This window comes from Alsobacter sp., from assembly GCF_059501845.1.
In genome coordinates, this window is record NZ_JCACDK010000014.1 from 281,916 (window position 1) to 336,634 (window position 54,719).

General features: G+C 66.2%; 56 protein-coding genes and 2 tRNA genes (2 of these 58 cut by a window edge). 27 read left to right on the forward strand and 31 right to left on the reverse strand.

Annotation, left to right across the window (positions count from 1 at the left end):
* From AC5JCN_RS12250 to AC5JCN_RS12260, 3 genes are all read right to left on the reverse strand, one after another.
* Positions 1 to 408, reverse strand: the start of a protein-coding gene (locus tag AC5JCN_RS12250; RefSeq protein WP_495755344.1) for a caspase family protein. Its footprint begins 2,166 nt before the window's first position; 408 of the gene's 2,574 nt are visible here — the first part of the coding sequence; the start codon lies at positions 406 to 408; its stop codon lies beyond the left edge, outside the window.
* Between the two features lie 12 nt (positions 409 to 420).
* Positions 421 to 1,839, reverse strand: coding sequence for an OmpA family protein (locus AC5JCN_RS12255; RefSeq protein WP_495755345.1), 1,419 nt, complete (start codon positions 1,837 to 1,839; stop codon positions 421 to 423).
* A 201-nt stretch (positions 1,840 to 2,040) separates the two neighbouring features.
* Positions 2,041 to 2,169 carry a hypothetical protein gene (locus AC5JCN_RS12260; protein WP_495755346.1) on the reverse strand — a complete coding sequence of 43 codons (129 nt, stop codon included), beginning with the start codon at positions 2,167 to 2,169 and terminating at the stop codon, positions 2,041 to 2,043.
* 70 nt (positions 2,170 to 2,239) lie between these two features.
* Here AC5JCN_RS12260 and AC5JCN_RS12265 point away from each other — a divergent pair, with 70 nt between their 5' ends.
* The 5 genes from AC5JCN_RS12265 to AC5JCN_RS12285 all read left to right on the forward strand — a co-directional run bounded on the left by AC5JCN_RS12265 (position 2,240) and on the right by AC5JCN_RS12285 (position 5,791).
* On the forward strand, positions 2,240 to 3,235 hold the full coding sequence (locus AC5JCN_RS12265; protein WP_495755347.1) for a helix-turn-helix transcriptional regulator: 996 nt from the start codon (positions 2,240 to 2,242) through the stop codon (positions 3,233 to 3,235).
* A gap of 81 nt (positions 3,236 to 3,316) precedes the next feature.
* A complete protein-coding gene (locus AC5JCN_RS12270; RefSeq protein WP_495755507.1) occupies positions 3,317 to 4,108 on the forward strand; it encodes a 2-keto-4-pentenoate hydratase in 792 nt (263 codons plus the stop codon).
* A 71-nt stretch (positions 4,109 to 4,179) separates the two neighbouring features.
* On the forward strand, positions 4,180 to 4,503 hold the full coding sequence (locus tag AC5JCN_RS12275) for a hypothetical protein (RefSeq protein WP_495755348.1): 324 nt from the start codon (positions 4,180 to 4,182) through the stop codon (positions 4,501 to 4,503).
* Positions 4,504 to 4,716: 213 nt separating this feature from the next.
* Positions 4,717 to 5,271 carry an SOUL family heme-binding protein gene (locus tag AC5JCN_RS12280; protein WP_495755349.1) on the forward strand — a complete coding sequence of 185 codons (555 nt, stop codon included), beginning with the start codon at positions 4,717 to 4,719 and terminating at the stop codon, positions 5,269 to 5,271.
* Positions 5,272 to 5,368: 97 nt separating this feature from the next.
* Positions 5,369 to 5,791 carry a VOC family protein gene (locus AC5JCN_RS12285; protein WP_495755350.1) on the forward strand — a complete coding sequence of 141 codons (423 nt, stop codon included), beginning with the start codon at positions 5,369 to 5,371 and terminating at the stop codon, positions 5,789 to 5,791.
* Positions 5,792 to 5,850: 59 nt separating this feature from the next.
* Here the strand turns inward: AC5JCN_RS12285 and AC5JCN_RS12290 are convergent, their stop codons facing one another.
* The 11 genes from AC5JCN_RS12290 to AC5JCN_RS12340 all read right to left on the reverse strand — a co-directional run bounded on the left by AC5JCN_RS12290 (position 5,851) and on the right by AC5JCN_RS12340 (position 16,933).
* Complete coding sequence (locus tag AC5JCN_RS12290) at positions 5,851 to 6,864, reverse strand: carbohydrate kinase family protein (protein ID WP_495755351.1); 1,014 nt, start codon at positions 6,862 to 6,864, stop codon at positions 5,851 to 5,853.
* A 12-nt stretch (positions 6,865 to 6,876) separates the two neighbouring features.
* Positions 6,877 to 7,926: an ABC transporter ATP-binding protein gene (locus AC5JCN_RS12295; protein ID WP_495755352.1), complete on the reverse strand. Its 1,050-nt coding sequence runs from the start codon at positions 7,924 to 7,926 to the stop codon at positions 6,877 to 6,879.
* Positions 7,927 to 8,151: 225 nt separating this feature from the next.
* Positions 8,152 to 9,189 carry a carbohydrate ABC transporter permease gene (locus AC5JCN_RS12300; protein ID WP_495755353.1) on the reverse strand — a complete coding sequence of 346 codons (1,038 nt, stop codon included), beginning with the start codon at positions 9,187 to 9,189 and terminating at the stop codon, positions 8,152 to 8,154.
* Positions 9,186 to 10,337: a carbohydrate ABC transporter permease gene (locus tag AC5JCN_RS12305; RefSeq protein ID WP_495755354.1), complete on the reverse strand. Its 1,152-nt coding sequence runs from the start codon at positions 10,335 to 10,337 to the stop codon at positions 9,186 to 9,188. The genes AC5JCN_RS12300 and AC5JCN_RS12305 overlap by 4 nt, the downstream gene beginning before the upstream one ends.
* A gap of 73 nt (positions 10,338 to 10,410) precedes the next feature.
* Complete coding sequence (locus AC5JCN_RS12310) at positions 10,411 to 11,877, reverse strand: ABC transporter substrate-binding protein (RefSeq protein ID WP_495755355.1); 1,467 nt, start codon at positions 11,875 to 11,877, stop codon at positions 10,411 to 10,413.
* Between the two features lie 95 nt (positions 11,878 to 11,972).
* Positions 11,973 to 12,539: a glucose-6-phosphate isomerase family protein gene (locus tag AC5JCN_RS12315; RefSeq protein WP_495755356.1), complete on the reverse strand. Its 567-nt coding sequence runs from the start codon at positions 12,537 to 12,539 to the stop codon at positions 11,973 to 11,975.
* A 78-nt stretch (positions 12,540 to 12,617) separates the two neighbouring features.
* A complete protein-coding gene (locus AC5JCN_RS12320; RefSeq protein ID WP_495755357.1) occupies positions 12,618 to 13,004 on the reverse strand; it encodes a hypothetical protein in 387 nt (128 codons plus the stop codon).
* Between the two features lie 27 nt (positions 13,005 to 13,031).
* On the reverse strand, positions 13,032 to 14,510 hold the full coding sequence (locus tag AC5JCN_RS12325; protein ID WP_495755358.1) for a mannitol dehydrogenase family protein: 1,479 nt from the start codon (positions 14,508 to 14,510) through the stop codon (positions 13,032 to 13,034).
* A gap of 169 nt (positions 14,511 to 14,679) precedes the next feature.
* Entirely contained in the window at positions 14,680 to 14,877 is a 198-nt protein-coding gene (locus tag AC5JCN_RS12330) for a hypothetical protein (protein ID WP_495755359.1), read from the reverse strand.
* Positions 14,878 to 15,030: 153 nt separating this feature from the next.
* Positions 15,031 to 16,047 carry a methyltransferase gene (locus AC5JCN_RS12335; RefSeq protein WP_495755360.1) on the reverse strand — a complete coding sequence of 339 codons (1,017 nt, stop codon included), beginning with the start codon at positions 16,045 to 16,047 and terminating at the stop codon, positions 15,031 to 15,033.
* A 211-nt stretch (positions 16,048 to 16,258) separates the two neighbouring features.
* On the reverse strand, positions 16,259 to 16,933 hold the full coding sequence (locus tag AC5JCN_RS12340) for a DUF2459 domain-containing protein (protein WP_495755361.1): 675 nt from the start codon (positions 16,931 to 16,933) through the stop codon (positions 16,259 to 16,261).
* A 253-nt stretch (positions 16,934 to 17,186) separates the two neighbouring features.
* Between AC5JCN_RS12340 and motA the strand changes: the two genes are divergently transcribed.
* On the forward strand, positions 17,187 to 18,050 hold the full coding sequence (gene motA, locus AC5JCN_RS12345; RefSeq protein WP_495755362.1) for a flagellar motor stator protein MotA: 864 nt from the start codon (positions 17,187 to 17,189) through the stop codon (positions 18,048 to 18,050).
* Positions 18,051 to 18,072: 22 nt separating this feature from the next.
* Complete coding sequence (locus tag AC5JCN_RS12350; RefSeq protein WP_495755363.1) at positions 18,073 to 18,978, forward strand: flagellar motor protein MotB; 906 nt, start codon at positions 18,073 to 18,075, stop codon at positions 18,976 to 18,978.
* 103 nt (positions 18,979 to 19,081) lie between these two features.
* Here the strand turns inward: AC5JCN_RS12350 and AC5JCN_RS12355 are convergent, their stop codons facing one another.
* Both AC5JCN_RS12355 and AC5JCN_RS12360 read right to left on the reverse strand, forming a co-directional pair.
* Positions 19,082 to 21,196 (reverse strand): mechanosensitive ion channel family protein, encoded by a 2,115-nt coding sequence (locus tag AC5JCN_RS12355; RefSeq protein WP_495755364.1) that lies wholly within the window; start codon positions 21,194 to 21,196, stop codon positions 19,082 to 19,084.
* A gap of 202 nt (positions 21,197 to 21,398) precedes the next feature.
* On the reverse strand, positions 21,399 to 22,835 hold the full coding sequence (locus AC5JCN_RS12360; RefSeq protein ID WP_495755508.1) for a DUF1254 domain-containing protein: 1,437 nt from the start codon (positions 22,833 to 22,835) through the stop codon (positions 21,399 to 21,401).
* 179 nt (positions 22,836 to 23,014) lie between these two features.
* Between AC5JCN_RS12360 and AC5JCN_RS12365 the strand changes: the two genes are divergently transcribed.
* Together AC5JCN_RS12365 and AC5JCN_RS12370 are read left to right on the forward strand one after the other, a co-directional pair.
* Complete coding sequence (locus tag AC5JCN_RS12365; protein WP_495755365.1) at positions 23,015 to 24,013, forward strand: AraC family transcriptional regulator; 999 nt, start codon at positions 23,015 to 23,017, stop codon at positions 24,011 to 24,013.
* A 92-nt stretch (positions 24,014 to 24,105) separates the two neighbouring features.
* Positions 24,106 to 24,621, forward strand: coding sequence for a hypothetical protein (locus tag AC5JCN_RS12370; protein WP_495755366.1), 516 nt, complete (start codon positions 24,106 to 24,108; stop codon positions 24,619 to 24,621).
* A 202-nt stretch (positions 24,622 to 24,823) separates the two neighbouring features.
* On the opposite strand, the gene AC5JCN_RS12375 is transcribed toward AC5JCN_RS12370, so the two are convergent.
* Together AC5JCN_RS12375 and AC5JCN_RS12380 are read right to left on the reverse strand one after the other, a co-directional pair.
* Complete coding sequence (locus AC5JCN_RS12375; RefSeq protein WP_495755367.1) at positions 24,824 to 26,374, reverse strand: methyl-accepting chemotaxis protein; 1,551 nt, start codon at positions 26,372 to 26,374, stop codon at positions 24,824 to 24,826.
* 393 nt (positions 26,375 to 26,767) lie between these two features.
* A complete protein-coding gene (locus AC5JCN_RS12380; protein ID WP_495755368.1) occupies positions 26,768 to 27,181 on the reverse strand; it encodes a VOC family protein in 414 nt (137 codons plus the stop codon).
* A 636-nt stretch (positions 27,182 to 27,817) separates the two neighbouring features.
* Here AC5JCN_RS12380 and AC5JCN_RS12385 point away from each other — a divergent pair.
* From AC5JCN_RS12385 to AC5JCN_RS12400, 4 genes are all read left to right on the forward strand, one after another.
* The gene (locus AC5JCN_RS12385) at positions 27,818 to 28,288 is read left to right on the forward strand and encodes a Ros/MucR family transcriptional regulator (protein WP_495755369.1); all 471 of its coding nucleotides are present in this window, start codon (positions 27,818 to 27,820) and stop codon (positions 28,286 to 28,288) included.
* Positions 28,289 to 28,336: 48 nt separating this feature from the next.
* Complete coding sequence (locus tag AC5JCN_RS12390) at positions 28,337 to 29,035, forward strand: aspartate/glutamate racemase family protein (RefSeq protein WP_495755370.1); 699 nt, start codon at positions 28,337 to 28,339, stop codon at positions 29,033 to 29,035.
* 222 nt (positions 29,036 to 29,257) lie between these two features.
* Positions 29,258 to 30,574, forward strand: a complete 1,317-nt coding sequence (locus AC5JCN_RS12395; RefSeq protein ID WP_495755371.1) for a CHASE3 domain-containing protein — start codon at positions 29,258 to 29,260, stop codon at positions 30,572 to 30,574.
* A gap of 1 nt (position 30,575) precedes the next feature.
* Positions 30,576 to 31,703 carry a sugar ABC transporter substrate-binding protein gene (locus tag AC5JCN_RS12400; RefSeq protein WP_495755372.1) on the forward strand — a complete coding sequence of 376 codons (1,128 nt, stop codon included), beginning with the start codon at positions 30,576 to 30,578 and terminating at the stop codon, positions 31,701 to 31,703.
* 66 nt (positions 31,704 to 31,769) lie between these two features.
* Here AC5JCN_RS12400 and AC5JCN_RS12405 read toward each other — a convergent pair whose 3' ends face one another.
* The 7 genes from AC5JCN_RS12405 to AC5JCN_RS12435 all read right to left on the reverse strand — a co-directional run bounded on the left by AC5JCN_RS12405 (position 31,770) and on the right by AC5JCN_RS12435 (position 38,989).
* Positions 31,770 to 33,653: an HWE histidine kinase domain-containing protein gene (locus AC5JCN_RS12405; RefSeq protein WP_495755373.1), complete on the reverse strand. Its 1,884-nt coding sequence runs from the start codon at positions 33,651 to 33,653 to the stop codon at positions 31,770 to 31,772.
* Positions 33,654 to 33,995: 342 nt separating this feature from the next.
* Positions 33,996 to 34,526, reverse strand: a complete 531-nt coding sequence (locus tag AC5JCN_RS12410) for a GrpB family protein (protein WP_495755374.1) — start codon at positions 34,524 to 34,526, stop codon at positions 33,996 to 33,998.
* A 170-nt stretch (positions 34,527 to 34,696) separates the two neighbouring features.
* Positions 34,697 to 35,119, reverse strand: a complete 423-nt coding sequence (gene arsC, locus AC5JCN_RS12415; RefSeq protein WP_495755375.1) for an arsenate reductase (glutaredoxin) — start codon at positions 35,117 to 35,119, stop codon at positions 34,697 to 34,699.
* Between the two features lie 11 nt (positions 35,120 to 35,130).
* The gene (locus AC5JCN_RS12420; RefSeq protein ID WP_495755376.1) at positions 35,131 to 35,808 is read right to left on the reverse strand and encodes an MIP/aquaporin family protein; all 678 of its coding nucleotides are present in this window, start codon (positions 35,806 to 35,808) and stop codon (positions 35,131 to 35,133) included.
* Complete coding sequence (locus AC5JCN_RS12425) at positions 35,805 to 36,707, reverse strand: arsenate reductase/protein-tyrosine-phosphatase family protein (protein WP_495755377.1); 903 nt, start codon at positions 36,705 to 36,707, stop codon at positions 35,805 to 35,807. Before AC5JCN_RS12425 ends, AC5JCN_RS12420 begins: the two co-directional genes overlap by 4 nt.
* A 513-nt stretch (positions 36,708 to 37,220) precedes the next feature.
* Complete coding sequence (locus tag AC5JCN_RS12430) at positions 37,221 to 38,369, reverse strand: DUF3644 domain-containing protein (RefSeq protein ID WP_495755378.1); 1,149 nt, start codon at positions 38,367 to 38,369, stop codon at positions 37,221 to 37,223.
* Between the two features lie 545 nt (positions 38,370 to 38,914).
* Positions 38,915 to 38,989: transfer RNA gene (locus AC5JCN_RS12435), tRNA-Gln, on the reverse strand.
* 111 nt (positions 38,990 to 39,100) lie between these two features.
* Between AC5JCN_RS12435 and AC5JCN_RS12440 the strand changes: the two genes are divergently transcribed.
* From AC5JCN_RS12440 to AC5JCN_RS12460, 5 genes are all read left to right on the forward strand, one after another.
* Positions 39,101 to 39,508: a VOC family protein gene (locus AC5JCN_RS12440; RefSeq protein ID WP_495755379.1), complete on the forward strand. Its 408-nt coding sequence runs from the start codon at positions 39,101 to 39,103 to the stop codon at positions 39,506 to 39,508.
* Between the two features lie 83 nt (positions 39,509 to 39,591).
* A tRNA-Pro gene (locus tag AC5JCN_RS12445) sits at positions 39,592 to 39,668 on the forward strand.
* Positions 39,669 to 39,858: 190 nt separating this feature from the next.
* A complete protein-coding gene (locus tag AC5JCN_RS12450) occupies positions 39,859 to 40,026 on the forward strand; it encodes a hypothetical protein (protein WP_495755380.1) in 168 nt (55 codons plus the stop codon).
* A gap of 134 nt (positions 40,027 to 40,160) precedes the next feature.
* On the forward strand, positions 40,161 to 41,099 hold the full coding sequence (htpX, locus tag AC5JCN_RS12455) for a zinc metalloprotease HtpX (RefSeq protein WP_495755381.1): 939 nt from the start codon (positions 40,161 to 40,163) through the stop codon (positions 41,097 to 41,099).
* Between the two features lie 89 nt (positions 41,100 to 41,188).
* Entirely contained in the window at positions 41,189 to 41,629 is a 441-nt protein-coding gene (locus tag AC5JCN_RS12460) for an RbsD/FucU family protein (protein WP_495755382.1), read from the forward strand.
* A gap of 9 nt (positions 41,630 to 41,638) precedes the next feature.
* Here the strand turns inward: AC5JCN_RS12460 and AC5JCN_RS12465 are convergent, their stop codons facing one another.
* Entirely contained in the window at positions 41,639 to 42,292 is a 654-nt protein-coding gene (locus tag AC5JCN_RS12465) for an AIM24 family protein (RefSeq protein WP_495755383.1), read from the reverse strand.
* A gap of 140 nt (positions 42,293 to 42,432) precedes the next feature.
* On the opposite strand from AC5JCN_RS12465, the gene AC5JCN_RS12470 reads away from it, so the two are divergent.
* The 4 genes from AC5JCN_RS12470 (at position 42,433) to AC5JCN_RS12485 (ending at position 45,588) form a co-directional block, all read left to right on the forward strand.
* A complete protein-coding gene (locus AC5JCN_RS12470) occupies positions 42,433 to 43,239 on the forward strand; it encodes a bestrophin-like domain (RefSeq protein WP_495755384.1) in 807 nt (268 codons plus the stop codon).
* Entirely contained in the window at positions 43,239 to 44,195 is a 957-nt protein-coding gene (locus AC5JCN_RS12475) for a TAXI family TRAP transporter solute-binding subunit (RefSeq protein WP_495755385.1), read from the forward strand. The genes AC5JCN_RS12470 and AC5JCN_RS12475 overlap by 1 nt, the downstream gene beginning before the upstream one ends.
* A 92-nt stretch (positions 44,196 to 44,287) precedes the next feature.
* Positions 44,288 to 44,848: a TIGR00645 family protein gene (locus tag AC5JCN_RS12480; RefSeq protein WP_495755386.1), complete on the forward strand. Its 561-nt coding sequence runs from the start codon at positions 44,288 to 44,290 to the stop codon at positions 44,846 to 44,848.
* Between the two features lie 14 nt (positions 44,849 to 44,862).
* Positions 44,863 to 45,588: a gamma-glutamylcyclotransferase gene (locus AC5JCN_RS12485; protein WP_495755387.1), complete on the forward strand. Its 726-nt coding sequence runs from the start codon at positions 44,863 to 44,865 to the stop codon at positions 45,586 to 45,588.
* On the opposite strand, the gene AC5JCN_RS12490 is transcribed toward AC5JCN_RS12485, so the two are convergent.
* A complete protein-coding gene (locus AC5JCN_RS12490) occupies positions 45,585 to 45,839 on the reverse strand; it encodes a hypothetical protein (RefSeq protein WP_495755388.1) in 255 nt (84 codons plus the stop codon). The genes AC5JCN_RS12485 and AC5JCN_RS12490 overlap by 4 nt on opposite strands.
* 156 nt (positions 45,840 to 45,995) lie before the next feature.
* The gene (locus AC5JCN_RS12495; RefSeq protein ID WP_495755389.1) at positions 45,996 to 46,514 is read right to left on the reverse strand and encodes a DUF1772 domain-containing protein; all 519 of its coding nucleotides are present in this window, start codon (positions 46,512 to 46,514) and stop codon (positions 45,996 to 45,998) included.
* 114 nt (positions 46,515 to 46,628) lie between these two features.
* On the opposite strand from AC5JCN_RS12495, the gene AC5JCN_RS12500 reads away from it, so the two are divergent.
* Positions 46,629 to 47,657, forward strand: coding sequence for a Gfo/Idh/MocA family protein (locus tag AC5JCN_RS12500; RefSeq protein ID WP_495755390.1), 1,029 nt, complete (start codon positions 46,629 to 46,631; stop codon positions 47,655 to 47,657).
* A 6-nt stretch (positions 47,658 to 47,663) separates the two neighbouring features.
* On the opposite strand, the gene AC5JCN_RS12505 is transcribed toward AC5JCN_RS12500, so the two are convergent.
* Positions 47,664 to 48,902, reverse strand: a complete 1,239-nt coding sequence (locus AC5JCN_RS12505; protein ID WP_495755391.1) for a winged helix-turn-helix domain-containing protein — start codon at positions 48,900 to 48,902, stop codon at positions 47,664 to 47,666.
* A 259-nt stretch (positions 48,903 to 49,161) separates the two neighbouring features.
* A complete protein-coding gene (locus AC5JCN_RS12510) occupies positions 49,162 to 49,539 on the reverse strand; it encodes a hypothetical protein (RefSeq protein ID WP_495755392.1) in 378 nt (125 codons plus the stop codon).
* Positions 49,540 to 49,881: 342 nt separating this feature from the next.
* Here AC5JCN_RS12510 and AC5JCN_RS12515 point away from each other — a divergent pair, with 342 nt between their 5' ends.
* Complete coding sequence (locus AC5JCN_RS12515; protein WP_495755393.1) at positions 49,882 to 51,162, forward strand: OmpA family protein; 1,281 nt, start codon at positions 49,882 to 49,884, stop codon at positions 51,160 to 51,162.
* A gap of 159 nt (positions 51,163 to 51,321) precedes the next feature.
* Here AC5JCN_RS12515 and AC5JCN_RS12520 read toward each other — a convergent pair whose 3' ends face one another.
* Positions 51,322 to 52,260, reverse strand: coding sequence for a LysR family transcriptional regulator (locus tag AC5JCN_RS12520; protein WP_495755394.1), 939 nt, complete (start codon positions 52,258 to 52,260; stop codon positions 51,322 to 51,324).
* Between the two features lie 137 nt (positions 52,261 to 52,397).
* Between AC5JCN_RS12520 and AC5JCN_RS12525 the strand changes: the two genes are divergently transcribed.
* The 3 genes from AC5JCN_RS12525 to AC5JCN_RS12535 all read left to right on the forward strand — a co-directional run.
* The gene (locus AC5JCN_RS12525; protein ID WP_495755395.1) at positions 52,398 to 53,456 is read left to right on the forward strand and encodes a class 1 fructose-bisphosphatase; all 1,059 of its coding nucleotides are present in this window, start codon (positions 52,398 to 52,400) and stop codon (positions 53,454 to 53,456) included.
* Positions 53,457 to 53,463: 7 nt separating this feature from the next.
* Positions 53,464 to 54,336, forward strand: a complete 873-nt coding sequence (locus AC5JCN_RS12530) for a phosphoribulokinase (RefSeq protein WP_495755396.1) — start codon at positions 53,464 to 53,466, stop codon at positions 54,334 to 54,336.
* A 100-nt stretch (positions 54,337 to 54,436) separates the two neighbouring features.
* Positions 54,437 to 54,719 carry the 5' portion of a form I ribulose bisphosphate carboxylase large subunit gene (locus AC5JCN_RS12535; RefSeq protein ID WP_495755397.1) on the forward strand. It continues 1,175 nt past the right edge of the window, so the window shows 283 of its 1,458 coding nt (coding positions 1-283); it begins with the start codon at positions 54,437 to 54,439; its stop codon lies beyond the right edge, outside the window.

Sequence of the window (54,719 nt, forward strand, 5' to 3'; positions counted from 1 at the left end):
CGCGTCGAGCGTGAGGGTGAGGTCGTCGGGGCTGGCCGAGACGGGCAGCAGGAAGTTGCGGTTGTCCGCCTGGATGGCGTGGCCGGAATAGTAGAAGAGCGCCACGTCGGCGCCCGGCAGCATCCCCTTGAAGCGGCGCAGGGTCTGCTCCATCCCCTGCTTGTCGAGATCGGTGGCCAGCAGGACGTCGAAATCGAGTTTACGCAGCACCTCTGAGACGCGCGTCGCATCCTGGACCGGATTGCGGAGCGTGCTCTTCTGGTAGGCGGCATTGCCGATGACGAGGGCGACGCGGCGCTCGGCGGCTGCGGGGGCCGACCAGGCGGCGATAAGGACCGCAGCCAGGGCGAAGAGGAAGGCGACGCCGCCTCCCCTGCCCGCAACGAGTACAGACCGCGCCGCCCGCATCACATCCCCCGATCAGGCTGCGTATCGGACGCGGCCGCGCAGCCAGTCCTCGAGCAGCATCGGCGTGACGTCGATGCGGTCGTAGTCGACCATCAGGAAGCCCTCGGCGTCATAGAGGATCGCCTCGGGGACGACAGGCGCAATGTCCTGCGCCATGCAGCCGACGTAGAACGGTCCACCCCAGACGTACTGGAAGCTGTAGATTGTGTGACCGTCGGGGGAGCGGCCGAGCTTCGCGATGTGCCGCTTGAGCCGGCGGTCGGAACTCCAGCCACCGCCGCCGCCGCCACCCGCGCCGCCGCCACCCGCGCCGCCGCCACCTGCGCCGCCGCCACCTGCGCCGCCGCCAGCACCACCGCCCGCGCCACCACCGGCACCGCCGCCTGCACCGGCGCCACCTGAGCCACCGCCTGCACCGGTGCCCGAGGCACCTCCGGCGGAGCCACCGCCACTGCTGCGTCCGCCATAGCCTCCGCTACCCCCGCCGACTCCCGCCGTCGGGAAAAACACCACGGGAGCCTCGGGAGCGCCCTGGGCATTGTCGAACGGATCTTGGTTGGGAACGGGGCGGCGGATCGCAACCGGCCGCTGCTGGACGGGGCGTGGCGCGATGCGCCGAGGGGGCGCTGCAGCGTCGAGATCACGGGTGACCACCACCCGGCGCACCGAACGCGGCTTGCTCGCGACCTTCTTCTTGACCGGAGCCGGGGTCACGGCTGCAGCCGCAGCCGCCGCGGCGGCCGGAACCGTCCTCGCGGCCGACGGCGCAGCACCGCCGCCGATCCACTCCACCGGCGTCGCACCGAGATTGACGACCCGCACGCGGTCGCCGGGGACGAAGCCCTGGCTGTCGGGATCGACCATGCGGCCGAAGCCGATCGCCCAGAGCCGCTCGCGGGACACTCCCCGGCGGGTCGCCAGGGTCTCGACCACGGCGCGGGCCCGGAGGTTCGCGAGGCTGCGGTTGAAGTCGTCAGATCCCGAGGCGTTGGTGTGGACGCCGATCACCACGGCCGAGCGGGCCAGGGCGGGATCGCCCAGTGCCTGGCCGATCATGTCGAGCCGAGCAATGGCCTCTGGGGTGAGGAGGTCGGAGTTGGGCTCGAAGTCGAGCTGCGTCTGCATGCTCGCGAAGGCGCGGAGGTCGCGCATCGCATCCGCCTCGCGACCCGGCCCGAGGGTCAGCTTGCCGGGCGCGGAGGCCGGCCCGAGGCTGCGGGTGAGCGTCGAGGAGGTGAGCTGGCGGATGATGTCGTCAGCCGCCAGGGGTGCCGTGAGCGGCGCCACCGCCGGCGCCGCGGGTGCGGCTGCGTCCGGCGCAGTGCCCGGGAGAAGCTGCCGCAGCACGTCCTGCGTGCTCTCCTGTGCCCTGGCGGGACCGCAAAGGGCTGCCAACAGAACGATGATGCTGGTCGAGGCACGGAGGTTCATGGCGCTCTCCACATGCAGGTCGTTGACCGAGTTCAGTTATCGACCCGGGGCCAGTGTAAGGACCGATTGCGGCTGCCTCAATGGCGAGGCCTTCAATCGGCTGGGTGGCCCTGCGTCTGTCCTGATGCATGCTTAAGGAGGCGCGCTCCGTGCTGCTGTGAGGTGCTTCACAGGTTGAGGAAAGCTTACCGAACCCCCCCTTCAGACAGCCGCGTGCCAGCACAGGGCGAGGCCGAGAAGGACGATGGCGGCGACCAGCATGTCGCCGATCATGCGGTCGAGGCGTTGGCCAATGTCGTGCTCGACCGGGGTGGTGCCGTGGGTGCGCATCGCCGTCTCCTGTCTTCGATGCAGATGGGATACGGTGGTGGGGCGTCAGAACCTGTCAGGGGTGCTCGGAATGCCGTTCGAAAAGGCCGGCCAGCTCGTCGATCTCGCCACGCTGCTGAGGGCGCGGCGCGCCGGCGTGACACTGTCCGATATCGAGGAACGCTATGGCTGCTCGCGCCGGACCGCGCAGCGCATGATGCGGTCGGTCGAGGCACGCTTTCCCGAGGTGGAGGTCGATACCGACGACGAGGGGCGGCGCCGCTGGCGCATCCGCGGCCCGGGCCTTCGTGATCTCCTGAACTTGGAACCGGACGAGGTCGCCTCCCTGGACTTCGCCGTCGCGAGGCTCTCAGGGGACGGCCAGACCCGCGAGGCCGCGCTGTTGAGCCGGCTTCGGGAGAAGGTGCTGGCGCTGGTCCCCGATGCGAGGGCGCGGAGCCTGGCGCCGGACCACGATGCGCTGCTGGAGGCCCAGGGCTTCGTCGCCCGTCCGGGGCCGCGCCCACTGACCGACGAGGCGGTGGATGCGTCCGTGGCGGAGGCCATCAAGGCCTGCGTCGTGCTCGAGATCGAGTATCAGGGCCGCAACGACGCGGCGCCCCGCATGCGCGCGGTGGAGCCCTACGGGCTCCTCTCCGGCGCGCGGCGTTACCTCGTGGCGCGGCCGGAAGGAGACGCGGAGGGGCCGGTGCGCACCTTCCGCATGGACTCGATCCGTGCCGCGAGGCCGACCGATCGCGGCTTCGCCCGCCCGGACGGCTTCGACCTGCAGGCCTTCTCCCGGCGTGCCTTCGGCCTGTTTCAGAGCGAGCAGGAGTATGGTGAGGTCGTATGGCGGTTCGCGCCGCGCGCGGCGGAGCAGGCACGCGGCTATCTCTTCCACCCCGACCAGACCACGGAGGAACAGCCGGACGGATCGCTGATCGTGCGCTTCCGGGCGGCGGGACATCTCGAAATGGCGTGGCATCTCTATGCGTGGGGCGACACCGTCGAGGTGCTCGAACCGGCGCGGCTCCGGCAGATTGTGGAGGGCTATCGCCGCAGCGATTTCGGCGCCCTGCCCTGATCGAAGCGCAACGGAGTGGTGCAGACACGCGCGCCGCGCCACGCCAGAATGCGCGTGGGAAGACGGAAGGCAGTGGGACGCATCGTGGACGGCAAGACGACCGAGGCGGCGTGCGCGCTGCTCTACCAGAACTGGAAGCAGCAGACCCGCATCGCCGCGCTGCCCGAGGAGATGCGCCCCACCACCCGCGCGGAAGGCTACGCCATCCAGGCCGCTCTCGAGGCCTACACGTCGAAGCCGCTGTTCGGCTGGAAGATAGCTGCCACCAGCAAGGCCGGGCAGGCCCACATCAACGTCGACGGTCCGCTCGCCGGGCGGATCCTCGCCGAACGCGTTCTCCCTGACGGAGCGACGATCCCGCTCGGCAAGACGCTGATGCGCGTGGCCGAAGTCGAATTCGCCTTTCGCATGGGTAAGGACCTCTCTCCCCGAACCACCCCCTATTCGCAGGAGGAGGTGCTCGCGGCCGTCGACACGCTGCATCCCGCGATCGAAATCCCGGATTCGCGGTACGAGGACTTCGCCAGGGTGGGCGCGGCACAGCTGATCGCCGACGACGCGTGCGCGCACCTCTTCATGCTGGGCGAGCCGGTGCGGGCCGACTGGCGCTCGCGCGACCTCGCGGCGGAAACGCCGGTCGGGCGCATCGAGGGCGGGCTGGAGCGGACGGGCCTCGGCGCCAACGTGCTCGGCGACCCGCGGATCGCCCTGACCTGGCTTGCCAACGAGCTCTCCTCCATCGGCGTCACGCTGAAGGCGGGCGAGGTCGTCACCACCGGAACCTGCCTAGTCCCGCTGGAGGTGAAGCCGGGCGACCGGGTGATCGCGGACTATCACGATTTCGGCCGCATGGAGGTGAGCTTCACGGCCTGAGAAGCGCCCATTGACGCAGGCCGCCCGATCGCGCCCAATCGTGACAGGCCGCCAACCCGGAGTTCCCTGCCGTGAGATTGCTCCTGCCTTTCCTCGCAGCTGCGTCGCTGGTGGCTGCCGCCTCGCCTGCCTTCGCCGACGCGATCGACGGCAACTGGTGCAGCGAGAAGACTGGCAAGACGATGCAGATTCAGGGATCCAGCATCGTCACACCGGGCGGCACGCACATGACCGGCCGCTACTCCCGGCACGCCTTTTCCTACACGGTGCCGGAAGGAGAGGAGGGCGCGGGGGCGCCGGTGGCCATGCGCCTCCTCGATGAAAACGACGTGCAGATGCAGGTCGGCGAAACCGGCGAACCCTCGATGTGGCACCGCTGCGAGCAGACGAGCTAGCCGGAGCGCGGGTCTTCAGACCCGCACGAGCGGAGGGGTCGCAAGAGCGCGTCTGAAGACGCGCGGTCCGACAAGTCTGCCCGAGGCCACCGCCCTCCCAATCCGTGACCGCCGCCCTATCTGAAGCGCGACGGCAAGCACGGGAGGGCACAGGTGAGAGTCGCAGCCATCGCATTCGCCAGCGTAGCCGCGATCGCAATAGCGGAGCCCGCCATGGCCGACATCGAACAGCCGCGCTACGAGGTGCTGGCGCAGGACGGCGCTTTCGAGCTTCGCCAGTATGCACCCACGATCGTCGCGGAAGTGACGGTGCCCGGAGACAGGGATGCCGCCGTCAATGCCGGCTTCAAGCTGCTGGCGGGGTACATCTTCGGCGCCAATGTGCCCAAGCAGAAGATCGAGATGACCGCGCCCGTGACGCAGCAGCCGGGCGAGAAGATCGCCATGACTGCGCCCGTCACCCAGCAAGCCAAGGGCGGCGAGTGGATCGTGCGGTTCGTCATGCCGTCCTCCTGGACGATGAACACCCTGCCCAAGCCTACCGACCCGCGGATCCGCCTGGAGACAGTACCCGCGCGCAAAATGGCAGCGATCCGCTTCTCGGGCTTCCACAGCGACTCCTCCTACGCCGCCAAGGCCGAAGCGCTTTCCGCGGAGATGGCGAAGCGGGGGCTGCGGCCTGCGGGTCCGGCGGTCTACGCCTATTACGACCCGCCCTGGACGCTGCCCTTCATGCGGCGCAACGAGGTGCTATGGCCGGTGCAGTAGGAGCGCTGTTTCTTTCCGCTGCCGTGTCGGACTCGCAGGTCTTTCCTCGTCCTTGGCGGGAGAGGCCGGATGGTTCGGCCTGGCGAGGGAGAGAGACATGAGCGAGAACACCGCGCAGCCGGCCCCGGTGAAGGGCGGCGTCGTACCCTATCTCCAGGTGGATGGCGCCTTGAAGGCTGCCGACTTCTACGTCCGGGCCTTCGGAGCAACTATCGCCGGCGCAATGCCCGCCGACGAGAAGGGCCGGACGATGCACGTCCACCTCTATGTCAACGGCAGTTCGCTGATGCTCGGCGACCCCTACCCCGAGCACGGCTACCCCTCCGAGAAGGCGCAGGGCTTCAACCTGATGATGATGGTCCCGAACATCGACGAGGCCTTCGCCCACGCCGTCTCGTGCGGAGCAACGGCGGTGACGCCGCCGCAGGACATGTTTTGGGGCGACCGCTACGGGCAGCTGCGCGACCCCTTCGGCGTGCTCTGGGCGATGAACACACCCGGCAAGGGTGCGGCTGGCTGAGCTCGACGAACTTCGGGCTGCTGCTGCGGAATCCCAGCCAGTGCGGCGGCGGCCCCGACTCAGGCCGCGCCGCGCACCGCCAGGAACCGTTCCACCTCGCCCCCGGTCGGGAGGCTGGCCATGCCTCCTGCCCGGGTCGCGGCAAGGGCACCGGCTGCGCAGGCCTTCAGGCCGACCTCCACCAGTCTCTCCCGCCCCTCTGTACCGCCATCCAGCAGACCGCAGAGGAGCGCTGCCAGGAACGCGTCCCCGCATCCGACAGTGTCCACCGTCTCCACGGCGAAGCCGGGGATGGCGACACAGTCGTCGCGCGTGAACAGCACTGCCCCATGGGGCCCCTGCGTGACCGCCAGCAGCCGCATCCCCGCGTGCCAGACGGCCCGGGCTCCGTCGAGAAGATCCCCGCAGCCCGAGATCAGCGCGAGCTCGTCCTCCGATAGCTTGGCGATATCGGCTGCGGCGACGACCTCCCGGCCGGCGTCCCTCATCGCATCCCCGTCTTTCCAGAGAGGCCGGCGGAAATTGGGGTCGGCCGCAACGAGGATGCCTTGCGCCTTCGCCCGGCGGATGGCGTGGCGCTGGGCCCCGGCCGATCCTTCCCGGGCCAGGAACAGGCTGCCGACCGAAAGCACGCGGGAGCGCGAAAGTACGCCTTCATCCACCTCGCCGGGCGCGTAGTCCACGTCGGCGCACGTATCCCGATAGAAGAAGAAGTCGCGGTCCCCGGCCGGATCGAGCGTCACCACGGCGAGGCCGGTGGAGCGGTTCGCGGCTTCCACGACGCCGGACCGGTCGACGCCATTCTCGTCCAGCGTGTCCAGCAGCAGGCGGCCGAAGGCCTCCTGCCCCACCCGGCTGAGCATGGCGGAGCGCAAGCCGAGGCGCGCCACACCGACAGCCACGTTGCCGGGTGCGCCGCCGGGCTTGGCGACGAAGCGAAGGTCGCCATCGGGCGAAGGCTCCGGGACGAGGTCGATCATCAGCTCGCCCAGGCAGGTGACGTCGATGTCTCTTGCCGGGGGACCTGGCGCGGCTTCGTTCACCTGCGCGCTGAAGGATGCTTGGCTGGCCATGGAGCCTGGTCGTCAGTTGATCCGGTTGCCGGAGCCCTGGTCGAACAGGTGCACCGATGTCTCGTCGAAGCCGACGCCCACGGCCTCGCCGATCGGCTTGGCGAAGTCCTTGGGCGCCTTCACCGTCACAATGGTCTCGCCGCAGCGGCAGGTCACGAGTGTATGGTCGCCGATGAGCTCGGTGGCGTAGATGTCGCCGGAAAGCTTGCCCGACCCCGCCGCGACGACGCTGCAGTCCTCGGGCCTCAATCCGGCCACGGCGCCCGGGGCACTCGCCTTCCCGCCGGTGCCGAAGCGTCCGGACGCGCCCTCGAACAGCCCGTCCTTCAGCGTGCCGTCGAGCAGGTTCATCGGCGGCGAGCCGATGAAGCCGGCGACGAAGAGGTTTGCTGGCCGGTTGTAGATGGTCGCCGGCGTATCGAGCTGCTGCAGCACGCCCTTTTCGAGCAAAGCCACGCGATGGGCGAGCGTCATCGCCTCGATCTGGTCGTGGGTGACGTAGATCGTGGTGATGCCGAGCTCGTGCTGCATGTGCTTCAGCTCGGCCCGCATGTGGCCGCGCAGCTTGGCGTCGAGGTTCGAAAGCGGCTCGTCCATCAGGAAGGCCGCCGGGCGGCGCACGATGGCGCGGGCGAGGGCCACGCGCTGGCGCTGGCCGCCAGAGAGCTGCCGGGGGAAGCGGTCGACCAGCCGGTCGAGCTGCACTTGGCGCGCCACGTCCTGGACGTTGGCCTCGATCTCGGCGCGCGGCTTCTTCCGGATGGCGAGAGGGTACGCGATGTTCTCGAACACAGTCTTGTGCGGATAGAGCGCGTAGGACTGGAAGACCATCGCCACGTCGCGGTTCTTCGGCAGGACGTTCGTCACGTCGCGGCCGCCGATGAGAATGCGGCCGGAAGTGACGCCCTCCAGCCCCGCCACCATGCGCAGGGCGGTCGTCTTGCCCGAGCCTGACGCTCCGAGCAGCACCAGGAACTCGCCCTGCTGCACCTCCAGAGAGAGCGCCTTCAGCACCTCCACCGCGCCGAAGGACTTGGTGATCTGGTCGAGCTTGATGGTCATGGGACGGTCGACCTTGGCGGGTGGTTCGGAGCGCGCGTCTCCAGACGCGCAGTGCGGCTCGCAATACATTGCGGGTCTGGAGACCCACGCTCCACTTGCTTGCGAGCGGAGCGAAGCAACCCGGGACCGTTCAGATCCGGCGGCGGCACGTGCGACGGAAGGACCGGGCTGCTTCGTCGCCGCGCTCCTCGCAAGGACGGTGAAACACGATCGCTCATCTCGCCCCTACCCCTTCACGGCGCCGAGCAGCAGGCCCTTGGCGATGAAGCGCTGCAGCAGGATGGTGAGGAGGATCACCGGCACGATCATCAGGCTGATCAGCACGGACATGTACCACCATTGCGGGCCGCGGGTGGCGTTCTGCGCCGCGACGAGGAGCGGCATGGTCTGGGCGTTGGCGTTGGAGAGGAAGAGCGCCAGCAGGTACTCGTTCCAGGCCAGGATGAAGACCAGCAGCGTCGTGGCGACCAGCCCGGGGCGCGCGAGCGGCAGGGCGATCGTGAAGAAGATGCCGAAGCGGGAGGCGCCGTCGAGCGCGGCGCTTTCCTCCAGATCGCGCGGGATGCCGACGAAGAAGTCGTACATAAGCCAGACGACGATCGGCAGGTTGACGGTCGTGTAGGTCGCCACCAGCGCCGTCCGCGTATCCAGCATCTGGATGCTCTGGAACATGACGTAGACGGGCAGCGCCGCGACCACGGGCGGCATGATGCGCTGGGAGATGACCCAGAAAAGGATGTCGGGGTTACCGAGGCTGCCCTTCAGCATCCGCCCGGCCGGCCGCAGTCCGAGCACGAACAGCGCTACCGCCACGGCCACCGCGATCCGCCAGTCGATCCCGAAGCCGGCAACCGCGGCGAACACCAGGATGAGGAGCAGGACGAAGAGCAGGATGCTCCCCATGCGCGGAGCGAACTCCAGCCGCGCCAGCGCGTAGGCCGCCATCGAGCCGATGAGCACGGCGAGGAAGGTGGAGCAGATCGCGACGATGACGGAATTGATGTAGGGCCGCAGCGTGTCGCCGCCGACCTCGACCAGGATGTAGTGCCAGGCATGCATGGAGGGCTGGAAATCGACGAAGGGCAGGTAGACCGGCCCCTGCGCGACGTGCCCCGGCAGCTTGAAGGACGTGATCGCCACCCAGTAGAGCGGGAAGAGGCAGACCAGCGTCCACAGGATCAGCAGGCCATAGACGATGATGCGGCCGCCGGGCGACATCTGGCCGATCTCGCGCGGTTCGAAGAAGCCGGGGCGCGTGGTCATGAGCGCGCCTCCCTGAGCGGCTTGGCGACGAAGTTGAAGAACGACACGCAGACAATGGTCGAGACGATCAGCAGCGTGTAGGCGACTGCCGCCGAGCCACCCAGATTGAGCGCCCGCCATTCCTGGAAGGCATGCAGGGTCAGGGATTCAGTCGCGATGCCCGGTCCGCCATTCGTCAGGATGTTGGGCAGGTCGATGATCTTGAACGCCTCAATGGAGCGGATCAGGACAACCGTTGCAGCCACCGGCGCGATGGACGGCCAAGTGATGTCCCGGAAGATCTGCCACTTGCTGGCGCCGTCGAGTTCGGCCGCCTCGACGCTGTCGCGCGGCTGGCTTTCCACAGCGGCGAGCATGACAATGAAGATGAAGGGGATCCACTGCCAGCTGTCGCCGACGAGGACGACGAGGCGCGCCGACCAGGGCTGCGCCGACCACGATGCCTCGGCGAGGCCGAACATGCGCCAGATCGGGGCGAACGGCCCCACCGCGGTGTCCGCCAGCATGCGGAACGTGTAGGCGATGCCGACCGGCGTCACCATCAGCGGGATAAAGAAGACGACGCGGAAGAAGGCCTTCCCCCTCACCGGATTGGCGCAGAGCAAGGCGAGGCCGAGCCCGATCGCGAATTGCAGGGCGACGCCGCAGATGACGTAGAACAGCGTTGTCGTCACCGTCCCGAACAGACCCGCCGGTCCAACGGTGCGGGCGAGCATCCAGGCCACGGCAAGGGCGAAGGCGATGGTGACGAGCCGTCCGAGCGTGCCGGCGATGCCGGCCCGGCCGCTGCGGAAGTACCGCACCAGGAACCATGCACAGGCGGCGGCGACAGCGAGGAAGATGATCCAGCCGTACCAGGCCACGTCCGTGACGGTGCCGATGAAATGGAACTGCTGCGTGCCCCAGAGCAGCTTGTTGTAGTTCAGCATCCCGACGAACTGCAGCTTGTAGCCGCCCAGCGCCAGCCGGAAGCTCGAGAAGGACAGGAGCAGGGAAATCACGAGCGGGAAGATCGAGAAGACGAGGATGATCAGAACCGCCGGCATCAGGAAGAAGCGGCCGGCCTGCCGGTCCACCCAGTCGGCGATGCTCTCGCGCACCGGCGCCTGGTGATCGACCGCCGTCAGCGTGGTCTGGGTCAGCGCCATGGCGGCGTCTCGTCCTCCGGGGGATGCCCGCCGCCGGCCGGAGCCGGCGGCGGCTTTACGGATCGTCGAGGCCTTACTTGGCGCCGATCGTCGCCTTGTAGGCGGAGAGCTGGCCGTCCTTGCCGAGTTCCTCGGTGACCTCGTTCCAGCCCGTCACGATGGCCTGGACGGTCTGGTCCGTGTTGAGCTCACCCGCGAGATAGCGCGCCAGGGCGGTGTCCATCACGATCTGCTGGTAGCGCTGGTTCTGCGGGATGCGCAGGTCGAGCACCATGTTCGGGCTGTTGAGGCTGTCGGCGAGGGCGCCGAGGTAGTTCTTGGCCGAATCCTCCGTCATGCCGGCCTTTTCCCAGCCCTTGATGTCGCCGAACTGCGACACGCGGAAGGGGTTGAAGCCGGTGTTGCCGATGGTGACGTCGATGTTCGACTGCGCCGGCTGGGCCAGGTAGGAGAAGAACGCGTAGGCAGCATCCTTCGTCTTGTCCTTGGCCTTGGCGTTGATGCCGCCGCCCCAGCCGCCAAAGGCCGCGTACGGAGCGTGGTTCACGCCGTCCTTGGCGTAGGGGCAGGTCTTGGCATCACAGGCGACGAGCTTGCCGGTGGAGCGGTCGAGCACGCTCTTGGAGCCCGGCAGGATCACCGTGCCGACCTTGTTCTTCACCTTGGAGATGCTGTCGTCGATGGAGATCGGGCCGATATCGCCCCAGTCCATGGTCAGCGCGCAGCGGCCGGAGGCGAAGAGCGGACGGGTGTCGGAGACGTCGAGGTTCAGCTCGTCCGGCGGTCCGTACTTGCCGGTTTCCTTGTAGATCTCGAGCGCCCTGCGGAAGCCCTCATTGTCGATGAGCGGCTTGAAGTCTGCCGTGTCGAAGAACACGCCCTGGCTGGTGCCCTGCGACTGGAGGAAGCCGCCTGCGACAGAGGTGGCGAACCAGTAACCCTGGGCGCTGCGCTTCTTGCCGATGCAGGAGCCGTAGTCAGGCTTGCCGTCGCCGTTCAGGTCCTGGCCGTTCGCGGCCTTGGCGATGTCGAGATAGTCGTCCCAGGTCTGCGGCGGCTTCTTGCCGAGCTTCTCCAGCACGTCCGTGCGGTAATAGACCAGGTGGAAGTCCCCGTCGAACGTCATCATGTAGGACTTGCCGTTGAACTTCTGGGAGAAGTCACGGAAGAACGGAGCGACGTCGTTCTCGTCGAGCTTGGTGTCCTTCGCCATGCGCGGCGTCAGGTCTTCGAGGTAACCGGCCCCCGCGAAGTCGACCATCCACTGCGGTGCGAACACGGCCGCGTCGATGGAGTTCGTGCCGGCTGCCCAGTCGGTCAGCAGCTTCTGGTAGATGTCGGAGAAGGGCACCGTGATCACGTTGACCTTGGCGCCGGTGAGCTTCTCGAAGTCGGGAGCCCGCTTCTGCATCGGGCCGGAGATCGCCGGGCCGGTCTGGGTGAGGATGTTGACGGTGACGCCGTCGAACTCGCCGGCCTGAGCGCCGGCGGCAAGGCCTACCGCGAGCGCGGTTCCGGCCAGAAGAGCTTTGAGTTTCATGGATGTACCTCCCAAGGTCCTTGTTCTTTGCTTGCGCGGATTCCTCGCGCGGGTCTTGCCGAGTTCGCCGGTGGAGCCCTCCTCTCCTCGGCCGTTCAGGCCGCGTAGCTCGGGTTTGGCTCGAACCGCAGCTGGCCGTCGCGCTCGACGACGAGCGTGCGCATGCCGCGTTCGAGGATCTCGCCATAGTCGTGGCCGGCGTCGGTCGCGCAGAACCACGCGAAGATGAGCGGTTCCGACCCGACATTGATCGAGCGGTGCGCCCAGTCGGGCGGAATGTAGGCTACCACGCCCGGCTTCATCTCGACCGTGCGCGTCTCACCCTGGCGCGATTCGAGCAGCAGAAGCCCGCGCCCCCGCAGAGTCTGGTAGGTTTCGGCGCACTCGCGGCGGATGTGGAAGTGGCCGCGCGTCATGAAGTACTCGGCGCCGATGCGGCCCGGTTGCATGATCGTGGTGCCGAAGGCGATGTCGCTCTCGGTATGTCGGTAGTCGATGACCTCGTAGGCGATCGCGTCGCCGTGGCGGGCCAGGTAATCTGAAGCTGCGGTCCGGTCGCGGTAGAGTGTCGCGAGTTCGCTGACGCGCTTCTCGTAGCGGCCGGTAGAGGGCGAAACGGCACCCGTCGCCGCGTCGATGGAAACGCCTTCCGGAACCAGCATCGTCTCTCCCCCATCCCCTCCGTCGTTCTCGGCTTATCGGTCGGGGACAGCGAGCAAAGCAGCACCCCTTCCCCGGTGTCAAGGCGCTCCGGAGCCCCCTTCCGTGCGATTTGACTGCATTTGGGCGACGACGGCGGGAAGCGGAGGCTCGTCCATCCGTGTGCCTTCAAACGCCGTCCCCTCACCGGCAGCCGCACCGGCATAGCGCGCCTCGAGCTGGATGCGGCAAAGCTCGGCGTTGGCCTGGGCCGAACCGCCAATCCGGCGGATGGCGCGCAGGTGGCCGATGAGATCCGCGTCGGGGATGTCCGCTCCGTCTAGCGTGGTGAAAGCCAGTCTCACGGGCTCGAAGGGCCCACCGTCGTTGCCGCGCGCGGAGAAGTAGCACCTGGCGCGTGCCAGCAGCCGGCGCAGCAGGGCTTCCTGCCGGCCCAGGAACGCCTTTTCGCGGAAGGTCCGGCGCACCCGCTCGAGCCCCTCCTGGGGACGGTCTCAGAGCGTTCCGGCGATGTAGCGGTCAATCGTCTCGCGCGTGCCGACGGACCAGAGGCTGTGAAGCGCGGTAGCGAAGCGCTGGCGGAACACGTCCGACCCGGAGACGAGGCCGAAAATGTCCTCGTGCACGAGGAAGGCGTCCGGGTCGTCCTTGGCCGCAAGGGCAGTCGGCTGCAGGCGCGGCGCGTTGACGTCGTTGATGTCGATCGGCTTGCCGGACTCGGTGGTGCCGGCGAGGTAGCGGCACCAGAAGGCGGAGACGAGGGCAAGGCCCTTCACGTCGAGTCCCTGGCGCAACCTGTCCGCGGTGGAGGGCAGGACGAATTTCGGCTGCCGGTTGGAGGCGTCCTGCGCGAGGCGCGGGATGGTGTCGCCGATCTTGGGGTTGGCGAAGCGGCGAACGATGAGGGCGAAGTAGTCGTCGAGGTTTGTGTCCGGCACGGGCGGGACGATGGGCACGATTTCGTCACGCTCCAGCTTCTCTAGGAAGCCGGACACGCTGGGATCCTCCATCGCCTCGTGCACGAAGTGGATGTCGAGGAGCGCCGCCGGATAGGCGATTGACGCGTGTCCCCCGTTGAGGATGCGGATCTTCATGTGCTCGAAGGGCGCGACGTCCTTCACGAACTGGACGCCCACCTTCTCCAGCGCGGGACGACCGAGCGGGAAGTGGTCCTCCAGGACCCACTGCTTGAACTCCTCGCAGAACACCGGCCAGGCATCCTCGATGCCGTAGACGTCGCGGGCAATGTCGCGCTCGCGCTGGCCCGTGGCCGGCGTGATGCGGTCCACCATGCCGTTGGGGAAGGCGACGTTTGCGTCGATCCAATCCGCGAGTGCGGGATCGGAGAGGCGGGCCAGCCCGGTCACGGCCTCCTGCGTGACGTGCCCGTTGCCGGGGATGTTGTCGCAGGACATGACGGTGAAGGGCGGGATGCCACGCTCCCGGCGGCGCCTCAGGCCCGCGACGATGAGGCCGAACACGGTCTTGGGATCGGACGGATTGCGGCCGTCCTCCGCGATCGGCGCGTAGCCAGGGTCGAAGCGGCCCATGGCCGGGTTGATGAAGTAGCCGCCTTCCGTGATCGTCATCGAGACGATGCGGATCGAGGGCGCGGCCATGGCCTCGATCATCCCCTCGCGGTCGGCCGGGTCGAGGAAGTCGACCATGGCGCCCGTCACCCGCGCACCGCTGCGGTTCACGTCCTGCTCGACGACGGTGGTCAGGTAATCCTGCCCCGCGAGCTTCTCGCGCATGGCGCCGTCGGAAGGCAGCACGCCTGCGCCCAGGATGGCCCAGTCATGGTCCAGCCCCATGCCGAACAGCTCGTCGAGATAGACGGCCATGTGAGCGCGGTGGAAGTTGCCGACGCCGAAATGGATGATGCCGGGCTTCAGGTCGCCGCGGGAATAGGAGGGAACCGCAGCCTTGGCGGATGCCTGGCCGAGCGTGCCGAGCGAGAGCCTGACGGTCATGGTGGTGTCCTCCCCGTCCTGTCATTCGCCCTGTTTCCGGGTGTCCGGACCGGGCATCGTCAGGGACGTATCAGACCGGGCGCGTGGTGCAAGCTCAGCACTGCGCGGAGAACGGGAAGTCGGGTGCGCGCGGCGTGGGAGCCGCGCGCTGAAGCCTGTGTCCGGCCGCTCAGAAGCGCGGCAGGACGAGGTGCCCGGAGGCGAAGAGGCCAAGCAGGATGCCGGCGCCGATGGCGACGGCGACGATGATGGCGGCAAAGGCCGTATCACCGCCTCTGCGGGCTTTCGCGACCGCCGGGCGCAACGTCGTCTGACGGACGCGGAAGTCCTTCGACATTTCGATTGCTACGGGTTCGCGGTAGGCCATGGTTCCAATTCCTGAAAACCTTTGGTCAAATTGTATGGATCCGCGCCCGTTTACGAGTTCTTAAGACATTCATTCAAATGCGAACGATTCGGTTGATTTTTCACCAACGAGGCCGCCCTGCCGCGCGCTCGTCGCGGACGGCAGGGCAACGACTCACTTGAAACCGACGACCATCGAGTCCGGTCCGAGCAGATGCTCGACGCGCACGTTGGTGAAGCCCGCCTCCTCGAGCCAGCCGACGCAATCGGCCGTCGTGTAATCGAACCCGCCGGGCGTCTCGATGAGCATGTTGAGGCTCATCAGCAGTCCGAAGACGTTCTGCCGGCGGTCGTCGTCGATCATCGCGTCATAGACCACATAGGCTCCGCCCTTCGGCAGCGCGGCATAGGCCTTGGCCACGAGCTGGCGCTTCTCCGCCAGATCCCAGTCGTGGAGGATGTGTCCCATGACGATCACGTCCGTGGACGGGAGGGGATCTGTAAAGAAATTGCCGGGCTGGAAGCGGACGCGCTCCGCCAGGCCGTTGGCCCTGACGAAGTCCTCGAAGACCGGGCCCACCGGCGGCAGATCGTACCCGACGACCTGCAGGTGCGGATGGGCGCGCGCCAGCGTCACCGGCACCATGCCCTGAGCCGCGCCCGCGTCGGCGACGGACTTGAAATCACGCCACGGAAACTTTGCGGCGATGGCATGTGCCGCCCCCGCCGAAATACCGCTCATCGCCTGCAGAAAGCCGCGCAGACGATCGGGATCCTCGTAGATGCGGGCGAAGAAGTTTTCGCCGCGCTTGGCCTCGTTCTGCGGGTCGCCGGTCTTCAACGCCTCGGTGAGGTGGCCCCAGAACGGATAGAGACGGGCATTGGCCATCTCCAGGATACCGCCGACATAGCTGGGCTTGGCGCGGTCCAGGAAGAGATCGGCCTCTGCGGTGTTGCTGTATACTCCATCGCGCCGTTCGATCATGTGCATGGCGACGAGGGCGTCGAAGAAGTCGAGCGCGCCGCGGCCGTTGAGACCGAGCTTATGGGTCAGGTCGGCGGCACCCGACGGATGGCGGGCGAGCTCGGTGAACAGGCCGAGTTCAATCGCCGTCAGCAATGTCTTGGAACCCCAGAACCCCAGGCCGAGCTGCAGAATGTGCTCGGGCGACGGTGCGTGTGCGGTGCTCATGATGGTGTCTCCCCTCGGCGGCGGCCGCCCTCTTCGGGACGCGCGCACGCAGCACAGTTGACGCCTGTCAATTGTTTTGCGCAACGCGAGGTTAATTCCGCGCGGAGGGACACTGCCTTCGCCGGGGACGGCACGGCGTGACGGCGCGCACATGCCTTGCGGCGGGCACCCCACCCCGCAGCGGCGCTCGAACCGGTTCAGACGTTCCGGTTCAGCGTGAAGCCGGCCGAAGCACCGGCAGGCCGGCATGCCAGTGAAGGTCGAAAATCAGCCCATCGGGAAGCGTCGCCCAGGCCTGGTTCGTGGGTACACCTGCCGCACCGACCAGTGCAGACGTCCAGTGATTGCACACGCGGAAGATGCTGAACGTTTCGGTGCCCGCGTAGAACAGGCTGTCTCGCTGCAATCCCGGTCCCAGAAGGACGGGCTTACCGGTTTCGCCCCGACGCAAGGCTGCGTCCAGCTGCCGGGCGAGTGCGTCGAAGCCCTCCTGCGACAGCGTGATCGCCACGATCGTTGCCGAGAGGACCCGAGATGCGCGATCGGGCAGACCTGCCACGTGGACGACCGACTCATTGCCGGGCCTGAACAGCGCCCGCAGCGCCATTCCGAGATCGAGAGAGTCGAGCGTCGGCGTGTTGCGGTAGAAACGAGCCTCCCCCCACCCGACCTCGAGGACGGGGAACCCGGCGAAGCGGTCCGAGACGGATTCGAGAGCTGGCAGGTTCAGCCGGGCAGCTGCGGCGCTCAGCGCCGGCTGCGGGAGGGCGACGCCGGAGTGGAAGCCGTTGCTCACCACCTCGATGCCGACGGACGGTTCACCCGGCCTGGCCGGGTAGAGCCGGGGGTCCCCGCTTCGCCACGTCAGGGCGGTCGCAAGGATCACGCAGAGGAATATCACGACAAGACTGTTTCTGATCCAGCGCATGGCGCAGAGTAAGCCCGCAGTGCGGAAAGGTTCCAGTAACCAAGGCATGGATGGGGCAGGATTCCCGGCCGTGGAGCCCACGCTTGAAACCTTTGGCCGAAGAATGACGCTTCCGAGACCTGCGGGCCGATGGCTCTAAACTGGTCTTTAATAAGTATCAGTCACTTACGGAGTTGCTTCGCGGGGGCTGTACCCGCAGGGGTGGCAATCCATGCGGCTGATCGTCGGCACAATCATCGTGTTCGTCTGCGTCCTGGGCAGCTACGCGGCCATGGGCGGCCACCTCGAGGTCCTCTGGCAGCCCTTCGAGTTTGTCATCATCCTCGGTGCAGCAATCGGTGCCTTCATCATCGGCAACCCCGGGCCGGTGCTCAAGGCCGTGCCCTCCATGTTCGGAACGCTCGTCAAGGGCGCGAAGTACAAGCAGGAATGCTACGTCGAGCTGCTCGGAATGCAGTTCTCGCTGTACAAGCTTGCGAAGCAGAAGGGCATGACGGCGATCGAGCCACACATCGAAAACCCGGGCGAGTCGTCCCTGTTCAACGCCTTCCCGACCTTTGCAGCGAACCACCATGCGGTCGAGTTCGTCTGCGACTACATGCGCATGCTGACGATGGGCGCAGACAACGTCTTCGAGATCGAAGCCCTGATGGACGAGGAGCTGGAGACCCACCACCAGGAGCAGGAGCGCATCGTCTCGGCCTTGCAGTCGCTTGCGGACGGAACACCGGCGCTCGGCATCGTCGCCGCCGTGCTCGGCGTGATCAAGACGATGGGAGCGATCTCCGAGCCGCCGGAGGTGCTTGGACATCTGATCGGCGGCGCGCTCGTCGGCACCTTCTTCGGCGTCTTCGTCGCCTACGGTTTCTTCGCGCCCATGGCGGCTTCGCTCAAGCGCATCTACGAGGCTGAATCCAAGTACTACCTCTCGCTCAAGGCGGGGCTCATCGCCCATATCAGCGGACAGCCGCCGGTGATGTCGGTCGAGTTTGCCCGCAAGGCTCTGTTCAGCGAAGTCCGCCCGACCTTCAGCGAAGTGGAAGCGGCAACCGCCAATCTGCCCGCCACTGCCTGACACAAGCGCCAGCAGGATATCGATGGACAAGCCCAACCAGACGATCGTCATCAGGAGGGTCAAGAAGGCCGCCCATGCGCATCATGGCGGCGCCTGGAAGATCGCCTACGCGGACTTCGTGACCGCCATGATGGCGTTCTTCCTGCTGATGTGGCTGATCAGCATGACGACGAAGGAGCAGAAGACGGGCCTGGCAAACTACTTCTCGCCGCCGAACGTCAGCCCCACCACCAGCGGCTCCGGCGGCATCCTGATGGGAACCTCGATCGACAAGGTCGGCGCCAAGGCGTCGGACCCGCGCGACACGCCGTGGAGCTCGGGCCGCGCCAGTGACTCGGAGGTCAGTCGCCCGGCCGCCAATGACCGCGACGCGCGCCCGGAGGACGGCTCCGGCGCCGGCGGGGGCGGGGCCAGCAGCCAGGCCGAAAGCGGAAGGGCCAACCAGGCCGCCGCGGCCAGCATCCGGCAGGCGCTCCAGAACATGCCTGAATTCGCCGAGCTGTCCCGCAACATCGTGGTCGAGCCGACCAAGGACGGCGTGAACGTTTCCTTCGTGGACCAGGACGGCCGCTCCATGTTCCCGGAGGGCTCCGTCCACCCCTACGACCGAATCCGCCTCGTGCTGGAAAAGCTCGCGCCCACCTTGCGCCGGCTGAACAACCGCCTGTCCGTCACCGGCCACACGGCCGCCGTGCGCCCGGGCTCGGGGCCGGGTGTCGATTCCTGGAGCATCACCGCCGGGCGCGCTCTCTCGGTGCGTGAAATCCTGTCGGGTGCCGGATTCCCCAGCGACCGCTTTACCTCCGTGGTGGGACGCGCCGACACCGAGCCGGTCTTCCCCGACAACCCTTACCTCGCGCCCAACCAGCGGGTCACGGTCACGCTGATCAACGAGGCGCCACCCCTGCCCCCGAGCGGCCTTCGCTGACGACGTCCGGCGTGGCGCCCATGTGGCGTGACGCTGCGCACCGGCGAGCTATTGGCCGACCCCGTCCGGCGGCAGATCCCGCACGTCCGCCAGGCTTGTGAGCCTAGGAGGCCGTACCTGCGACCGGAGTGCCTCCTTCCGCTCCGGCGGGGAGACGTGGGCCCTGCACCACTTGTGTGTCGCCGGGCAAGGCAACCTGGATGTAGGTCGGAGTGGCGGCGGCGAAGCGGATGCCTTTGGCCGGCAGCTGGGTCAGGAGACGGCGGACGGCCTCGCGCTGGATCTCGCTCGGCCGGCGCGGGATGACGGTGAACTTGAAGGTGATCACGAGCGCGTCGTCCAGGATCTCCGAGACGCCCTGCATCTTGAGGGGAGACGTGAAGTCTGCTGCGTAGTCCGTCTCGTCGATGAGCTGCTGGCTGATCTTCTTCGTCGCCTTGCGCAGGGCCTCGAGGTCCGTGTCGCGGGCGAAGCGCATGTTGATCTTGATTGTCGACCAGTCGCGGCTGAAGTTCGTCACCTGCCCGAGCTGCCCGAACGGGATGGTGTGCAACATGCCGCTCTGGTGGCGCAGGCGCACGGAGCGCAGCGCGAAGCTCTCGACCGTCCCCTTCGCCTTGCCGCAATCGATGTACTCGCCGACGCGGAAGGCGTCCTCCGCGAGGTAGAACACGCCCGTGATGATGTCGCGCACCAGTGTCTGGCTGCCGAAGGAGATGGCGAGGCCCAGGATCGAGGCGCCGGCCACCAGCGGCGTGATGTTGACGCCGAGCATCGACAGCACCGCCAGGCTGAAGACGACGAAAATGAGCACCAGCATCGCGGCGCGCAGCAGTGGCACCAGCGTGCGGATGCGCGATCCCGAGCCGGTCGGCGCCGGCGCGTCCTCGGCCGCCTCTGCCTCGGCGGGCGTCAGGTAGGCTCCGGAGACAAAGTTCACTACCTCCCAGGCTAGGAAGCCGGCAAACGCCGTGGCACCGGCGAACCACCAGTGCCGGCTCGCCTCCGGCCATTCTTCCGCTGGCACAATCGCCAGCGCGTCCACCAGCCACACCCGGGAAAGGTATCCCGCCGCGGCGATGAGCATGATCACCCGCGCCAGCCGCGCACCCGAGCGTAGTAGCCGCGCCTCGACGTCCCCGCGTCCTTTGGAGGCGTCGGGATGCTTCTGGACCCAGCGCACCAGCGTCTCACCGAAGAGCAGCAGGATCAGCACCGTCACGGTCGCCATGCTGCCGAAAGGCACCTCCGGCCGGTCCGCCAGCGCCGCGTAGAGGCGCAGCAGCAGCACGAGGACCACGACCATCCCCATGACGCCGATCCAGACACGCCTGCCGACGGTCACGGCGCCCGGCGAACCACTGCCGAGGAGCCGCCCGAGCCAGGTGCCGAACACGTCGCGCATCGTCCAGACGAGCCATGCATAGGCGGCCGGAATTGCGAGGGCGGTGACCAGCAGGACGGCCGGCAGACGCGGGTCGCTCGCAAGCAGGGCGGCCCAGACCTGCCCGACGCGCGCCAGCACGGCGACCGCGGTGAAGCCTGTCTTGAGCCGCGCGGCCTGGCCGTCCTCGACGGGGACGAGGCGGCCCGCCGGCAGGCCCGGACGAAGGAGCACCTCCAAAAGAAAGCGCAGCAGAATGACGGTGACCACGGCGCCGAGGACGGTACCGGCGAGAGCGGTTTGCGGGCCTGCGTCGCCGAACACTGCGCCCAGGAGAATCCGGCTGGCGATCGCCACCGCCAGCGGACGCAGGAGTTCGAGCCCCGCGGCGCCGAGGGTCGCAAGCATGCCCGCAGGCACGGTCTCCGTGCCGATCAGGCGCGTCTTTGGCCCGCGCAGGGCGAGGCCGACCAGGAGATCGACCACAACCAGCGCGACGACGCAGAGAAGCAGGAGTCCCCCGAAGGAACCCGCCGTCCTTCCTCCGGCGTCGCTGCGGTCCAGGGCGTGCCAGGCGGCCGCCGTCGCGGCCGGAAGCTCCGGGACCGACCGGAGAATGGCGGGCGACCGGCTGGCGAGCTCTTCGACCGTGTCGGTGATCTGGTCGATTTCATCCGCCCTCGCCGCCTTGGCTGCGGCAGCCGCGGCGGCATGGCTGGCGGCTGAAGGTTCGGTGGCGGCAGCGGGCGGCTGCGCGGCGAGCGCGGCTGGCGAAACTGCCCATGCCCCGATCAGCACTCCAAGGAGCACCAAGGCCTGGAGAACACAGGTCATGCTGGTGTGTCGCTGGAACATCCAAGCACCGAGTTTTCGGCTTAGCTGCCGAATGGATGGAGGTACGCGGCAGCGCGAGAGGAACAGGCCCTTTGTCGCGGGCCTGCACCTTTCGGAAAGTCATTCCGCAAGAACGATCCCATGTTCCTTGCGCATTGGGAACCCACGTCGCTCCATGGGCGCCAGCCGGATTCTCGTGGCGTCAGGCCTTCTTGATGCCCGGCGGCTTCCAGGTGCCCTCGCCTGCAGGCAGGATCGAGGGTGGCGTCTCCTTCGGCCAGTAGAGCCGCAGCACCAAGTAGATCGGGCCGTCCGGGGCGGGCAGCCAGTTGCTCTCCTTGTCGGCACCGGGGGACTGGTTCTGGACGTAGAGTGTCAGCGACCCGTCGGCGTTGCGCTTCATGCCCGGCAGCATGGGCGAGTTGATCAGGTAGCGGTCGATGGGGTTCTTGATCAGCAGCTGCGTCTTGCCGTCATACATCGTTACCGACCAGAAGGCGTTGACGGGCGGCAGCCCGTCGGCCGGGAAGGTGAGGGTATAGTTCGCCTTCGAGCCGTCGAGCGGATTGCCGTCGGCGTCGACTTTCGTGAGCGGGTACATCGCCTCGACGGCGTCGTTGCCGTAGATGCCGGCCTGGGCGGCAACCGCCCGGAGCAGCCAGTCGCCATGAAAGAAGGCGGCATCGCCGCAAGGAGACCCGACCCGCCAGCCGTTGATGTCCTTACCGAAGGCCGCGACTGCTTCGTCAACCTTCTTCTGCCCCTCCTTCATGCCCAGCAGGATCTCGGCCTTGTCCGCCAGCGACAGGTCGCGGAAGCTGAAGGTCTTGCCCGGGCCGACGCCGATGCGGGCGAGCTGCTCGCGGATCCACAGCTCCTCCGGCAGTGCCGGAGCGAACTGGAGGGAGAAATCGAGAAACTCGAAGAACTCCGTCTTCACGAGGTCCTTGTCGATCTTGGGGAAGTCGGGCAGCGGCTTGGCCGCCGGGGCAGGCTGGCCGAGGAAAGCTGAGAGCGGCTGGGCCCTGTAGCCGGCCTGCACCTTCTTCACGTTCTCGATGTCGGACGGGTCGAAGAGCTGGGTCCGGAAGATGGTGAAGGCGAACCGGGTCGATGACCGGAAGACTTTGCGGATTCCGGGGGGAGTCGGGCCCGACCAATGTGGGCCGGCGACCATGTAGCTCCCCGCCTCGCTGCCTGTCGCGCGGCTGCCGATATACCCGAAATTAAACGTGTTCCCGTCGCAGAGCTGGACGGAATAGTACCGCTTGGCATCGACGGCCGGGACGGAAACAACCATCGGCTCCGCGCCCAGGTCAAGCCACAGCATCGAATAAGGCGTGTCACTGTTCGGCGTGACGATGGCCGTATCCTGGTAGGTGAAAACACGGGCCGTGTTGGAGATCGTGTTGAACGGCGCCTTCCACTGCCCCGAGCTTTTGTCGATGATGTATTCGTACATCACCCCGTAGTTCATCACGATCGGCAGGCCGTAGATGAACCCTGCCTCGGCGATGTCCTTGGCCCCGAAGAAACCAGGTCTGCTGCTCTGTGCACGAGTGCCGCCCAAGGGAACGGAAGTCGCGGCCGCTATCAGGCACGCGGACCGTAGTAGATCCCGCTTCGTCAGGGCTGGCATAGTCGAAAGATCAGCGAGACGATTCATGGTCCCTCCCCGTCAAGACGTGTGTTTGTTTCAGATGATTTCGCGTCTGCTCAACCGAGCAGAGCTTGACCTTAACTGAGTTTAAGCCGCACAATTTCCGAATGGCGGCCAGGGCAGGAAATAATCCGGCATCCGAAGATGCGCTGCAGCGCATGTCGCCGCTTGTCGGAATTCCCGCATTGCTGGCGGAATTCGGCGTGTCGACGGAGAAGGCCTTGCAGGGGCTGGATTTGGGTCCGGAGGTATTCGCGGATCCCGAGACAAGGATCCCCTATTCACTCGCATGCCGCCTCGTCCAGAACTGCGTCGACGCGACACACTGTGAGCATTTCGGACTGCTGCTGGGATCCCGCGCCGATCACCGCGTGCTCGGTTTCGCGGGCAAATGGATGAGGAACGCACCCACGCTTGGCGCTTCCCTGACGGGATTCGTCGGAATGCAGCCATCCGCATCCCGCGGCGGTGTTGTCTATCTCTACTCGAACGACGAGACCGTGTTCTTCGGCTACGGCATCTATGCCCGCCGAACGCCGGGCTGGCAGCATCTCTATCCGCTCGTGATTGCGATGGCGCACAACGTCGTTCGAACCCTGACCGCAGGCGCGGCAAGGCCGACGGAGGTTCTCATCTCCATGCGGGAACCAGCAGACAGGCGGCCCTATCTCGACGTCTTTGGTGTCCCGGTGCGCTTCGACCAGCCATTGTCGGCGCTTGTCATGCCGAAGGCTTCAATGGACATCATGATCCCCGGAGCCAATCCCGCCGACTATTCGACGCTGCAGCAGCAGGCCGCGCGACTCATGCCTCCCACAGAGAACGCCTGGTCGGACAAGGTCCGGCGGACGCTCTCGATCTCGATCCTGGAAAACCGGCCGGCAATGAAGGACGTCGCAGCCAGACTGGGCGTCCCCGAGCGGACTCTGCGCCGGCATCTCGCCCGCGAAGGGGCGACATTCCAAACAATACTCGACGGTCAGCGATACGCATCCGCCTGCGATCTCCTCCAAACGACCGACCTCTCGATCGGGGAAATCGCCCTGGCCTCCGCTTACGCCACCCATGGCGCTTTCGATGAGGCGTTTCGACGCTGGAGCGGGGTCTCGCCGTCAGCATGGCGCGCAAACGTTGGGGGCGGACCCAAGGGGGAGTAAGCCGGCGCGGCCGCTGCCGTGAGAGTGCCGGCCCATCTTTCAGCCCGCTTTGGGTCATGTATTCGCGTAACGGCGCAAATCGGCAGGGCGTAATGCGGCCACCATCCGCTTTCACCGGTGACGGCGATCCATTGAGTGTGGAAAATCTGAAGGCGACGCGCCAAGAGGCGCTCGAAACTCTCGCGTCCGGCCTCGATGCCGTCCTGGTACCGGCGGGCTTTGCTCGCCGGCCGAAAGCACTGCTCTGGATCCGCAACAGCCTCCTGGCGCGGACCTACGTGGAGGTGCAGAGGAGCCAGTCGGGCCTCGGCTGCTACATCAACCTCGGTCGGGAGCGGCCATTCGAGAAAGCCATCCCGACTTATCGCAACAACACGGCGTGGAGGCTCGGGTTGGTCGCGGGTGGCAAGACTCTTCCGAAATGGCGCCACCGGGATGCGATTTCGTACGTAGATCTTACAGAAGATCCGGCGTTCGGCGCAGATCTCGTTTTGCTGGTCAGAGACTATGGGCTTCCCTACCTGCGCCGCTGCCAAGGACTCCTCGGTCACCGGGTCCGCCCTCCCGAGGCTCGCCGGCCGGCGTCTCTGCCGCCCGACCCCGCCTAGAGGGTTGCTCCAGGCGATCGGCGGTGCGGATCAGCGGTGGACAGTGCAGGGCTATCGACCCAAGTGCAGATCGCTTCCCATCGTGCCAGGCCGCGCAGCGGTTTGGCACGACGGGATCAATTCAGGTTGCGACACGCGAGGAGGATCGGCCAAGCGTGGCCGATCCCGAAGTGCAACCCACCATGGTTGGCGACAAGCCGTTCTAAAACTCGTCCCAGGTGCCGGTGCGTGCCGCCGGGCGTGCCGCACGGGATGGCTTGGCGAAGGCCTGCGTGGCGAGGCTGCGCAGGCGCTGCGGCTCGGGTTGACTGTACCGCGGCTCATCGACGATTTCGCTGGCGCGGGTGCGGAAGCTGGCCACGATCTGCTTCAGGCCGTTCAGCTGCTGCGTCAGGTTGGCGACCGACGCCGCGCTCTCTTCCGCAAGCGCGGCATTCTGCTGGGTCATTTCCTCGAGGCTGGAGACGGACTGGCTCATCTCGGACAGACCGGCCGCCTGCTCGCCGGTGGCGGACGAGATGTCGCCCACCGCGCTCGAGACCTGCTTGGACGCGGCGACGATCTTCTCCAGCGCCGCTCCGGCGGCACGGACCAGCTTGACGCCCTCTGTGACCTCGGAGACCGATTGGTTGATGAGGGTCGTGATGTCCTTGGCCGCCTCCGAGCTGCGCTGGGCCAGCGTGCGGACCTCGGACGCCACGACGGCAAAGCCCTTGCCGGCCTCGCCGGCGCGCGCGGCCTCGACGGCCGCGTTGAGCGCCAGCAGGTTCGTCTGGAACGCGATCTCGTCGATGACGCCGCTGATGTCGGCCACCTTTCCGGATGCCTGCTCGATGCGGGTCATCGCGTCCACCGACTGGCGCACGATGTCACCGCCCGTTTCGGCGAGGCGCGTGCCCTCGACGGCGGAGTCGGCGGCCTGGCGGGAGCTCTGGGCGCTCGTCTTGACGGACGAGGTGAGCTGCTCCGTGGTCGCCGCAGTCTCCTGCAACGAATGCGCCTGGCGCTCCGTGCGGTCCGAGAGCTCTGTCGTGGCCTTGGAGATTTCCTGTCCGGTCGACTGGATCGACGCGACGCTGTTGTTCACCGAGCCGATGAGCTGCTCGAGCTGTCCAATCGCGTCATTGAAGTCGTGGCGAAGCTGGGCGAAGGCATCGGGGACTTCAGCGCCCAAGCGGGCGGTCAGGTTGCCCGTCGAGAGTGCCGCGAGGGCGCCGGCCAGAGCCTCGACCGCAGCCTTCTGCTCCGCGCTCGCATTCGCCTGGGTGATCTCGGCCGTCTTTTGCTCATGGACGTCGACCAGGGATCCACAGGCGCGAACGTAGCCTTCCTTGCGCGTGCAACCGCCCGTCGCGCGGAACCAGCGCCAGTTGCCGTCACGCATTCTCAGGCGATAGGTCACGTCGTAGCCGGAAGCGCGACCTTCGACCGCCGAGCCGAAGGCCGCGAACGTGCCGGGAACGTCCTCCGGATGCAGCCTGTCGGACCAGGACTGAACCACGTCCGGGAACTCCGCCTCCGAGCTGAAGCCCAGGAGACGACGGAACTCGGCCGACCATGTCCAGCGGCTGCGGCTGTCCATTGCGTCCTGGTTGATCAGGATAGCGTCCCAGAGACCGACACCCGCGTGCTTGCTGAGGACATCGAGGTACTCGTCGCGGTCGCGGAGGCTTTCGAGTTCTGCGTCGAGCGCCTTCTTTTCGGCTGCCGCCACGTCAGACGCACCAAACCGCCACCAACTTCCGTTCGCCATCACTGCCTCCCAATTACGCTTCACACGTTAGTGAAATCCACTTTCACAAGAATTAACGGTGGGACTTTTTGATATATGCTTGTTCTGATCTGTATTCCGGCAAAAATCCTTTGTGCCGGCGAGGCCAGTTTTGCGTCGCCTTGCTGGTGCACCAGCGGTCGGGGGAGTGGCTGCGGGACGGAGTTCCGTGTCGAACGACGGGACCTCGCACTTGGAGAGCCTGATCAGGCGACCAAGGCTCGGGCCACTCGTAAGGGACCTGCAAACTTTGCGCCTGCTGTCGAGGTGCGCCTTGCAAAAGCTGCGTTGGTGGTCTGAGGCGGCGTTCTTCTGTGGTCTGTCCGGGACGTATTCACGGCTGGCTGCCGGCAGGTCTCACCCTTCGAGCTGGCGTCAGTCCGCCGGTGGACGAAATGCCGCCTCGTCGAGCCACATGGCGGCAAGTGCATGACCGTCGGGATCGGCGAGGTCGCGCGTGTACATGACCCCGTGATCCTCGACAGGATTGATATCTGTAGTCCCGCCATGCGTTGCGGCCGCATTGCTCATCGCATCAACGGCCTCCCGGCTTGGGCACGTGAGTTGCAGCATGACCTCGCTGGACGTGTTCGGCGGGATGGGGCGGCTCGTGAAGCCGCGCCACTTCTCGTGGGTCAGCAGCATGAAGTTGATGGTCTCGCTCCACATCATCCACGCCGCGGTGCCGTCCGTGAAGCGCGGATTGATCTTGAACCCGATGGCCTCGTAGAACGCGATCGACGCATTCAGGTCGGTCACCGGCAAGCTCACGAAAATCGACTTGCTCATGCCTGTCTCCCTTGCCTCAGGCGTCATTGGCCTACCTCAAGGACGGACGAGATCGCCTCTTGCCGACACGCTATCGCGACGTGCGCCGGGACAATCGCAAACGTCAGTACGGGCTCACGCCACCCCATTACAGGCGGCACGCGGTGCACCCCCGTCACCATCCCGGTTGAGCCGGGAGGAGATCGACATTTCGCCGATCACGAGTGTCGCGCCTTGATGGCTGACTGAACGCGCTGGCACGTGCCGTAACCATGACGGGCAAATAATCTGGCGCCTTGCAACGGAAGGTGTTCCCACGCCGTACTGTAGGTCATGCGTCCGGCGGTGATCGTCTTGATTGGCCTGATAGCTGGCGCCCTCGCTGGTGGGCTCGCGCTCGTTATCGCGTCACGGTTGGTTTGAGGTGTTGCCGATAGGGAGAGGCCGAGGCAGCGCCCTTTTCGACCTGTCGTCAGTACATCGAGCCGTAACTGAAATTCATCAACGGCGAAGACAACGGCGCGCAGACCGGACATCGAAAAGCCCTCAATGAGCTGTGCCTAACTTGCCGGACCCTTTGCTTCTCGACCGAGATCAGTTGTGCGCTGAGCAGTGGTGTCACATCTTCCGGGGTGCAACATTTAAACGGAGCAGAAGATGTCTGACGAAATGGGTCGCGAGATCATCGATCTCGTCGCCGACGTCGTGGCCGCCTATGTCACCAACAACACCATTCAGGTTCGGGAACTGCCTGACCTGATCGCGTCGGTGCACGCCTCGTTGACAAGCGCGGCGTCCGGAAAGGCGCCCGAGCCGGAAAGCGAGCCTCTCGTCCCCGCGGTGCCAATCAAAAAGTCGATTACGCCGGACTACCTGATCAGCCTCGAGGATGGCCGGAAGTACAAGACGCTCAAGCGTCACCTAGGGGGCCTGGGTCTCACGCCAGACGAGTACAGGACGAAGTGGGGACTGAAATCCGACTACCCGATGGTCGCGCCATCGTATGCGGCTCGGCGATCTGAGCTGGCGAAGGCGAGCGGCCTTGGGCAAATGCGCAGCAAGGCAACGGCCAAACCGGTTCCTGCACCTGCCCCCAAGAAAAGGCGGGCAACCAAGGCCCCTTCGTGACAGAGCCGCGATGCGCGGCGACGGTGGTCAACGCATTAAGGTGCAGCGATGCGGACGCTGGGACTGATCGGCGGACTCAGCTGGGAGAGCACCGCGATCTACTATCGCCACCTGAACGAGATGGCCCGCGCGCGTCTGGGCGGTCTCCACTCAGCCAAGCTCGTTCTGTGGTCGTTTGACTTCGCCGATGTTGCGAAGCTGCAGCACGAGAATGACTGGGCGGGAGCAACGGCGCTGATGGAAGAGGCCGGCCGGAACGTCGCCGCGGCGGGCGCCGAAGCGATCGTGATCTGCACGAACACCATGCACATGATGGCGAATGAGGTGGAGCACGCCTCGGGTCTCCCTGTCCTGCATATCGTGGATGCGACGGCGACCGCGCTCAACGCCGCAAACTGCAGGCGCCCTCTCCTGCTTGCCACCCGGTTCACCATGGAGCAGCCATTCTACCGCGAGCGCCTCCAGCGCAACGGGATTGACGCTGTTGTACCCGACGAGGCTGGACGAGCGCTGGTCCACCACGTGATCTATGACGAGCTCTGCCAGGGGGTCGTCAGTCCGGCGTCACGGACAGCCGTAAAGGCCTTGATACAGGCTGTCGCCGCAGAGGCGCCGATCGACAGCATCATTCTGGGCTGTACCGAGATCACCATGCTGATCGGCCAAAGCGACACGCCATTGCCGGTGTTCGATACGACACGGCTCCACGCAGAAAGCGCCATGCAGTTCGCTCTCGGTAGCAGCTGAGAAGCTTGCAGGCTCTTCTGCGCTGAGCAGGATGCAGCGGGTCCCGGGGAACGCAGCAGGAGCTTCGCCGCTTCCATCAGGGACCCGATTACCACCTTAAGCGCATCCTTTACCGTCCGTCTTCAATGGCAAGCTATCGCTTGCGACATGTCCGGTGTAAGTTTCCGTGACGACGCCCCCCGAGCCGTTCGGAATTGAATGCCGCTCTCACGAAAATTGGTGATGAGCACGAGCGTGCTGCTGCTGGCGCTCGGGTTTCTGACGTTGATCGGCATCGTCGGCTCGACGGCTTGGCTGGGCGAACAAGCGAACTCGTATTTTCAGGACAACAACCGCTCACGTTCGCTTCGGTCTGCGGCCACCGACCTGCGCAGCGCCCTTCAAAGCGCCGAGTCGAGCCAGCGCGGTTTTCTGGTCGGTGGTAACGAGATCTACCTGGCCCCTTACGACGCGGCGAAAGTCGAGGCGAAACGGCAATTCGAACAGCTGAAATCATACTTGACGTCGTCTACGCAGGACGCGGCGATCATCAGTCGGCTTACCAGAGCGCTCGCAAATAAGTTCGAGGAGATGGACCGCACCATCGCCGCGAAGAAGGATGGGAAGGAGGAAGAAGCGCAGGCAATCTTCCGAAGCAACCGAGGCAAAGCTCTCAGCGACGAAATCAACATGTTCCTCGCCGCTGTCGCACGGCAGGCAGACGGACGCCTGGAAACCGCGCTGAGCGACCAGCGGGAGAACGCCACTTTCCTGCGTCTTGCGACGTTCATCGGGGGCGCCATCATCGTGGTGGTTGTCGGTGTCTCGACCGCGCTCGTCATGCGCTACGCTTCGGAGATCGTCAGCGCCAGGAATGAACTGGATATGCTGAACCGGACCCTGGAGTTGCGTGTCGAAACGAGGACGCAGCAACTCGCTCAGGCGAGAGACCGGGCCGAGATGCTCGTCGCAGAGATCAACCACCGTGTCTCGAACAGTCTGGCGCTCGTGGCATCACTCGTGACCTTGCAGGCGAAGAGTTTGCCGGACGAGGCCAGCAAGCAGGCACTGAGGGAAGCCGAGGCACGCATCCTTGCAGTTGCCTCGGTCCACAAGCGCCTTTACGCGAGCGGTGACGCGCAATTCGTCGATCTCAGAGAGTATCTTGCAAACGTCGTCGAACACATGCAGGCATCCGTGCTCGGGAAGGGTCATGTTGCGTCGCTGCAGTACGACCTTGAATCGCTGAAGCTCAGCACTGACGCTTGCATCAACCTTGGCGTGATCGTCACGGAGTGGGTAACGAACGCCGTGAAATACGCTTACCCCGATGAACCGGGCGAGGTGCGCGTGAAGCTTCGGAAGCTCACGCCCGATCTCGCCGAACTTAGGGTCGAGGACGACGGCGTCGGCCGACGCGAAGGCGTGACGCGAGGAACCGGGCTGGGTACCCGCATTGTCAACGCGATGGCGCGCGCCATTGGCGGTCGCGTGGAATACATAACCGCTGAGCGTGGGACCGTGGCGACGCTGGCGTTTGCCCCCGCCTCGGAGAGTTAGAATGGCTGCCATCCACCGGAGCTCACTCGTTTGGGCGTGTGTCGCCGTCGCGTCCCTGGGCATGGCGCACGCGAATGAAGGTGGGCCCGGCCTGACCACATTCCGGCCCTTGCCACCGTATGACGCCAGCAAGCCCGATTGCTCCAAGCCGCGCGAGCTCTCCAGGGTGCTGGCATTCGCGCAGGACAATGAGCGCAAGTTCATGCAGGGGGTTTCCCGCGGGCTGGAACTCGCGGCCCGTGAACGCGGCCTTGACTACCGGCCGGCGCAGGCCGCGAACGATCACGAAAGGATGGTCGGCCAGATCGAGGGCATCCTCGATGCCAAGGCGGGGGCACTCGTCGCCGCGCCGGTGGATCCCGTCGCGCTGGCGCCGGTCCTCCAGAAAGTCATCTGGTCAGGCGCCTATGTCGGCACAATCGTGCCCCCGCCTGCCACTACGATCCTCAACGCGCCGCAATACCTCACCGGAAAGGTGCTCGGGGACGAAGCGGCGACCTACATCCGCACGAAGCTCAACAGCAAGGCAAAGGTCGTGCTGCTGACGCACGACAGCCTCCAGTTCCTCGCGCCACGTTTTGCGGCCATGCGCGACGCGCTCCGGACTGTTCCCGGCGCGGTCGTCGTGGCCGACATCTCGCCTCCGACCGTCGACGAGGATGGCGGCGCAGAAATGATGCGGACGATCCTCGTCGCCAATCCGGACGTGGACGTGGTCCTGGGCGCCGATACGGTCGTGCTTGGTGCACTCAGGGCACTGCGAGAGGCGGGCAAGGCGCGGGCCGACCAGTTCCTCGGGGGGATCGATGGAGAGCCTTCCGCGGTCGCCGAAATCAAGCAGGGCGGTCCCTATAAGGCGAGCGTCAGCCTGGCCTCGCCGATCTTCGGATACGCGCTGGGGCAACAGGCGGCGGACTGGCTCGACGGCAAGAGCGTGCCGCAAGCCATGGACATCCTCCCGAAGGCGCTCACGCTCAGCAACATTGCCCAGTACGAGGCCGATGTCGCCGACCCGGCATCCGTCTACAAAGACGTCAGACGCCGCGACGAATACCTCCGTCGCTACGGCAACATCTGCTTCGACACCCGGGACCAGTATCTGAATTTTCCGTGGTCTTCCGAGCGTTGAGCCGGACGCGGCCTGCGGGAGCGGGCCACAGCGAGGCCCAGGCGCGCGGCACCGAGCCCGACATCCCTATGCGGCTCCGGTCATGCGCCATTCGCCGCTGCCGGCGGACCAGGCTTGCCGTCCCGCAAAGGCCCGTGCGGCCTGATCAAGCCAAAACGGATCAGGGCATTCTCCGGCGGAACCGCCCTCGGTACGCCAGACGAACTCGAAATTCGGCGAACCGGACCAGCTTGCCGCAACCGGCGTCCCGCTTCCGGACCGCAGGGCGAACTCGGCGAGTTCATCGATTGCCAGGGCGAGGGCCTGTGCGGTCTCGGGCCTGAGCAGGACGGGATCTCCGGTGCAAGACAGCGCCGCCGCCAGGTCGGCCGACACTGCCGCAACCTGTGCCGTGACGAGATCCCGAACATCGACACCGCGCCAATCCGTCCCGACCAGAAGCCTCTGCACCACCGCCAGCGCGTTCAGCCGCCTTTCGAAGACCTGCAGGAAGGCGGACAGATCAGGAGCGTCCCTGCCGGTTCTGCGAGCCAGGCCTCCGACGATCGCCAACTGGTTCTTTGCCCTGTGAAGCGTCTCCTTCATGAGCGCCTGAATGCGCGCGGCGTCGTCGTGGGTGCGCGTGACATCCTCAAAGACGCAAACGGCCGCGAGCTGCCGGCCGTCATCATCGTATACAGGTGCCGAGCTTGCACGGATGACCGCCTTCTCCCCTGACGAGTAGATGAGGACGATTTCCTCGCCCTCCACCGTCTCAGCGGTCTCGAGTGAGCGCGCCAGCGGCCAGTCGCGCGTGTCATAGACCGTCCCGTCCAACCTGAAACCTCGTACGGTTTCCTGCTGGATCAGCTCGGAGGAGAAAGGCGAGCGCGCGATCCGGGAGGCGGCCTTGTTCGCCAACAGGATGCGCCCGGTATGCGCCTCGGCGACGAGAACACCGATCGGAAGCGAGCTGACCACAGCGTCGAGCCGCGCCTCCCTTTCGCGGATTGCGAGATCACTCTTCCGGCCAGCGGACCGCGCCGCGTAAGACAAGGCCAGGGCGCTCAAGGCCGCGATGGCGGCAAATCCCACGAGATGCTCGTACCAGGTGCGCATCACCGCGCGTCGGTCAATGTTGAAGTTCGCCACGAACGGGAACGATCCGACCGCCGTGAATGCCGCGATCCTGTCCTTTCCGTCGATCGTCGACCGTGCTGAGTAAAGCCCCGCAGCTTGCCCTTTCCGAAGTTCGGCCAGGAGCGGACTGTCGTCTCGCAGCTTCAGTGGCACGTCAGGCGTGTCGGGATAACGGACGAGGATCGCGCCGTCCCTGCGGACCAGCGAAGCGGCTGACGACGCCGGCCACCGCAACGTCGTCTCATAGAATTTGCGGAAGTAGCTGGGCAGGATCGTCACGCCCACGATCCACCCGCGACCCGGCCCTCTCGTGATCGCCTTTGACACCGTGAACGACATCGTGCCCGTTGCTCGACCCCGAAACGGTGCACTCACGAACGTCACTTCCGGGGACGCTTGCGCCGCGAGGAAGTACTCACGGTCGGTCACGTCAAAGGGCTCGATCGGAAAGGCTCGGCTGCTGGAGACGATCCGGCCCACTGGCGACGCCACGAATGCCGACTCCAGTTCAGGCATCCGTTCCTTGAGCTGCACAAGGAACTCGTGAAACGAGCCGTCGTTTTGCAGCTGCTCGATGGTGTGGCCGTCCAGCCGGTCGATGATCCGGTCGAGCGCCAGATCTGCTGACTGGAAAACAGCGCGCGCATGCTCCGAAAGGATCTCGGATGTCCTCGATGCTTCATCGCTTGCGTGCTCGACCAGCTGCGAGCGGTCATACGCCGCTGCGATCACGAAAGCTGCAACCGGGACTGTTATTGCCAAGATAGAGCTAAGTCGGGTGAACGGACTCGATCGGTTTATGCTCGCAAACTCTCGGGCTGCGGCAGTCATTCCGGCCTTCTCCTGAGCAATAACGGACTTGGCGATTCCATTCTGAGCTTCCACAATGCCTTATGTTCTCAAAGCGTGGAAGCGTGAGTACGCTCCACCAGGGTGCTTGTCGCGTTTCTCCAAGGAGCAGCTCTGCATCGCATTTGGTCACGGCGTCGCAGCGGGTCGCCGGACCTTCGCTGGCAGGCTCTCCTATCTTGGAAATTGCCAACCGCAGGCGCCTCCAGGGAGGCGCGCCGCCGCTGTCCTGCGGCGCGTGCTGAGGAAGCTTTTCGACGGGTGTCACGCCGATCAATGAAGAGGGTGGATGTCTCTCGTCAGCGGAATATTTTCAGATGCTGATCAACTGTCCCGATAGCTCTTCAACGCCTCCGCCTCAATTTGCTGAATCAGCAGGCTCTTGCAATCTGAGTAGGCGTGGCTGTCCTCGGGATGGAGACCTGCGCATCGAAGCTTTTCCTGTTCGTACAATCGTGCCGCTTCCGGCGAACTGCGCAGGAAGTCGCGGAATGCGAGATGGCGGCGGACATGGGGGTCGCCGTCCGCAAAGCAATGCAGCTGCACTGTCCGCCGGCCCGTGAACGCATCGTTCAAGGTGCAATACCGCCGTCCGTCCATGCCAAGGGCTCCATGCCACTCATAACCCAGCGCTTCGACGGAACCCCGTTGTGCATCCAGGGCATTCAGCGCCGATGCGATTGGCATGAGGTCAATGACGGGCTTGGCGACGATACCTGGGATGGACGTCGATCCGATGTGGTGCACCCTGCAGAACGCCGAGACGTGTTTTTGAAGTCGCGTGGCTTCTCGTAAGGCCTCGTCTGCCCAGCGTACATCGTGCGGGACCAGCTTCACGGCAATCGGAGGAGGCATGCGAACTCGTCTTGCTCCGTCGTCTGCTCCGGGTCAACGCTCATGGGCGAGCGACCCGCAGCGTCCTGCGCAGGCCAGGCGGCCGAAGGAGCGGTCCCGGACCGAACCGTAGAGCAGCAGGGTCGTCCGTCATCGTTCGCTGGTCCGGGGGAGGATGCGTCGCGCGTGTTCTACGCGACCCGCCGGCCCTGCGCATCGATGAGCGGCGAACTGTCTTCCTTTGCGAAGGGACCGGGCGGCCAGCGCTCCAGGAGGTCGAGCACCACCTCGCTCGGCCGGCACAGCCGCACGCCCTTCGCGGTGCAGACGATGGGGCGATTGACGAGCACGGGGTGCTCCAGCATGGCATTCAGGAGCTGCTCATCCGGCACCGACGGATCGAGCAAACCGAGCTCTGCCGCTGGCGACTTCGTTTCGCGCAACGCGGTACGCGGCGTCAGGCCGGCCGCGGCGAAGAGACCGAGCAGCTGCGGGCGGGTCCATCCCGTCTTCAGGTACTCGATGATGGCTGGCCGATAACCAGCTGCCTCGATGATGGCCAGCACGTTGCGCGAGGTGCCGCACTCGGGGTTGTGGTGGATGACGACGTCCATGGCTCCGCTCCTCAGGCGCGTGTCTGCGACACCGGCGAGAACAGCCATCCCGCGAGGGCGCTGGCGGCGAAGGCTCCGATCACCTGCGCGACCACGAAGGCCGGCACATTGGCCGGGGCGATCCCGGCGAAGGTATCGGTGAAGGCGCGCGCTATCGTCACCGCCGGGTTGGCGAAGGACGTCGAGGCCGTGAACCAGTAGGCAGCGGTAATGTAGAGCCCGACCGCCACGGGCGCGCTCTCGGGCTTGAAGCGGACGACGCCGAAGATGGTCAGCACCAACCCGAAGGTCGCCACGAACTCGGCAAACCACTGGGCGCCACCGGCCCGTACGGTCTGCGAAGCCTGCCAGACCGGCAGGTCGAACATCAAATGGGCGATAAGGGATCCAGCGATGCCGCCAATCACCTGGGCGGCGACATAGGGCCCAACCTCGCCCCACTGCATCCGGGAGCGTTGCGCCATGACGAGGCTCACGGCCGGATTGAAGTGAGCACCAGAAATGGGTCCGAAGATCAGGATGAGCACCACGAGGATCGCGCCGGTCGGCAGCGTGTTGCCGAGCAGCGCAAGGCCGACATCCTTCGTGAGTTTCGTGGCCATGATGCCCGAGCCCACGACGGTCGCCACGAGGATGGCCGTGCCGAGCAGTTCGGCGGCAAGCCTCCGCTTGAGGTCAAAGGTCGTCATGCGGCAGCGCCCTTCCGAGCTATGTCAGTGGCGCCTTCCATGCCACCGATCTGCGCAAGGCGTGCCTTGAGCGAGGCGAGGTCCAGATGGTCGATGTCCAGATTCACGAACTCCGAGATGCGCGAGGAGAGGCGCCGGTAGGCTTCCATGAAGGCGGCGCGTTTCTCGGCGTCGCTGCCCTCGACAGCGGCCGGGTCAGGGATCCCCCAATGCGCCACGAGGGGATGGCCAGGCCAGTAGGGGCAAGTCTCTCCCGCCGCGCTGTCGCAGACGGTGATGATGAAATCCATGGTCGGCGCATACGGGCCGGCGAACTCGTCCCAGCTCTTCGAGCGGAAACCGCCGGTCTCGTAACCGAGGTCATGCAGGAGCGAGAGCGCATGCGGGTTCGGCTCGCCTTTGGGCTGGCTGCCAGCCGAATATGCCTTGAAGCGACCGGCGCCTTCCCGGTTCAGGATGGCCTCGGCCAGGATCGAGCGAGCGGAGTTGCCGGTGCACAGGATGAGGACATTGGCGGGGCGGTTGGCCATCGAGACCTCGCGTCGGGCTGGAAAGGGGGCGGCCGCCGCGCTCAAGAGCTCGGCGAAGGGAGCCGGCGTTCGGGCGCAATCCTCGAGGAGAAACGCCGTGAGCTGGAGCATGCGGGCCCGGTTCGCCGCGTAGATGATCGAGCGACCCTCCCGCCTGGACGTGATCAGCCCGGCCGCCTCCAGGGCCTGCAGATGGGTGGACATCGTGTTGTGCGGGACAGCGAGGAGGCGCGCGATGTCGCCCGCCGGCAGGCCGAAAGGGAGGTATCGCGCGAGGAGGCGGTAGGTTTCGAGCCGCCACGGCTGGGCAAGCGCACCAAGGGCGGCAAGGACGTCGTCAGACTCGAGTTTGGTCCCGTGTTCCATCATCCGGCTGACTGGGGTTGACGAGGCATCGGCCGTCTCAGTTCCTCACGAAGATCTCATCCGATGTCGATCTGTCGGTACATATCGACATATTGTGATGACAGAGAGATGACGGAGCTGTTTGCCGCTGCGCTCGGGATGTCGCGCGCAGCAGGGTGCCTCCCTCACCACGGGGCAGGCCAGACCGCGAAGCCATTCACCCGGGTGGCGGGCGATGCCACTTCACCTGGAGCTGCGGAGGTGAAGCCGGCCAGGCCCGCACGCTCCCGCGGCTTAGGCCCGCCTTCCGCTCAAGCAGGGCACTGTCCGCCCCCCTATCCTGCCAAGGGTCGAAATCTGCAAAATCATTGACTTAGGAAGGTCTGGCTGGGGCGGAAGGACACGATTTTTTCGCTTAGAGCGTTGTTACTACAGTGATTATCACTGTCGCACTTTGCTTCCTACCAACATTCCTACCCACATTGAATCGGGCCGTTCTGGGACGTGCTGGGACAGCGTGCAATTGAGCGCGACCCGTTACGCATACCGATCCGATTGCTCCTGACAGTGAGCGCGCACGCGTTCCAGCCAATTGTCATACCATACCCAGGTGCCTGCGTAGTCACCCTGTCGCCCAAACCCCTTGGCGGGATCTTTCGCTAACAGTGCGCGCCAAAGTCGGGTGTGACTCTCCTGTGTGAACCGAGGAAAGCCTTCGCCCTGAACAATACGAACAACCTGAGTAGGGGTGAATCTTCGTCTATCAACGGTCTTCAGAAACACCTCATTGAGCGCTCGCCCCTTGTCAGAGTCGCCCTTCACAAACTCAATCGCACGATCCGCAGAAGACTTGTGGTTCGCCAGCTTGGGGACGAACACTGCACGGAATGCGAACCGGGGGTCGTTGAACTCTTCCTCGCTTAGGCGGTCTTGGAACGCGTCCATGGCGGAACCGATGTGCCCTGGAAGGTCACTCGCCTTCTTCAAAACTGCACGCTGGTCAGCGCTGAACGTCACAAACTGCAACGCAATGGGGAGTCTGCGCTCCAATCCAAATTGTGATCCAAACTGGCTTTTGATCACGTCGTTGAAATTGATGCAGCACGCCTGCAGCTTAGCGCTCAACTCGTCGTCTATTCGTGTTGTGGAACGATGCTCAATCTCGTGTCGGATCTCCGTCAGAAACTCCAAGTTCTTCACAGCACCGGGCGGGACAGGGCACCGCGCATGACGCAGGCACATCCCTATTTCCCAATAACACTCGGCACCCTGCTTAGTTTTCTTGATGCTGCCGTCTGCCTCCCTGTAACGGTGATCTATACCCTCTCGTCGGAACCATGCGTGTAGCAGGTAGGTCCAGGCAATAACGCTCGTGACAATGAATAACTCCGCACGGAAGTGCAGGCCGGCACCATTGAACAAGTGAACCGCCGCGATCATCGCCTCGCGAGCCTTCACCAGCAATTCGTCACCGCGCAGGCTCAAACCCGTTCCGGGATCAACGTCGGGCCAAGTGGCAAGGAAGTCGTCGAGTTCTACTTCGGTCGCTGCTCTGACAGCCTTATGCTTCGCCTCTGTACGAATCTCGGATACGGCGCGGTGATTCACCGACCTTGTTGGCCGTGTGAAGTAGGCGAGGATATCTTGGTCATTGTAGCCGCCTCGGGAGAGCATCGCTTTGATCAAGGCGACTTCCCATCGTTCAAGCGTGTTCCCGCGCTTTCGCTTCGCCATATCGACTACCCCACGGATTCGTGCCGGGAGCTAGACTACACAGCTATAGGCAATCAGAGCAGAGGGTGATTGCTGACATCCAAAGCATTGCGCCGACCCGAGGTGCAGGGAACAACGTTGGACACCTCCCCGACGTTAGTATTAACGCGTGTGATCACCTTTGCGGTTTGCTCTGGGTTGCGCTTAATGCAGATCCGCTGGCGTCCAGCGTTCTCTGCCGCGACGGTAGTGGTGTCGCTGCCGGCGGTGTTGTTCGTCAACTTACTGATGAACACGCCAAGTCACTACGTTGGTGAAAGCCTCGAATCCACATCTACCTGCGTATTCAATCGCAATTCTGTTTGACTTTTCAGGTATCTAAGCTTTTCGAAGGCTATGGCAGGCAGGTCGCATTGGCCTGTCCTACCAGCAAATCTACCAACAACTGCGAAAGATGCCCTGGTTTTCGGATTTCTAAGCCATTGATTTTGCTATCTATTATTTCTGAAAACAGACGTTGGCTGGGGCGGGAGGATTCGAACCTCCGCATGGTGGAATCAAAATCCACTGCCTTACCGCTTGGCGACGCCCCATCGTGCCGCGGCATGGATATTGGACCGGTGCCGTCCACGTCAACCGGGGCAAGGGTTCGCGATCGCGCATGGCCCCGGTAGGATGTCGTACCCGCGTCTTCGGAGGCCGCCATGGGCCTGCTCGTCAACGTCGATGTTCCCGACCTCACCCGCGCCATCGCCTTCTATACGCAGGCATTCGGGCTGACCGTCTCGCGCCGCTTCGGCACCGGGGTGGCGGAGTTGAAGGGCTGGCCGGTCGACCTCTACCTTCTCGAAAAGACGGAAGGCAGCACCGGAGCGGGTGGCGATCCGCGCCGGTACGCGCGGCACTGGACGCCGGTGCATCTCGACATCACGGTCGACGACGCCGACGCGGCTCTTTCCCGCGCGCTTGCTGCCGGTGCCACGCAGGACGGGCCGCTGCGCGAGTTTTCGTGGGGGCGCATCGTGACCATCGCCGATCCCTTCGGACACGGCTTGTGCCTCCTGCAGTTCGTAGGCCGAGGCTATGACGAGATCGCTTCCCCGCCTGCCTGACAGCCGGCCAAAGCTTCCGGCGGCAAGGCCGCGCGAATTTCAGGTTGCCTTGCCCGCCCCACCTGCCTATACACCGCGCAAGTCGGAGCGTAGCGCAGCCTGGTAGCGCACCTCGTTCGGGACGAGGGGGTCGTAGGTTCAAATCCTATCGCTCCGACCAATTCATCCGGCGCCCGGGCCGGGATTTCCAAGCTTCATTCGACGAGCAGCGCCGGGGCGAATTCGCCAGGCTTACGGCCTTTCGTGACGAAGACCGTGTTCGATTGATCCTCGTCAAACGCTTTATCCGGCTCCATGCATAGCCTCTCCGCGTCCACCGCACGTGAAAGCACTGCACGAGGAGACGCATCATGGTGACGCTTGCGCATCCGGCTTCCACCCCGTTCGCCGCGCAGCACGCAGTGGAGGATCGGGATGCACCCCGCCCGTCCGGGTTCGGGCTCATCGTCCCGCTTGGAGCAATCTACCTGGCCCTGCTGGTGATCGGCCCCTTCCTGGCGATGGCCTTCCACCACTGAGCCCAGGCTGGCCGGAGCACTGGTCAACCCCTGCGACACCAGCTGGCTGGGTACTCCCATCACGGGAGGCTTGATCAGAACGCCACTCGTTCCCATCGTCTAGCGGTGCGCGCCGCGTGCGCTGGGAGGATGCAATGAACACGGTCAAGACCGCGGTGCTGCTCGCCGGCATGACGGCGCTCTTCATGGCCATCGGCTTCGCGCTGGGCGGCCAGGGGGGCATGCTCGTTGCCCTCGTCTTTGCCGCTGGCATGAACCTGTTCAGCTGGTGGAACTCCGACAAGATGGTTCTGCGCATGTACAATGCGCAGGAGGTGGATGCGCGCGCAGCACCGGAGCTCCACGCCATGACGGCGGAGCTGGCGCAGCGCGCCGGCATTCCGATGCCGCGCCTCTACATCATCAACGATCCTCAGCCCAACGCCTTCGCCACGGGACGCAGCCCGGACAACGCGGCCGTGGCGGTCAACACCGGCCTGATCGAGCTCCTGTCGCGCGAGGAGGTCGCCGGCGTCATCGCGCACGAGCTGGCGCACATCCGCAACCGCGACACGCTGATCATGACGGTGACGGCCACGATCGCTGGCGCCATCTCCATGCTCGCCAATTTCGGCATGTTCTTCTCCAGCGGCCACCGCGACAACAATGGCGGTTTCGGCCCGGTGGCGACGATCCTGATGATGGTGCTCGCGCCGCTGGCCGCGATGGTGGTCCAGATGACGATCTCGCGCACCCGGGAATACGCAGCCGACCGCGCGGCGGGGGAGATCTGCGGCAACCCCGTGTGGCTGGCCACCGGCCTGCAGAAGCTGTCGCGCGGTGCGGCGGCCATTCCGAGCATGGCGGCCGAACATCATCCCGCGACCGCGCACATGTTCATCGTCAACCCGCTCTCCGGGGCGCGGATGGACAATCTGTTCTCCACCCACCCCAACCCCGAGAACCGGATCGCTGCGCTGTTGGAGCAGGCGCAGGCCATGGGCGTGAACGGCTATGCCGCGCCCGAGGCGGGCGAGGTCGTGACGCAGGGGCCGTGGGGCCGCGGCGCGAGCCGGCGCGGGCCGTGGGGGTGAATCCTGCGAAGGTGCTTCACTGGCGGGACGGCCTGGGCTAGGCGGAGAGCCGGCCACCGGCGGCGTCCGCCGGAAGGGAGAGCTTGTCCATGCTGCGCGGTATCGATCCGGCGATTTCCGCCGACCTCCTGCATGTCATGATGCTGATGGGGCATGGCGACGATCTCGTCATCTGCGACGTCAACCACCCCGCCGCCACCATCGCTGCGGAAACGACCCACGGCCGGCTCCTGAGCGTGACGGGCTGCGACATCCCCCGGCTCGCCCGCGCCGTGCTGTCGCTGTTTCCGCTCGACACATTCGTCGAGGCGCCGGTACGGCGCATGCTCGACGTGCATGATCCCGCGCGGATCCATCCCGTGCAGGAGGAGATGCAGCGCGTCTGCGACGCGGCAGCGGGCCACAAGGTGACCATCGAGCCGCTGGAGCGCTTCGCCTTCTATGCGGCGGCCAGGACGTCGTTCGCCATCGTGAGAACGTCCGACCCGGGGCCCTATGGCTGCTTCATCCTGACCAAGGGCGTACTCTGAGCCCGGGCCTCAGCTGGCCAGCCGTTGATAGAGCAGCTGGTGCCAATAGGGCGTGGTGGCCACGAGTATCCGCCCTGGCCCGTGATAGACCCTCAGGAGCTTCTCCCCCGAAAGCCAGCTCGACAGGTAGGAGCGTGACGGCCGGCGCAGCGAGTAACGAACCCGGCTCGACCGCGCGATGACGAACCGGCCGTCGATGGCGAAATCCTCGTCGCCCAGTTCGACCTCCTCGACCGGCCCGGGCGCGGAGAGCACCACGGTGCCCTCTCCCGAGACCTTGGTCGAGAAATCGACCAATCCAGTGCCCTGGCGGACGGAGTTCCAGACCTTCTCGCGGTAGAAGGACAGGTTCACCGACTCGTCTGACGCCCAATATGCGCCGCGCTCGAGTATCCAGGGGTGATCCCGCAACGTGAAAGCGTAGTAGCCGCCGGTGGAGGATTCGAGAACCACTTCCCCGGTGCCGCGGAAGACGGGCCTGACTGCTGCTTCGTCCGAAATGGATGCGCGGATGAGCTGGATCGGGCCCGGGACAGGGGCGCGCATCGCAACCTTGCCGCGGAAGTAGGAGAGTGCTCCGGCCTCGGCGCGGATCGCGCTGTCGTCCAGCAAGGCCCGCACGAAGCGGGTGTTCTGCTCTTCGACGATCTCGAACACCGCCATGACCGTAATCTACTCCCCCGCGCCACTGTGCGGATGATGGGAGTTACGTCAATTTAGCGCAATCGGTCACCGGAAAAATATGCCATCAATGCACTTAAGCGCTGGCGTGGCCGCGGGCGCCGGTGTGGAGACGCGACGCAATGATGGCGACGCTCAATGCGTGGCTCGACCAGCAATCCCCGGCCTTTCTGGGCCTGGCCATTCCGCTCTTCTTCGTCGCGATCGCGTGGGCCGGCATCCTTTTCATCCGGCCGTTCCTGAGGCTTTGGCTCCGCGGCCAGCCGGGCTCCAACGACCTCGTGGCCTTCGCCAGCGCCGGGTTCAGCCTGTTCTACGGCCTGCTGCTGGGCCTGCTCTCCGTCGCGACCTATCAAGCCACCAAGGACATCGAGGACAACGTCGCACGCGAGGCGCTCGGCATCGGCACGATCTACCGCAGCAGCAACGGCTACCCGCAGCCGCTTCGCGGAGAGCTCCAGGCCGAACTGCGCGACTACACGCTCTATGTCGTCCGCAAGGACTGGCCGGCGCATGCGCGTGGCGAGGTTCCGCTGGGCGGGGAGCATCGGCTCCAGGTCATTCGCGACCAGCTCCTGTCCTTCGAGCCGACGACGAAGACACAGGAGATCCTGCACGGCGAGATTCTGCGCTACTTCAACGTGATGATCGGCCACCGCGAGCAGCGCCTCACCGGCGTCAGCGCCTCCATCCCCGAGGTGCTCTGGTACGTCGTCGCGATCGGCGCGCTGATCAACATTGCCTTCATGTGGATGCTCGAGATGAGGTTCATGCCGAACCTGATCCTCACCGGGCTCGTCTCGTTCTTCCTCGGGATCATGATCTTCCTGATCTACACGATGGACCGTCCGCTGCGAGGTGCCGTCAGCGTGCCGCCGGACGCGTTCGAGAACGTCTACGACACGGTGATGAAGTGGGACGCGAGTTGATGACACGGCTTCTCGCCGGGATCCTCGCCGCCCTGCTGATCGCCGCTCCGGCCGGCGCGCGGGCGCAGCAGGCCTTCGTCTCGGTCGGCTCCGGGGCGTCGATGGGCGTCTACTACAAGGTCGCGAAGGCGATCTGCGCCATCGTCAACCGCGACGTGCCCTCCTCCGTCGTCCGCTGCTCGCCAGAAGCGACGCCGGGCTCGATCTACAATCTCCAGCGCCTTGCCACGGGGGAACTCGACCTCGCAATCGTCCAGTCGGACCTTCAGAACGAGGCCTTCGTCGGCGAGGCGCCGCCTAACGGCGTGCCGATGCCGGAGCTGCGCTCGGTGCTGTCGCTCCATGGAGAACTGCTGACGGTCGTCGCGCCTGAGCGCGCGGGCATCACCGGGGTGGCGGACTTCACCGGCAAGCGCGTCAATGTTGGGCCGCTTGGATCCGGGACACGGGCGACGTGGAACCTGTTGTCGGATTCGATGGGCTGGACCGGCACCAGCGGACCTCGCGCCAGCGGACTGCGCCTCGACTCCACCACGTCTTCCCTCTGCGACGGCGGTTTGGACGCCAACGTGATGCTGGTGGGCCACCCCTCCGGCTTCGTGCGCCAGCAGCTGGAGGCCTGCCCGTCCCGCCTCGTGCCGCTGGAAGGGGCGGATATCGACCGGTATCTCGCAGCGCATCCCTCCGTGCATCGCGGCGTCATCGACGGTTCGCTCTACGGAGGGCGCCCGGACACGCCGACCATCGGCGTGACGGCCACGCTGGTGACAACGGCAGCCGCCGATCCGCGCGTCATCTACGCCATCGTCAAGGCCATCCTGGACGATCTCCAGGGGTTCAAGGCCATGGATCCCGCGCTGGCGGCACTCGATCCGTCCGATATGGCCCGCAAGGGACTGACAGCGCCGATGCACCCGGGCGCGGCCAAGGCGCTGCAGGAGGCGGGCTTGCGCTGATGTCCCAGGGCGTGGCGCGCGCGCCACTGGCGCCCGCGGAACCGGCCACCTATCTGCGGTCCTCACGCTCGAGCTTGCGAACGGACCCCCCGATGACAGACTACAGCGACACCCCGAAGCTGAAGCCCCTGCCCGCCCTGATTTTCGGTTCGAGGTGGCTGCAGTTGCCGCTCTATCTCGGGCTGATCCTGGCTCAGTGCGTCTACGTCTTCAAATTCATGAAGGAGCTCTGGCACCTCGTGTCGGATGCCACGACCTTCAGCGAGCAGCAGATTATGCTGATCGTGCTGGGGCTGATCGACGTGGTGATGATCTCCAACCTGCTCGTGATGGTGATCGTGGGCGGCTACGAAACCTTCGTCTCGCGCCTGCGGCTGACGGGCCATCCCGACCAGCCGGAATGGCTGAGCCACGTCAATGCCAGCGTGCTGAAGATCAAGCTGGCGATGGCCATCATCGGCATCTCCTCGATCCACCTGCTGCGGACCTTCATCGAAGCAGGCAATCTGGGCTCGCCCAACGCCGCCTATACGGAGGCGGGCATCATGTGGCAGACGATCATCCACACCGTCTTCATCCTGTCGGCAATCGGCATTGCCTATGTCGACAAGATCAGCCAGGCGACACAGACGCTCGGCAAAGGCGACCACTGACGCGGAATCAGCGGATGCCGGAACGCAAGGCAACCCATGATCCACTCGACCTGCCGAGGGGCATGGCCCTGACGGCAGAGCTCGTCGCGCGGGCCTCCCGTCCGGTGTCCGATCCCGGCCCAGAGCCGCATCTCGAGTACCAGACCGATGCGGACTACGACGCGGCGGTCGACGGCATTGTCTCCACGCGTCCCCCGGGAGACATCTGGCTCTTCGCCTATGGCTCGCTGATCTGGAAGCCGGAGGTCGAGCACCTCGCCGAGCGCATGGGCCGCGCGCGGGGCTGGCACCGCTCCTTCTGCTTCCGTGTCACGCGCTTCCGTGGAACGCGCGAGCAGCCCGGCCTGATGATGGCCCTCGATCGCGGGGGAGAGTGCCGCGGCATTCTTTACCGCCTGCCGGACGATGACCTCCCCGCCGTTCTCGGGCGGCTGTTCCGGAGGGAGTTCACGAGCAAGCCCGCCAACAGCATGCCGCGGTGGATCACGGTCGAGCCGGAAGGCGCCGCACCGATCAAGGCACTGGCCTTCGTGATGAACCGCCGCTCGCCTGTCTATACGGGCCGCCTCTCGCCACCGGAGGTCGCCGAGATTCTGGCTTCGGCCTGCGGCCACTGGGGTTCGGGCGCGGAATATCTGCACAACACGGTCCGCCATCTCGCCGGTCGCGGCATCCGCGACCGCAATTTGTGGCGGCTGCAGGCTCTCGTGGCGGAGCGGCTGGCGAGGAACGAAGCCTAGTCGCGCGGCTTGCGGACCGTCATGCGCAGCGGCAGCCGTCCGTTGACGCGGGCGGCAAGCCTGCCGACCGTCGCCTCGATCGTCTGCCTGTTGGCGCCGAACCGGTCGAGACCGGTCCCTGCGCCGGGAAGCACAGCGGCCTCCTCGGCAGGGATGTGGCAGGTGACGATACGGCCGTCGATGCGCACCGCGAAGGTGACACCTCCCGCTTCCTCGAACGGCTCGTAATGGGGACACGGTTCGACGCGCACGCGAACCTCCGCAACTGAACTGAGACTTAACCGACAACCAAGTCGGTATGTTAGATCAAGCTTGCTGCCCTCGCGTGACGCTTGTGCAGTTGTCCACCGCTTCGCGCGGAAGTGAACAATTTATCCAATTCATGCAATGTCAATTTAAAATGACGGTTAATCTGTCGATGCCCAGGCGAGAGATCCAAAGCCGGCAAGCTTGAGCAGGCCCACGACGATGTGTCCGGCCTCCCACCATCGCCTCACCGCGTCGGCACCCTCGGGCATGGGCCCTGGCACCCAGGTGGCGAGTTCCTTATTGGCCCGGACAACGATGGCGAACCACGCGAGGAGCGCCAGCGCGTAAAGTATTGCTGCTATGGCTGCCGGCCGGCCGCCCGGGCTCCTCCGCAGCAGCCACGCCGCGACCGCCGTCGCGATGATCGCCGAGATGTCGACGGGTCCCCCCAGGAGCGCGAACCAGGCGAACTGGGCATTGAACACGGTCGTCTCGCGCCAGAGCTCCAGCGGCCACGCGAGGCGCGGCGGAGCCTCCAGGATGTGCGCCCAGGATGGCGCAAGGCTGAGCGCGGCGAGAACGAGGGCAATCGCCAGCGCAAGGTCCCGACCAGCACGGCGAGCAGGCGCCTTTTGGACGTTGACGTGATCGCTGCGCTCCATGGCCGGTGAACGCATGAATGCCGGGGCCGGATCCAGTCAGGACTGCTTGGCCGGATTGACGGCGGCATGCCGGGGTGCAGGATGCGCCCGCGCCGCCGGCGGTGACCGGCGCGAGAGGGAGGATCGTGCATGGACCGGGTTCGTGTCGCGTTGATCGGCTGCGGCTTCTACGCCCAGAACCACCTGCACGCCTGGAAGCATCTCGGCCCTCAGGGCGCCGACCTCGTGGCCGTCTGCGACCGCGACCCCGCCAAGGCGAAGGCCGCGGGCGAGCGCTTCGGTGCTCCGTTCTTCACAGACGCGGCGGCCATGTTCGACGCCGTCAAGGTCGACCTCGTCGACATCACCACGCGCATGGAAACGCATCGCGAGCTCGCAGCGCTCGCGGCCGACCGCGGGGTGGGTGCCGTCGTGCAGAAGCCCTTCGCTCCGGACTGGGAGACCTGCAAGGCCATCGTCGCCAACGCACAGGCGCGGGGCACCTGGCTCGCCGTGCACGAGAATTTCCGCTTCCAGACGTCGATGCAGCGGGTGCGGGACGTCATCGCGTCCGGGGCCATCGGCGAGCCGAACTGGGGCCGCCTCGCTTTCCGCACCGGCTTCGACGTCTACCGGACGCAGCCCTATTTTTACGAGGAGACGCGCTTCGCCATCCTCGACGTCGGCATCCACATTCTCGATCTCGCCCGCTATTTCCTCAGCGAGGTGGACCGCGTCTCCTGCGAGACGCAGCGCCGCAACCCGAAGGTGAAGGGCGAGGATACGGCGACGATCATGATGCGTCATGCGTCGGGCGCGGTATCCACCGTGGAGTGCACCTACGAGGCGCGGCGCATTCCCGATCCCTTTCCGGAAACGTTGCTCGAGATCGAGGGGCCGGCGGGATCCATCGTCGTGTCTCCCGGCGAAAAGATGCGCGTCACGACGCAGGGTCTCTACTTCGATGAGGAGATCGGCGGCGGGCTGCTTTCCTGGACGCAGCGGCCTTGGCACGTGTCGCAGGAGGCCGTGCTGCACACCTGCGCGCACATGCTCGAGACGTTCCGCCATGGCCGCCCCGCCGACACATCCGGCGAAGACAACCTGCGGACCTACGCGCTGGTCGAGGCGGCCTATGAGAGCGCGGCCACCGGCCGGGCCGTGAAACCGCCAGTCTGAAGGGGCTCAGGCGAGCGCCGAGGCCAAAGGCGCGGCGAGGTCGCCCTTTTGCGTGACCTCGACCGTATCGAGGCCGAGCCACCGCTGCAGAAGGCGGAGTTCCCCGGCCAGCGCCGCGCAGACCTCGCCATGGTCTCCGCCCGGCTCGGAATGAGCCGACAGGACGCAGAGCCTGCATCCCTGCCGATCGGCCTTGAGGTCCACCCGCGCGGCCACGCCGTCTCCCAGCACGAAGGGCAGGACGTAGTAGCCATGCTCGCGCTTGTGCGCCGGCGTGTAGATTTCGATGCGGTAGCGCAACCCGAAGAGCCGCTCGACCCGGTCGCGTTCCCACAGGAGGGGATCGAAGGGCGACACGAGCGCCCGTGCCTCGGGCTTGCGCGGGATCCGCGCACCGGCCGCCATGAAGGCCTGCTGCGTCCAGCCTTTCACTGACACGGGGACGAGTGCCCCCTCCTCCACAAGCTCGGCTACGCGCGGTGCGGCATCGCCAGGGCCGATGCGGAAATAGCTCCGCAGGTCGCGCAGCGTGGCGACGCCGAGGGCGGATGCGGCCGTGCGCAGGAGAACGCGGATCGCCTCCTCCGGCTCAGGCGTCGGTGCGTCGAGAATAGCGCGGGGCAGCACGCGCTCGGGCAGGTCGTAGACGCGATCGAAACCGGCACGGCGTCCAGCCGTGGTCAGCAAACCGGCCCAGAACAGCCATTCAAGCGCCCGCTTCGTGTCGCTCCATCCCCACCACGTTCCGGCGCCCCTGGCATCTTCGCCGAGGTCGCGGGCACTCAAGGCGCCACGCTTGCGGACCAGGTCCAGCGTGGCATCGACGAAGTCGCGCCGCTCGCGGCCGAACACGGCGAGGTTGCCGTAGATGCCCTGGCCGGCCCGCGCCCGGTCCATGCGCCACCGCAGGGCCGGCTGCAGCCCGACCCTGATGAGAGAGGCTTCGTGTCCCCAGTACTCGAACAGGATGCGCCGGCGCCCGCCATAGGCGGCATTCTCGAGCAGGCCGGTGTCGTAGGCGCCGAGCCGCGAGAAGCCCGGCATGAAATGCGCCCGGGCGAGCACATTCACCGAGTCGATCTGCAGCATGCCGAGCCGCGCCACGAGGGCCGCGAAGTCCTTGCGGCCCGGCTCCGCCGGCCGGGCCCGTGCCAGGCCGAGGCTGGCGAGGGCGGCCCGGCGGGCCTGCCGGGTCGTGAGAGCGAGCCGGGGCGTGGCGGGAAGGGGGATGTCTGCGTCGGTCACGAAGGCACTCTGGATTCGCCGCCGCGATGCTAGGCCAGATCGAACGGATGAAGAACAACCGAATTGCCGGATGGAACTGGTCCGGAGGCTCGCCCGTTGCGCCCGTCCGGCCACGGTGCCGGCAGAAAACTTGCGGGCCGGGGGGCCCTGAATGGATGAGAGACCTATGACGCACCACCATTCGTCGCCGCGGGCCCGTCGTGTGCTTGGCCGTGCCCTCCTCGCCGGTGCGCTCGCGCCTGCCCTTCTCGTGCCGCCGTCATGGGCGGGACAGGGGTCCGGCAGTGTGATCCTTGCGCAGGCCGAGCCCGGCGCAAACGGAGAAGAGTTGCTGCGCCGCCAGCGCCAGCAGCCAGGTGGCCCCGCCCAGCGCCCACAGCGGCAGCAGGGCGAGGACGGCGGCGCGCCGCAGCGCGGGCCACAGCAGAACGAAGGTGCGCGCCAGCGCCCGCCAGCGCCGGATGCCCGCCAGGGCGAGCCTGGCGGCCAGCCGAACCGCCGTCCCGAGCCGCCGGCGCCACGCCAGCCGGGGCTCGATGCGCCGAGGCGCGAGGCACCGCCCTCCGCGGCCGAGCCGAGGGCTGGACAGTCGGAGAGCGACGCACCCGCGCAGGCGCCGCGCCGCCAGCGGCCGCAACAGGCCGAGCCCGGCGATGCGCCCGTGCCGCGCAGGACGCCGGACGCTCCGCGGCCGGACGCCCCGCAGAAGCCACCCGCACCGCGGGCCGCTCCGGCTGAGGCCCAGCCTCCGGCAGCACCGCAGCCTCCTGCGCAGCGCCAGAACAGGACGCCCCAGCCCCCAGCGCCTGGCGAGGCGGCACCGGACAGCCCCGGCGCACCTGCTCCGCGTGCGCAGGAGCCGCGCCCGGCCAGGACGCCGGACGCGCAGCGGCCGGCAGGAGAGGCTCCGAACGGTAAGCCACCGGCGCCGCCGCCGCCGGCTGCTCCCCAGGCCCCACCCGCGCCCGCCCGGCAGGGCGTGGCCCCACAGCCTGGGCAGCCCGCGCCGGCCGGGGGTCGGCCACAGGCGGCTCCCGCCCAGCCCGCACCCGGGCAGACCGCGCCCGCCCCGTCCGCCACGGAGCAGGCTCCCGCCGGCCGGCGGGACGGACAGGTCGGCGACCGCGACGGGCAGAACGGAAACCGGGACGGGCAGATTGGCAACCGGGACGGGCTCAATGGCAACCGGGATGGCCAGATCGGCAACCGGGACGGGCTCAACGGCAACCGGGATGGACGCATCGGGCAGGACCAGGTCCAGGGCCAGCCGCAGGAGCGCAGGCGGGGGCTCGACCCCGGCGCGGCTGCCGCGCTCGGGGCAGCGGCCGGCTTCGCCGGCGGTTTCGTGGCCTCCCAGGGCGTGCGCGGCATCGACGATGTCCGCCAGCGGCGCGAGGAGTTCACGGACAATGGCGTGACCGTCATCCGCGAGCCAGGGCGCACGATCGTCCAGGAGAACGGCCGCAGCTATCTGCGCCATGACGAGACCGAGCGCTTCCGGGACCTCGGCGGCGACGTGCGCATGGAGCGGCGCGGTGCCGAGCAGGTGACGGTCTACCAGCGGGGGGATGGCAGCGAAATCGTCACCGTCACGGACGAGACCGGCCGCCTGATCCGCCGTACCCGCCGCGCTAGGGACGGCGAGGAGGTGGTGATCATCGACAATGGCTGGGACAGGCGGCCCGCGCGGCTGGAAGAGGAGGTCGTGGACCTGCCGCCGCCCAGGCTGCGCATCCCGAGGGAGCGCTACATCGTCAATGCCGAGGGCGCGGACGAGGAGACGATCTACGAGACGCTGACTGCCCCCGAGGTCGATCCGGTGCCGCAGCGCTACACTCTGGACCAGGTGCGCTACAGCCCGGATGTGCGCGCACGCATGCGCAGCGTCGACGTTGACACCATCACCTTCGAAACCGGCTCTTGGGAGGTCGATCCAGGACAGGCGCCGCGCCTGCGCGTCCTCGCAGATGCCGTGAGGAGGGCGGTCGACCGCAATCCGCGGGAGGTCTTCCTTGTCGAGGGCCACACGGACGCGGTGGGCTCCGACGTCGACAACCTGTCTCTCTCGGACCGCCGGGCGCAGTCCGTCGCGGCGGTGCTCACCCGCGACTTCGGCGTGCCGCCGGAAAACCTGACCACCCAGGGCTATGGCGAGCAGTACCCGAAGGTCCAGACCGACGGACCCTCGCGAGAGAACCGCCGCGTCACGATCCGGCGCATCACGCCGCTGCTAAACGGGCCTAAGACAAGCCAGCAGTAGTTTAGACAGCTGTCACAGGAGGCTCCCCTCCCTGCCCTCCCCCGCAAGCGGGGGAGGGTTCCGGAGCCTTATTCGCGACGCATCGTCGACGTGACGCTGGAAACCCTCCCCCGCTTGCGGGGGAGGGGTGGCCCGGGGAATTCAGGGAAGGAGCCGCCGTCAGCCCTGCCCGCGCAATCCCATCTGCGGCAGGAACCGCACCGCCTCCCTGCCCATGAACTCCAGCAGCGCGCGGGAGGGTGGCAGGAGCACCTTTTCCGGCCGATGCACGACGTGCCATTGGCGCACGAGCGGCAGTCCCTCGACGGAGAGCACCGCAAGCCTTCCGTCGGCGACTTCGCTCGCCACGGTGTGCCCGGAGATGAAAGCGACGCCGAGCCCGGCCATGACCGCCTGCTTGATCGTCTCGTTGCTGGTGATCTCCATGCCGATGCGCGGCGTGACGCCCGACTCGGCGAAAAGCTTCTCCATCAGCGCCCGGGTTCCCGAGCCCTGCTCGCGGATGATGAAGATCTCGCCCGCGAGGTCCTGCACCCTCACTTCCGCCTTCCCGGCGAGGGGATGCGATGGCGGTGCCACGATGACGTGCGGGTGGTCACCGATCAGCACGCGTTCGAGTGGCAGTTCGGTCGGCGGGCGGCCGATGACCGCGATGTCGAGCGCGAAGTCGCGCAGGGCCCGGATGATCTCCTCCCGGTTGCCAATGGTGAGCCGCACCTCGATGTCGGGAAAGGCCTTGGCGAATGCCGCGATGGCGAAGGGCGCGAAATACTTGGCGGTGCTGACCACGCCGATCGAGACGCGTCCGCCCGTGAGGCCGCGGATCATGTCCAGCTCGGTCGAGCAGTCGGTGATCGCGGTGGCGATGCGATCGTAGAGGGTGAGCAGGGCACGGCCGGCGTCGGTCGGCATCATGCCTTCGGAGGTCCGCTCCAGCAGCGGGAGGTCGACCAGCTCCTGCAGGTTGCGGATCTGAAGCGTGACAGCGGGCTGGGTGAGGTTGAGCCGGTCGGCGGCCTCGGTCACGCTCCCCGATCGCGCAACGGCAGCGATGGCGCGAAGCTGGCGCAGCGACAGATTGTGCAGGTTGCCAGCCATATAAGCACAACTTTGGTGGCGCCCAAGAATTCCAAATTTCCCTTATCGGCCGGCCATCGTCAACATGAGGGCATCGCAAAGCGACAGCGGCGCGGACACGGCGGCCAACGCCGGAAAGCCAAAGGGAGGAATGCGCAATGCCGCACCCCGGACGCCTGCCGGACGCCATCAGCCTGTCCAGCTTCCTCGATGCCTGGGCAAACGGACAGATGGACCGCCAGGCGCTGGCCCGCATCGTGTCCCGTCTCGCCGGTGCGGCCGCGGAAATCTCGGGACTTGTCGCGCTTAACGGAATCGAGGGCGCCTTTGGCGCGGCGGCGGGCAGCAATGCCGATGGCGACGTGCAGAAGGAACTCGACCTGCGGACCCACGAGATTGCCATGCAGGCCCTCGGTGAGGCCGGGGCCGGCGCGGTGCTGTCGGAAGAAGGCGACAAGGTCGTAATCCTTGATCCCGCGGCGCTTTATGCGGTCGCCATCGACCCTCTCGACGGCTCGTCCAACATCGACACCAACATGTCGATCGGGACGATCTTCTCCGTCGTGCCGAACGAGACGACTGAAGGACCTCTCGGACCCTTTTCCGGCTCGGCTCGCCGGCAGGTCGCGGCCGGCTTTGCCGTCTATGGCCCGCAGACCACCCTCGTCCTGACGCTCGGCAAGGGCGTCGACATCTTTGCGCTCGACCGGCGCGACGGCACCTTTCGCCTTGTCCGCAGCGGCGTGACCATCCCGCACGGCGTGCGCGAATACGCGATCAACGCCTCGAACTACAGGCACTGGGACCAGTCCGTGCGGACCTATGTCGACGACTGCCTCAACGGTGCCGACGGCCTGCGCGGGCAGGACTTCAACATGCGCTGGATCGGCTCGCTGGTGGCGGAAGCCTACCGCATCCTCGTGCGCGGCGGCATCTTCCTCTATCCCTCCGACAGCCGTCCCGGCTACGAGAATGGCCGCCTGCGCCTGCTCTACGAGGCCGCGCCGATCGCCATGATCATGGAAGCGGCCGGGGGCCTCGCCTCGACCGGGCGCGAACGCATCCTCGACCTGTCCGCCAAGGCGCCGCACCAGAGGGTGCCGCTGATCTTCGGCGCCGCCAACAAGGTCGAACGCCTCGAGCGCCTGCACGACGGCGCCGAACCGGATGCCGAGCGCTCACCCCTTTTCGGCCGCCGCGGCCTGTTCCGGATCTGAGGCCGCCATGTCGATAGCGCACCCCATCATCTCCATCACCGGCTCGTCCGGAGCCGGCACGACCTCGGTGAAGAACACCTTCGAGCAGATTTTCCGGCGCGAGAACGTCAACGCCGCCTATATCGAGGGCGACGCCTACCATCGCTATGATCGCGCCGAGATGCGGGTGCGCATGGCCGAGGAAGCGGCCCGCGGCAACAAGCATTTCAGCCATTTCAGCCCCGACACGAACCTGTTCGAGGAGCTGGAGAACACCTTCCGCAGCTATGCCGAGACGGGGACCGGCCGCACCCGGCAATACGTCCATGACGAGAAGGAAGCGGAGAGGTACGGCGCTCCTCCCGGCACGTTCACGCCGTGGGCCGACCTGCCGCACAAGACGGACCTGCTGTTCTACGAGGGGCTGCACGGGGCGGTTGTCACCGACAAGGTCGACGTCGCGCGCTGGGCCGACCTCAAGATCGGCGTCGTCCCGGTCATCAACCTCGAATGGATCCAGAAGCTTCACCGCGACCGCAGTTCGCGCGGCTACTCCACCGAGGCGGTGACCGACACGATCCTCCGGCGCATGCCCGACTACATCAACTACATCTGTCCGCAGTTCACCGAGACGGACATCAACTTCCAGCGCGTGCCGACGGTGGACACGTCGAACCCCTTCATCGCCCGCTGGATACCGACCCCGGACGAGTCGATGGTCGTCATCCGCTTCCGCAATCCGCGCGGCATCGACTTTCCCTACCTGCTCTCGATGATGCACGGCAGCTTCATGTCGAGGGCCAATTCCATCGTCATCCCCGGCGGGAAGCTCGACCTCGCCATGCAGGTGATCCTGACACCCATGATTCTCCGGCTGATCGAGCGCCGAAGACGGGCCTGAGCCTGCGCTGTTCCATCCGCGCCTGACCTCGCCGGGGAGACTTCTCACCGGACGGGAGAGGTGCGTCCCGAAGCACGATTTCACGCGAGAGGACCACGCCATGAACAAGGTCGACACCGTCAGGGGCAAGGACCGCTACCGCTCCGGCGTCATGGAATACCGCCGGATGGGCTACTGGGAGCCCGACTACGTGCCGTCCGACACGGACGTGATCGCCCTCTTCCGCGTCACGCCGCAGGACGGCGTCGACCCGATCGAGGCTTCGGCGGCCGTCGCCGGCGAAAGCTCCACCGCCACCTGGACGGTGGTGTGGACCGACCGCCTGACGGCCTGCGAAAAGTACCGCGCCAAGTGCTACCGCGTGGACCCGGTGCCGAACACGC

What these genes read in the sequence shown, in the direction of transcription:
- AC5JCN_RS12255 (WP_495755345.1), bottom strand. Translation starts at nt 1,839, where the DNA reads ATGAACCTCCGTGCCTCGACCAGCATCATCGTTCTGTTGGCAGCCCTT.
- AC5JCN_RS12260 (WP_495755346.1), bottom strand. Translation starts at nt 2,169, where the DNA reads ATGCGCACCCACGGCACCACCCCGGTCGAGCACGACATTGGCCAACGC.
- AC5JCN_RS12265 (WP_495755347.1), top strand. Translation starts at nt 2,240, where the DNA reads ATGCCGTTCGAAAAGGCCGGCCAGCTCGTCGATCTCGCCACGCTGCTG.
- AC5JCN_RS12280 (WP_495755349.1), top strand. Translation starts at nt 4,717, where the DNA reads ATGGCCGACATCGAACAGCCGCGCTACGAGGTGCTGGCGCAGGACGGC.
- AC5JCN_RS12285 (WP_495755350.1), top strand. Translation starts at nt 5,369, where the DNA reads ATGAGCGAGAACACCGCGCAGCCGGCCCCGGTGAAGGGCGGCGTCGTA.
- AC5JCN_RS12290 (WP_495755351.1), bottom strand. Translation starts at nt 6,864, where the DNA reads ATGGCCAGCCAAGCATCCTTCAGCGCGCAGGTGAACGAAGCCGCGCCA.
- AC5JCN_RS12295 (WP_495755352.1), bottom strand. Translation starts at nt 7,926, where the DNA reads ATGACCATCAAGCTCGACCAGATCACCAAGTCCTTCGGCGCGGTGGAG.
- AC5JCN_RS12300 (WP_495755353.1), bottom strand. Translation starts at nt 9,189, where the DNA reads ATGACCACGCGCCCCGGCTTCTTCGAACCGCGCGAGATCGGCCAGATG.
- AC5JCN_RS12305 (WP_495755354.1), bottom strand. Translation starts at nt 10,337, where the DNA reads ATGGCGCTGACCCAGACCACGCTGACGGCGGTCGATCACCAGGCGCCG.
- AC5JCN_RS12310 (WP_495755355.1), bottom strand. Translation starts at nt 11,877, where the DNA reads ATGAAACTCAAAGCTCTTCTGGCCGGAACCGCGCTCGCGGTAGGCCTT.
- AC5JCN_RS12315 (WP_495755356.1), bottom strand. Translation starts at nt 12,539, where the DNA reads ATGCTGGTTCCGGAAGGCGTTTCCATCGACGCGGCGACGGGTGCCGTT.
- AC5JCN_RS12325 (WP_495755358.1), bottom strand. Translation starts at nt 14,510, where the DNA reads ATGACCGTCAGGCTCTCGCTCGGCACGCTCGGCCAGGCATCCGCCAAG.
- AC5JCN_RS12330 (WP_495755359.1), bottom strand. Translation starts at nt 14,877, where the DNA reads ATGGCCTACCGCGAACCCGTAGCAATCGAAATGTCGAAGGACTTCCGC.
- AC5JCN_RS12335 (WP_495755360.1), bottom strand. Translation starts at nt 16,047, where the DNA reads ATGAGCACCGCACACGCACCGTCGCCCGAGCACATTCTGCAGCTCGGC.
- motA (WP_495755362.1), top strand. Translation starts at nt 17,187, where the DNA reads ATGCGGCTGATCGTCGGCACAATCATCGTGTTCGTCTGCGTCCTGGGC.
- AC5JCN_RS12350 (WP_495755363.1), top strand. Translation starts at nt 18,073, where the DNA reads ATGGACAAGCCCAACCAGACGATCGTCATCAGGAGGGTCAAGAAGGCC.
- AC5JCN_RS12355 (WP_495755364.1), bottom strand. Translation starts at nt 21,196, where the DNA reads ATGACCTGTGTTCTCCAGGCCTTGGTGCTCCTTGGAGTGCTGATCGGG.
- AC5JCN_RS12360 (WP_495755508.1), bottom strand. Translation starts at nt 22,835, where the DNA reads ATGCCAGCCCTGACGAAGCGGGATCTACTACGGTCCGCGTGCCTGATA.
- AC5JCN_RS12365 (WP_495755365.1), top strand. Translation starts at nt 23,015, where the DNA reads ATGTCGCCGCTTGTCGGAATTCCCGCATTGCTGGCGGAATTCGGCGTG.
- AC5JCN_RS12370 (WP_495755366.1), top strand. Translation starts at nt 24,106, where the DNA reads ATGCGGCCACCATCCGCTTTCACCGGTGACGGCGATCCATTGAGTGTG.
- AC5JCN_RS12375 (WP_495755367.1), bottom strand. Translation starts at nt 26,374, where the DNA reads ATGGCGAACGGAAGTTGGTGGCGGTTTGGTGCGTCTGACGTGGCGGCA.
- AC5JCN_RS12380 (WP_495755368.1), bottom strand. Translation starts at nt 27,181, where the DNA reads ATGAGCAAGTCGATTTTCGTGAGCTTGCCGGTGACCGACCTGAATGCG.
- AC5JCN_RS12385 (WP_495755369.1), top strand. Translation starts at nt 27,818, where the DNA reads ATGTCTGACGAAATGGGTCGCGAGATCATCGATCTCGTCGCCGACGTC.
- AC5JCN_RS12390 (WP_495755370.1), top strand. Translation starts at nt 28,337, where the DNA reads ATGCGGACGCTGGGACTGATCGGCGGACTCAGCTGGGAGAGCACCGCG.
- AC5JCN_RS12395 (WP_495755371.1), top strand. Translation starts at nt 29,258, where the DNA reads ATGAGCACGAGCGTGCTGCTGCTGGCGCTCGGGTTTCTGACGTTGATC.
- AC5JCN_RS12400 (WP_495755372.1), top strand. Translation starts at nt 30,576, where the DNA reads ATGGCTGCCATCCACCGGAGCTCACTCGTTTGGGCGTGTGTCGCCGTC.
- AC5JCN_RS12405 (WP_495755373.1), bottom strand. Translation starts at nt 33,653, where the DNA reads ATGACTGCCGCAGCCCGAGAGTTTGCGAGCATAAACCGATCGAGTCCG.
- AC5JCN_RS12410 (WP_495755374.1), bottom strand. Translation starts at nt 34,526, where the DNA reads ATGCCTCCTCCGATTGCCGTGAAGCTGGTCCCGCACGATGTACGCTGG.
- arsC (WP_495755375.1), bottom strand. Translation starts at nt 35,119, where the DNA reads ATGGACGTCGTCATCCACCACAACCCCGAGTGCGGCACCTCGCGCAAC.
- AC5JCN_RS12420 (WP_495755376.1), bottom strand. Translation starts at nt 35,808, where the DNA reads ATGACGACCTTTGACCTCAAGCGGAGGCTTGCCGCCGAACTGCTCGGC.
- AC5JCN_RS12425 (WP_495755377.1), bottom strand. Translation starts at nt 36,707, where the DNA reads ATGATGGAACACGGGACCAAACTCGAGTCTGACGACGTCCTTGCCGCC.
- AC5JCN_RS12440 (WP_495755379.1), top strand. Translation starts at nt 39,101, where the DNA reads ATGGGCCTGCTCGTCAACGTCGATGTTCCCGACCTCACCCGCGCCATC.
- AC5JCN_RS12450 (WP_495755380.1), top strand. Translation starts at nt 39,859, where the DNA reads ATGGTGACGCTTGCGCATCCGGCTTCCACCCCGTTCGCCGCGCAGCAC.
- htpX (WP_495755381.1), top strand. Translation starts at nt 40,161, where the DNA reads ATGAACACGGTCAAGACCGCGGTGCTGCTCGCCGGCATGACGGCGCTC.
- AC5JCN_RS12460 (WP_495755382.1), top strand. Translation starts at nt 41,189, where the DNA reads ATGCTGCGCGGTATCGATCCGGCGATTTCCGCCGACCTCCTGCATGTC.
- AC5JCN_RS12465 (WP_495755383.1), bottom strand. Translation starts at nt 42,292, where the DNA reads ATGGCGGTGTTCGAGATCGTCGAAGAGCAGAACACCCGCTTCGTGCGG.
- AC5JCN_RS12470 (WP_495755384.1), top strand. Translation starts at nt 42,433, where the DNA reads ATGATGGCGACGCTCAATGCGTGGCTCGACCAGCAATCCCCGGCCTTT.
- AC5JCN_RS12475 (WP_495755385.1), top strand. Translation starts at nt 43,239, where the DNA reads ATGACACGGCTTCTCGCCGGGATCCTCGCCGCCCTGCTGATCGCCGCT.
- AC5JCN_RS12480 (WP_495755386.1), top strand. Translation starts at nt 44,288, where the DNA reads ATGACAGACTACAGCGACACCCCGAAGCTGAAGCCCCTGCCCGCCCTG.
- AC5JCN_RS12485 (WP_495755387.1), top strand. Translation starts at nt 44,863, where the DNA reads ATGCCGGAACGCAAGGCAACCCATGATCCACTCGACCTGCCGAGGGGC.
- AC5JCN_RS12495 (WP_495755389.1), bottom strand. Translation starts at nt 46,514, where the DNA reads ATGCGTTCACCGGCCATGGAGCGCAGCGATCACGTCAACGTCCAAAAG.
- AC5JCN_RS12500 (WP_495755390.1), top strand. Translation starts at nt 46,629, where the DNA reads ATGGACCGGGTTCGTGTCGCGTTGATCGGCTGCGGCTTCTACGCCCAG.
- AC5JCN_RS12520 (WP_495755394.1), bottom strand. Translation starts at nt 52,260, where the DNA reads ATGGCTGGCAACCTGCACAATCTGTCGCTGCGCCAGCTTCGCGCCATC.
- AC5JCN_RS12525 (WP_495755395.1), top strand. Translation starts at nt 52,398, where the DNA reads ATGCCGCACCCCGGACGCCTGCCGGACGCCATCAGCCTGTCCAGCTTC.
- AC5JCN_RS12530 (WP_495755396.1), top strand. Translation starts at nt 53,464, where the DNA reads ATGTCGATAGCGCACCCCATCATCTCCATCACCGGCTCGTCCGGAGCC.